The organism is Pseudomonas caspiana (assembly GCF_002158995.1).
Lineage (GTDB): Bacteria > Pseudomonadota > Gammaproteobacteria > Pseudomonadales > Pseudomonadaceae > Aquipseudomonas > Aquipseudomonas caspiana.
The window spans coordinates 71,101-128,771 of record NZ_LOHF01000010.1 but is presented as its reverse complement, the minus strand read 5'-3'; the positions used below and the strand labels follow the sequence as shown (position 1 = coordinate 128,771).

Sequence of the window (57,671 nt, the reverse complement as noted above, 5' to 3'; positions counted from 1 at the left end):
TCGAGTGTTCGACGGATGGTCCCCTCATCATCCTGAGCTGACATGCAGAACACCGCCACGCGATTGCCTGCGGCTTTCAAATGCTGAAGAACCTCCAGCCCCTGCATGCCTTTCATCATCAGATCGAGCAATACGCAGTCTGCTTCTTCAGTTGCCGAAGAAGCGAGAAACTCTTCGCCCGACGCAAAGCCCACAGACGAATACCCCAAAGACTTGAGAAGATTGCCAAGACCATTTCGTACGGAAGCGTCGTCATCAACAACGCAAATGAGGATCATAAGCTCAACTTCATGACAGTAAAAGTAATAGAAGCCGAGCATACGCCCACAATAAAAAGAGCGCGACTGACCCTATGTATAATTGTGCTGTTTTCTATCAACTCACCAGACTTAATTGCTCTCGCATCTTGACCAGATCAATCAAGGTTCGCGCTTTCATCTTCGTCATAATGTGCCGTTTATGAACTTTCACAGTGATCTCGCTGGTGCCCAGATCACTGGCAATCTGTTTGTTCATTTTGCCGGTTACCAATAAGGTCATTACTTCCCGCTCGCGCGGCGTCAGGGTATCAAACCGGCGCCTGACACTTTCGACGTGCAGCCGACTGACCAGTTCGTTTTCATCGTGCTCAAGCGCCTGACGCACAACCATCAACAAATGGTCCGGTTCGAAGGGCTTGGTTAAAAACTCATGCGCTCCGGCCTTGATGGCCTTGACCGACATCGGGATGGTGCCAAAGCCGGTCATGAAAATAATCGGGAAACGATGCCCCCGGCGCAGCAGCTCCTCCTGCACATCAAAGCCGCTGGAAGCCGCAAGATTGACATCCAGCAGCAGGCACGTCGGTTGATCCTCAAAACGTTGCTGGAGAAACTCCTGGGCGCTGGCAAAACACTCGCTATCGATGTCGGCAGAATGCAGCAGGCGAGCCAGAGACGTGCGAATCGTGCACTCATCGTCGACTACATAAACCTTGGGTGTTGCGCTCATATACAGATATTCCGAAACCTGGTGCTATTGGCTTGTCGCCAGAACTCTTTGGTGATTGAAATGAAAATAGTCTGACTCGTACTGGATGCGGGGTGCTCGCAAGGTCGCTACCGATGGCATTGACACCGCCCCCTCTAACCTTTCGTTACCGCGCAGAATGTTCTGCTGTGGAGCATTGTCACTCGACAGCCTGGCAACCGCGTCCACAAGCCAGCTTCGGGTTGCGCTCAACAGTCGATAGAACCGGAATGGCCCCTGCGCCACAACCGTCATGAGGGATTTCTGCGCCAGGCTGACGATGCAATCCATCACTCGCCCCTTAGGCAACACCGGCGTTTGCGCCATTTCACAGGCCTGGGCAAGGGTAAAACGCCCCTCCAGCTGAGCCAGGCGCTCCAGCACCGCACGCTCTTCCGGACTCAGCAAACGATAGCTCCACTCCAGGGATGCCACCAGTGACTGATGCCGATCCGGGGCACTTCGCAGACCACCGGACAATAAATGCGGACTCTGCTGCAGACTTTGCACTAACTCGAACAAGCCCAGAGTTGCGGCCCGCGCAGCGGCCATCTCCAGCGCAAGCGGAATGCCATCCAGCTGACGACAGACCTGCGCGATCAACGCCACACTCTGCTCGTCCAGCGTCTCAAGGCGTTCCGCCGGAAAAAACGAGTCAAGCGCCCGCAGACGCGTCATGAACAATTGTGCTGAACTGCTCTGCAGGATGACTTCACGGCCCGCGTCCTGCCCGGGGATGTCCAGCGGTGCCACACTAAGCGTGCGTTCGCCGCCAATACGCAGTGGCTCACGACTGGTGACGAGGATACGCAACGAAGGGCAGCTGCGCAGCAACTGCTCGCTGACCGCAGCTACCGCATCAATCAGGTGCTCGCAATTATCCAGGATAACCAGGCGGTTCTGCTGATCCAGGCGCTCGACAATGGCCGCCATGATCGACTGCCCCGGTAAAACCAACAGATCCAGCGCAAACGCCAGGGAATCGACAATACGCTCAGGGCTGACGACCTGCGCCAACGGTACGAAACAGACGTGCAGGCTGTCAGTCATCGACAAGTGATGGGCAACCGCAACGGCGAGGGACGTCTTGCCGATCCCCCCTGAACCGACGAGGCTCACCAATGAATCCCCCAGCAAGGCCTCGCAGACTCCTTCCAGCGCCTTTTCGCGCCCGATCAGCGCGACGTTATTGAGCAAGTCATTTTTACGCAGCATTGCGCTGTCAAAGCCGCTGCCTGAGATTGCATCCACATGATCGGGCGCAGATGCAGACGCTGAATCGTCCTCGCCGCCTACCAGCATGTAACCACGGCCTGGTATGGTCCGGATGAGATCACGGTCTTCGCTCAATGCCTTGCGCAGCGCAGAAACATGCACCTGCAGGTTGTTTTCTTCAACCACGGTATCTGGCCAGACCCGCTGAAGAATCTCGTCTTTGCTGACCAGTCGCCCCGGACAGGAAATCAACAGCTCCAGAATGTCGAACGCGCGGGTGCCCACCCGCAGCGGTACGCCGTTTCTGAACACTTCTCTTAATTCAAGAGAGACGCTGACTTGGCCGAGACTGATCATTTTTATTCACACTGTCCGTCGGGGGCGGTAAGTATCCGGCGCAGTGATAAATCGCGATCAAAACGGATTTATCACTGGCGGCTCAGCGTATGTAAGCAGCTAATTCAATCTGCCGATACTATCTATAAGGATAGTCAGCGAACTAAATCAATAAACTTTAGTTGCGACTAAGCACAATCATACAAGTGTATGAGTTGAACTTTGATGTTGTGCTCGCTCATAGTAGCGATACGCTATAAAGCATGCGGTTGTGCAGGCTGTAGAACTTGTACTTTGGTGCTCCGGTCAGACAAAATTCAACCGTCCGATCTGGTGTGCTATTTCTGTAGCGGACGCCGAAGGCTGCGAAGCATTCATTCTGATACCGCCACCGCGCCTTCGACAGCGCCTACAGAGCTGGCTGCCGATTTCCGCTGGAGTGTCGATGGACAAGTTGTTAGCACTGAAAATGTTCGTCGAGTCCGTGGATGCCAAAGGCTTTTCCGCTGCTGCTCGCAAACTCGACCTCGCGACATCGTCGGTCACCAGAATGATCGGTGCACTGGAGGCAGAACTTGGGGCAGTGCTACTGAATCGCTCGACCCGACAGGTCACTTTGACCGAGGCGGGCGTCAGTTATTATCAGAAAGCCCGCAAAATCCTTGAGGATGTAGCCGAAGCCGACGCGCAGATCATGGATCGCGGCGACGAGCCGGTGGGACAGTTGCGAGTCTGTGTACCGGTGGAGTTTGGACGACGCCTGATCGCGCCGCATCTTGGCCGTTTCCTCGCTCGCCATCCCCATCTGGAACTGGACATCGACCTTAGCGATGAGCTGGACGACTTGCTTGGCGGGCGTTATGACGTAGCGATTCGCCTGGGCGCAGCCGCCCCCAACGATGAGCTGGTATGCCGCAAGGTGGGCGAATTCAGTCGCTGGGTGGTGGCAAGTCCGGGATATCTGGCGGAGCACGGCCGCCCCGTCGAACCCGACGACCTCCTCCAGCATTGCTGCCTGCGCTTCAGTTATGCCGGCCATCGTCAGGTCTGGACCTTTGTACGTGCCGGCGACGCACAACAGGTCGAGGTGAAGGGCCGCCTGAAAAGCAGTAATGCCGATGTTCTGCGCAAAGCGGCGCTGGCAGGTGCCGGGGTGGCTTTACTCGCTGACTGGCTGGTGAGCACGGACGTCGCAAAAGGCACGCTGGCCCGTGTACTCAGCGACTACGAAATCAACCCGTATCGCGCCAGCTCAGCCATCAATGCGCTTTATCTACCCAATCATCGCGGCTCCAGACGAGTCAATACCTTCATTGACTTCCTCACTGAACTCCTCGGCACATGCAATGAATATTCTAAAAAATGAACAACCGCCGAGCGTTTTGCGCAACGCTGCGTTGCGCTGGCGACCGATTCCCGTCAGTCAACGGCTCGCTTAAGGTGGCAGCCATGCCGATCCGTAAGCCTTTCGCTACGGACTGACCCTATCCAGACTGAACATGAGTTAACCATTATGAATCCCTTGGCAGCGTCATCCGCTCAAACGCCTAAACACACCCTGACTCGCGGCCTGGTGCTGCTGTTCGCTTTTTGCTGCGGCGCCATCGTGGCCAACATCTATTACGCCCAGCCCATCGTCGAACTGATCGCCCCCGACGTTGGCCTGTCGGCACACAGCGCCAGCCTGATCGTCTCGCTGACCCAGATCGGCTACGCCCTCGGACTGCTGTTTCTGGTGCCTCTGGCTGACCTGCTGGAAAATCGAAAGCTGATGATCTGCACTGCAATCGTGGCAACCGCCAGCCTGCTGGCCGCCGCTTTCAGCGAACACGCCAACGCATTCCTGATGGTTTCCCTGTTGATTGGCTTCAGCTCGGTTTCAGTGCAGATGCTGGTGCCGCTGGCCGCGCATCTGGCACCGGAAGAAACCCGTGGCCAGGTCGTTGGCAACATCATGGGCGGCCTGCTGCTGGGTATCTTGCTGGCACGCCCGCTGTCCAGCCTGATCGCTGACCATTTCGGCTGGCGCGCTGTGTTCATGGTTGCCTCGGTGGTGATGCTGGCGATCATTGTGGTGCTGGCGCTGACCATCCCCAAACGCGTGCCTGATCACAAAGCGTCTTACACGCAACTGCTTGGCTCATTGCTGACCTTGCTGCGCAAGTATTCGGTGTTGCGTCATCGGGCGCTGTACCAGGGCTTGCTGTTTGCGGCATTCAGCCTGTTCTGGACAGCGGTGCCGATTGAGCTTTCGCGTGAGTTCGGCCTGTCGCAAACCCAGATCGCGCTGTTCGCGCTGGTGGGTGCAATTGGTGCGATCGCCGCGCCGATAGCCGGGCGTCTGGCCGATGCCGGGCATACCCAGCGCGCCTCGTTGATCGCTATGACGCTGGCACCGGTGGCGTTTCTTGTTGGTCTGAGTCAGCCAGGCTATAGCGTCATAGGTCTGGCCATTACCGGCGTGCTGCTCGACTTCGCGGTACAGATGAATATGGTTCTGGGCCAGCGCGCCGTGTATGCCCTTGACCCGGCCAGTCGCGGTCGGCTGAACGCGCTGTACATGACCAGTATCTTCGTCGGCGGCGCCATTGGCTCGGCATTGGCCAGCAGCCTGTATGAACAGAATGGCTGGCATGGCGTTGTGCTGCTGGGCGCAGGTTTGCCGTTGATTGCGCTGGCGGTATTTCTGGTAAGTGGCCGAGGGAAGCATTAATTCCCGGGCTGGGTGATTCTATGTTTGCCCGCAATTGATGCGCCAATCGCGAGAGCACACCAAACCCGTGGGAGCCGGGCTTGCCCGCGATACATGAGACGCAGCCAGCAGCCATACCGCGTTATCGTTTATCGCGAGCAAGCTCACTCCTACAGATGTTTAGCGCAGATGCCTTATTTCCCTTCAACCCAAAACAATCACCGTACCCCGCTGAGCGGCCCGCCATGCGCTAGGCGTCGCGCCCACCAACCGGGTAAACACTCGGGTCAGGTGCGGTTGATCTGAGAAGCCGCACGCATCAGCGATGTGGACCAGTGACAACCCGGGCTGGGCCTTCAACAACTCTTTGGCCTTTTCCACACGCATCTGCAACAACCAGGTATGTGGCGCGACCCCCGTTGCCTGTTTGAATGCGCGGGAAAAGTGGCTGCGACTCAGCGAGCACTCTTGCGCGATTCGCTCGACCGACAAATCGCTCCCCAGGTTGCTGGCAATCATCTCTTTGGCCAGGCGCTCCTGAAGCGGAGTCAGGGTGGTGGTGAACTTGCCAGCCGTGGAAGCAATACGTCCGTAATGGCTGATTGAATGCGCGCACATCGCCAACAGAATGTGGTCGATGAACAACTGATTGGCAGCAGCAGGATTTCGCAACGCAGGCAACATCGCCTGGGCCAGGTGATACAGCACCTGATCCTGAGCGCCCTGTTCATAGCGGAAACCGCTGATAATCCTGCCGCCGTTCTCACGCTGGTAATCGTCGAACGTCTGCCGCGGAATATTGAAGCGCAGGTTGTCATAGGACGCCCGGTGCTGGCAGCGCAGTTCATCGCCCATGAATGGCAAGGAAACGCTGCCCTGCCGGTAACCACCGGCATAACTCAAGCGCCGGCCGCGCCACAGACGATGTTCGGCGAAATCCTCTAGCTGGACGATGATCGAGAACGCATCGAGACAGGGGATGTCGATGATTTTTTCGGGGTCCGGGCAGGCGTCCACTACCCGCGTGGCGGAGAACTTTTCGCTGTGCAAGTGGGCGATTGCAGGGACGCTCAAGATGACTCCTTCGGCTCATGGCGGGTCGATTCGCCACCCTACCCTATCCGCAAAGCAAAAAAAATCCGCGACCGACCTGAAGCTTGATCGCTCAGACCGGTCGCGGGCAGAGGAATTAAAACGGAGCGTTTATTTCAGCAGCGGCACGTGGGCTGCACGCTGGTAGGGGCCGTATTCCACTGGCACCCACTCAAAACGCTTGTTCAGCGCATTGATGTGACCAATACCCGGGAATGGCAAGTGTGCAGCCGCCGCCCAGATTTTCTGTTTGGCCACCATGCTGAACACCTGATCACGGCTCGCAATTGCCTCTTTGGCATTCACATCAAAGCTGATCGAAACTTCCGGGTGATCAAACTGCACGGCCAGGTCGTGAACAAGATCGCCCATGAACACGATGCTCTGGCCTTGCGAGCTGAACAGATAAGTCGTACTGCCCGGCGTATGGCCTGCTTCCAGTGCGGTTTTCACTTCAGGTACTGGCGAATCACCCGGTTTGAAGGTCTTGAAACGGCCCGATGCAAGGTACGGCGCGATGGACTCCTGAGGTATCCGGAAAAATTCCCGGGCGCTTTCCGGTGCCCGGCTGATGGCCGTCGGATCCAGCCAGTAATCGGCTTCGGGCCTGGAGGCGTAAACCGTGGCGTTGGCGAAGACCGGTTTTTTCTGAGCATCGACCAGACCGCAGACATGATCCAGATGCAGGTGCGTCAGCAGGATGGTGTCCACATCGGCGGGGTTATACCCGGACGCCTTGATGTTCGCCGATAGAAAACCCGCCGTCTCGCCGATGCAGGCGCCCGCGCCGGTGTCGACGAGGATCAGATGCTTGCCGGTGTTGATCAGGAAGGCATTGAACGCGGTCTGTACGCCAGGCGTCTCGATTGCCCGACGCGCCAGCAGCGCGCGGATCTGACCCGCGCTCAGGCCCTTGAGCAAATCAGGGGACAAATCGTTGTAGCCATCAAACAGCGCGGTGACTTCGTAATCACCGACTGCCAGACGCTGATAGCCCGGCACCTGGGTTTTCTGCTGCGCAGGAACCTCAGCGCTGGCAACGCCGGAAAACAGCACGAGACCTAAAGTCAGGCTGCGCAACATCGGTGAAATGGACAGGCTCATGGGCGTTCCTCAAGGCAAATATCTCTTGTAGGAGCTGCCGAAGGCTGCGATGGCTATTTTCCTGAAATAACCCCTTCGCTGCCTTCGGCGACTCCTACCTATAGCCCGGATGATGCCGGACTTGAGGTGTCTTGAATTGCACCCTTGTGCTTGTTCAGTCAGGCGATACCAGCGACGGACACTGAATCAGGTTTTCCTTGAGGAACTCGATCAACGCCTGCACCGGGCGGGCGCCCTGACGGTGTTGCGGGTAGACCGCTGACAGGGCCAGCGACGGCGTGCGGAACTCGTTGAGAACACGGACCAGACGCCCCTCCTTCAACGCAGCACCGACGATGAACAGCGGCAGATAAGTGATACCCAGACCGCCAATCGCAGCATCACGCAATAGCTCACCGTTGTTGGCCCGCATACGACCGCAGAGGCTGACGGTCAGAGGTTTGCCATTACGCTCAAAGCGCCACTGCACCTGACGGCTGTGGCCGTAAGGCAGACAATCATGGTCCTTGAGATCTTCGGGCTCGGCAGGTGCGCCGCGCCGTTCGAGATAATCGGGGCTGCAGCAGAACACCCGCTCGATCGTAGCAATGTGGCGGGCGATCAGGGTCGAATCCTCCAGCACGCCGATACGCAGCGCCAGATCGTAACCTTCCCCGAGCAAGTCCACCGAACGGTCGCTCAGGTCCACTTCCACCGACACTTCCGGGTAGCGCTGCAGGAACATCGGCAGCAACGGTCCCAAATGTTCAATGGCAAAAGACAGCGGCGCAGTCAGACGAATAGTGCCTCGCGGTTGAGTGTTTTGTCCGGCTATGCTCTGCTCCGCCTGCTCGAGATCCGCCACCAGACGCAACGCTGATTCATAGTACGCCTGCCCCAGCGGCGTGACATCCAGACGACGAGTCGAGCGGTTGAGCAAACGCACGCCGAGACGCTCTTCAAGTTGAATCAGGCGACGACTGATAAATTGCTTGGACAGTCCCAATTGGTCGGCGGCAGCCGTAAAACTGCCGGATTCCATGACCTGGGTAAATATGCGCATATCTTCGAACGGGTTCATTGTCGCTCACTGGTTGACAGTCAAACGCTTTCTACCAGCTTTATCAGCCCAATGCATCCGCTTAATCTGCGCTCACTGCTTTTCCCTTGGCTTATTTATTTCCAGGATCAGACCATGCCCGCATTCATTCAAAGCTATCCGCTGATCTGCAGCATGTTGCTGGTCCTGCTTGATCTGGCCAGCTGGAACCTGGTGTCGTATCAGTATCGCCTGCAGCGAGTTGCGGTTCGGCTGGCGTTATTCCTGGTCTACAGCGTGGTGATTATCAGCGCAGGCCTCAGCCCGCTGGACAGCGCGCCATGGGAGGACGACAGCGCCCGGCATCTGGCTGCCACTGCACTGGAAATCATCTGGTGGATTCTTGCCGCGCGAACCCTGACCGAAATCATCGGTGTTCTGCTGATGCGCCGCATCGGCCACAGCGGTCGTCTGCTGCAGGAAGTCATTGGTGCGGTGATCTTTCTCATCGCTATCGTGGCCGCCGCCGGCTATGTCATGCAGTTGCCCGTCAAAGGTCTGCTGGCGACCTCCGGAGCGATGGCTATCGTGGTCGGTCTGGCGCTGCAAAGCACGCTGAGCGATGTGTTCTCGGGGATCATCCTCAACACCACCAAGCCTTATCAGGTCGATGATTCGATCAGCATCGACGGCGTTGAAGGCAAGGTCGTCGATATCGACTGGCGTGCCACCCACTTGCTGACCGGCACGGGCAGCACGGCGGTCATCCCTAACTCGGTGGCCGCCAAAGCCAAGATCGTCAACCTGAGTCGCCCCAAAGACATGTTCGGCGTATCGATCAACATCATGGTCTCGCCACACATTCGCCCGCGCCGCGTGCTGGATGCGCTGGACCGCGCCCTCCAAGGCAGCAGCGCTTTACTGCCGTTCCCCAAGGCCCGCGCCGTTGTCAAGGAAGCCAGCCCGACCACCATCGAGTACACCGTCACGGGGTTCATCAAAGACCTGGACAAGAAAAGCGAGGTCCGCAACCTGCTGTTCGACCTCGCCTATCGCCACCTCGAAGCAGCAGGTCTTGCCTGGCAGTCGGACGTGCTGGCAGAGCCGGTCTCTCGTGCCCGTACGTTACTGGATGAAGTCAAAGTGTTCCGCGCGCTGAATACCGAAGAGAAAAACCATCTGGCACAGAGCATGACAGCCAAGGAATACGCCGCAGGGCAAGTGATCATCGAGGCGGACGAAGTGACGGACAGCCTGCTGGTGATCGCCACTGGCGTAGTGTCTGCCGAGGTGTCTGACGGCAAGACGTTCATCGAGGCCGGACGCATGGGACCCAGTGAAGTCATGGGCGAACAGAGCATCCTCAATGACACCCCGTCCGAAGCCCGCTTCACCGCCCTGACCTCGTGTGTGGTGTACCGCATCGACAAGATGGTCGCCCGGGAAACCATGGAGCTGGAAGGCCAGATCAAAAACGCCCTGAAAAAACTCCAGGCTGTACGTCAACACAGCAGCCAGTCATTGCTGACCGAGAAACCGGCGGCGATCAAAAAAGGCAGCTTTCTGGGGTGGTTGCAGAAGCGCTGATGCACAGGGCAAGGCAACGCTCAAGCACTACACATTTATCGAAAGGAAATGCGATTCTTGTGGGAGCAGAGCTTGCTCGCGATGGGGCTGGTTGCGATCTAGCGTGAATCGCGTCAAGGCTTATCGCGAGCAAGCTCGGCTCCCACAGGAGTTGTATCTGCAGGCCAATACAGAATCGCCATAGAGCCCTATGTCAGCCCCTGACTGCATCCTTCCACACCTGCGGCCCATCAAAAAACGCATGGGCATTGCTGACCAGGGTTTCCAGGTGATAACCGCCTTCCTGCACGATCACGCACGGCAAGCCCAGGCTGCGAATCCGCTCACCGAGTTTTGCGAAACCTTCACGGGTCACGGCCACCTGGCTTTGCGGATCATGCTCGTAAATATCGAACCCCAGGGACAACACCAACACCTGCGCATCAAACGATTTGACGGCTTGCAGCGCCTGCTCGAGTTTGTCCATGAACACCGACTCAGGCGAGCCATGGGGCATCGGGAAGTTCACGTTGTAGCCAACCCCGGCGCCAGCGCCCTGCTCGTCATCAAACCCGGCAACGCCCGGATAGAAGTTTTCCGGATCGCCATGAATGGAGACGTACAGCACATCATCGCGGTCGTAAAAGATTTCCTGAATCCCCTGACCATGGTGCATGTCAGTGTCCAGTACCGCGACACGCTCAAAGCCATCGCGTAAAACCTGCGCCGCCACTGCCGCACTGTTGATGTAGCAAAATCCGCCTGCAGCCTCTTTGCGCGCGTGATGGCCTGGCGGACGGCACAGAGCATACGCTGCAGGCTCACCGTCGAGCACGGCTTTGGCGGCCGCCACGGCGCTTTGCGCAGACCAGTACGCAGAGCGCCAAGTGTTCTCGCCCACCGGGCAACTGCCGTCGGCCAGATAACGTGCAGCCTGAGCGAGAATTCCGCGCAAGGCATTGGGCTCACGGACGAAGATATTCGACATCACTTCATCGCCCCAATCCTCGGGCATCTTCTTCCATTCTGTGTGCGCGCCTTTCAGGAACGTCAGATAAGCATCGCTGTGGACCGCCAGCAAAGGATCGAGGCCGAAATCAGCCGGTTGCTGAATATCAAACGCCAGGCCCTGAACCGCTTGCAGCAGATTCTGAGCGCGCTGCGGGACCTCTTGGGGCGTGCGCATTTGCCCACGGGAGTAGTAAGTTTTTGGAAAGTGCAGAAGCTGTTCCGGATGAAAAAAACTGAGCATGGGTGTTCCTCATTCAGTAGGTCGCGCCAATCAGGCTTGGCGAGCAGTTTCCAGTTCGAACGCCGCGGCATGTCGCTTGGCGAGTGCCAATACGCAGATCAGCGAGGTACCCGCAATCAGGCTGTAGAAAACCGCCATCGGCCACCATTGACCGGGGTAGGAATGCGCCAGCCAGGTACCAATCAATGGGGTAAGACCACCGGCCAGCGCGCCACATACTTGATACGCCAGGGAGATCGCGGTGTAGCGAACCCGTGTTTCAAACATACCGCTGACGTAACCAGCGATTACCGCGTAAAACGACGCCATGCAGACCACCGCCAGGGCGATCCCGAGAATGATCAAAGGCGCCTGACCACTGCTGACCAGGATAAACATCGGGTACGGCGATGCCATCGCCAGAATCGTCACGCCGCACAAGAAGCGCGTCGCACCGACTTTTTCCGCAACCCATGCCGCGACTGGCTGAATACAGAACTGGATGATCGCCACCACGAACAGACACTCCAGAATCAGCGACCGTGGCAGGCCCAACTGCTGAGTGCTGTAAGCAATCATGAAGGTGTTGGTGAAATACACACCGGCGATGCCCAGCGTGTTTGCGCCGATGCAGAGCAACAACGGTCGCCATGAGGTCTTGAGCACCTCAAACACCGGGGCCTGTGCTTTACGACCAGACTTGGCGACGTCCAGACGCGCTTGCTCCTTGTCATTGAGGAACTCAGGCGATTCATTGACGCCCAGGCGAATGGCCAAACCGACGACCAGTAGCGCTGCGCTGGCCAGAAACGGCAGACGCCAGCCCCAGCTCATCAAGTCTTCTTCGGGAAGACGCGTCACCGCACTGAACGCCAGTAACGACAGGATCAAACCTGCCGGGCTGCCCAACTGCGCAAATGACGCGAAGAAATTACGCCGCCCTTTGGGCGCATGTTCCCCCGCCATCAGGACTGCGCCGCCCCACTCGCCGCCGACCGCAATGCCCTGCACAACACGCAACAGGATCAGCAACACCGGTGCCGCTGCGCCGATTTGCGCATAAGTCGGCAGCAAGCCGATACAGACCGTGACCACGCCCATCATCACCAACGTGATAACCAGCGACTTCTTGCGGCCGATACGGTCGCCGATGTGACCAAAGACGATGCCGCCCAGTGGCCGGGCGAAGAAGCCCACAGCGAAGGTGCCGAAAGCGGCCATGGTGCTGAACAATTTATCTTCGGAGGGGAAAAAAAGCTGACCGAATACCAGTGCGGCGGCGGTGGCATAAATATAAAAGTCGTACCACTCGATCATCGTACCGATGAACGCAGCGGCAGCAGCCCGGCGTGGCTGCGCAGAAGCGGAAGGCTTCATGAATCAACTCCATTGGTTAGTTTTTTTGGCAGGAGGAAATGATCTTGCTGAGGCCGCTCTGTTGGCGACTCTGGACTGATTTTTTGCCTACAAGGCATAATCAGTCAAATTTCTATTTATTATTCGAACTATAAGCCGCAATTATAGTGAGGTGGCCGTGACCGACTCTTCTCGCGATATCTCTCCCTTGCTCAATGATCGCCTGGACTGGAACCTGCTACGCACCTTCCGGGTCATCGGCCAGGAACTGAGCATCAGCCGCGCAGCAGCCAGAATGCACCTGACCCAACCGGCAGTCAGTCAGGCCCTCAAGCGTCTGGAAGAACAACTGGGTTGTCAGCTCATCGCCCGTCGCGGGCCACGTTTTGACCTGACCGAAGCCGGAGTGAAAATCTTCGCTCTGGCCGGTGAGATCTATGGTCAGGTCTCACAAGTCAGCAACACCTTGCAGATGCCGGGTGACGAAGTGATTGGCAAAGTGCGCTTGTTGATGATCAGCCGCATCGTATCGAGCAACTTTGATAACTTCCTCACAGAGTTCCACCGTCAGCATCCACGGGTAGATCTGGAAGTGGACGTGATGCGCAGCTCCGACATCGTCAGCGCCCTGCTGGAGAAAACCGCCACTCTGGGCTTGAGTCTCAATCGCCGCCCCCAACCGAGGCTTGAGCAACGTCTGTTTCAGCGTCAGCGCTATGTGTTTTTCTGCGGCCGAAATCATCCGCTGTACGGCCGTACCGACCTCAGTCAGAGCGATGTGCAGTCAGAAAACTTTGTCAGTTTCACCAGTGATCAAATCGGCGGCATGCTTTCGCCCCTGACTATTTTTCGTGATCAGCAAGGGTTCAGCGGAAGAATTGTGGCCTCCTCTTCAAGCCTCGAAGAAATCAGGCGCCTGGTCATTGCGGGGATTGGTCTGGGATGCCTGCCCGAGCATGTCGTCGTCGACGACGTTGAACACGGCCTGTTGTGGCGAGTGCCGCCTTTGGAGGGCGTTGCTGATGTTGATATTCACTTGCTGTGGAACCGCGAACAGCGCATGAGTCGAGCTGAAACCGTATTTATCGAAGGGTTGGCAGCGCGGCTGGAAAACACGTGAAGAAATTTATCTTCCTGGCCAGTAAAGCCGCGCTGCTGTTCAGGTGGGGTGCATGTCAGGTCGGGTTGTAGACACCCTGTCATCAGTTTTTATTTCTGCACTCGTTCAATACTTGATACTTGACTGTCTTCAACGTGCCTTTGGAGTCTTCATACGTCATCAACTGCGGGTTGACGCCGCACGTTTTAGAAACCGAAGACATGCGGACAACTTTTTCAACATCCATTTTCATACCGTATTGATACTTGACGATACCGGGTGGCGTTTGATTCTTTTCAGCAGCGTAATCCGCGACGAATGTCTGGTGCTCTTTGATAATCTTGCTACCTACCGGATCATGATCGGTAGAAGCATAAGAGGTAACAGGAACAAGTACTGCAAAGGCAAGCAACAACGATTGAGTGATTTTCATTTTCTCTGTCTCCGTTTAGTGGGTGACTAAAACTTAACAGCCTGCTGCTAACAGCGACGTTGCGCGAAAATGACGATTTGGAAATATTCAAAAATAGACATAACCCTGCGCCAATACCGTTGATAACAAGATTGTCATTATTCACTCACCGCCCTGTTAGCTTCGATATTTATACTCAACGCTAACACTGAGGAGCACGACGCAGGTTGCTTCAAGACTCCGCAGTTACTGCCCTTAAACAGAATGGTAATTACGATGAATCTGATCAAATCAATAGCCTTCACAGTCGCCGCCCTTTCATCCACCGTGGCAATGGCACACGACGGAAGCGAGCGCGCCAGCCCGGCCGCTGAAAAAATCAAGATCGCCCAGGAGCAGCGCTTCAACGATCAGATCAACGGCGAATCATCGCGGCTTGTAAATACCGAGAAGAAAACGTCGGTTAATGAACCTGAAAAAGGTTAAGGATTAAATTCAGTTCCACTCTATTCACCTTTAGCAGCTGACAAGCTCCTTTGGTCAAGGTGAATCTTTAGCGTCCTTCGGGGCGCTTTTTTTTGCTTCTGATAAACATAAATCGCCTGATAAACCGCTATCAACTCAACAACCGCCAGATCTGCAGAAACCAACTTGTTGGCTTCTGTAAAACAAATCCCTACTCTCTTATTTGAAATACTGTTCTGTAGGAGCTCACGAGCACCGCGAGGCAGCGATAGCGTCCTGCCTGATACACCGCTATCGCGGCCTCGCGGTGCCCGTGCGCTCCCACAGGTCCAATGTTTGCTTTGCTACAGCGTCGTATTAATGACAGCGGGCCAACTCTTACAGAGGCAGTCAGAGTCTATACAAAAACCCGCAACAGTCACCTGCCGCGGGCCTTTGATTCACAATGCTAACGCTATGATGTCTGCTCCTCTTCCCGACGATGCGCCCATTGATACAGCGCAGGCAGAACCAACAACGTCAGCGCGGTCGACGACAGTATCCCGCCGATCACCACGGTTGCCAGCGGACGCTGAACTTCTGCCCCCGTGCCAGTCGCCAGTGCCATAGGAATGAAGCCCAGCGACGCCACCAACGCAGTCATCAACACCGGGCGCAAGCGTGTCAAAGCCCCCTCGTTGATCGCATCCCCCAGCGAACGCCCTTCCTCGCGCAGGTTGCGAATGAACGAGATCATCACCAGGCCGTTCAGCACCGCCACACCCGACAACGCGATGAAGCCAACTCCCGCCGAGATGGACAGTGGAATGTCCCTCAACCAGAGCGCCATGACACCGCCGGTCAGTGCAAACGGAATACCGGTGAAAACCAGTAAGCCATCTTTCAGGTTGTTGAACATCATGAACAGCAACGCCAACACCATCAACAGCGCAACCGGAACGACGATCTGCAGGCGCTTGGCAGCGGACTGCAACTGTTCAAACTGGCCGCCCCAACTGGTCCAGTATCCCGCCGGGATCTGCACATTGCTGTTGATCGTTTCCCCTGCCTCCTGAACAAACGAGCCAAGATCACGACCGCGCACGTTGGCGCTGACGATAACCAGTCGCTTGCCGTTTTCCCGGCTGATCTGGTTCGGCCCCAGCACCAGATCCAGGCTCGCCACCTGGGACAGGGAAATGAAGCTGATCTGTTGATTAACACTGCTTGCCGTCGCGGGCACAGGAATCAGCAGACTCGAGAGTCCGGCCACGTCAGTTCGCAGCGTTTCCGACAGTCGCACCACCATGTCAAAGCGGCGATCACCTTCGTAAAGAGTACCCGCCTGACGCCCGCCTACCGCGATGGCAATCGCATCCTGGACATCGCCCACATTGAGGCCATAACGTGCGGCCTTGTCACGATCAATGTTGATCGTCAGCACAGGCAAGCCCGTAGTCTGCTCGACCTTGACTTCGGACGAGCCCGGCACCTTCTGCAAGGTCGCAGCGATTTTCGCGGCCGTCTGGTTCAGCACCGCCATGTCATCGCCGAACACCTTCACCGCCACGTCGCTGCGCACACCTGAAACCAGCTCGTTGAAGCGCAACTGAATCGGCTGCGACAACTCGTAGTTACTGCCTGGTACCGTCGCAGCGGCCTGCTGCAACTCAGCAATTAATGCCTCGCGAGACTTGCCTGGATCCGGCCATTCACTTTGCGGTTTGAGCATGACGTAACTGTCGGAGATATTCGGCGGCATCGGGTCGGCAGCGATTTCCGCAGTACCCGTGCGGGCAAACACTCGCTCGACTTCCGGCATTTTTTCGACGATGGCTTTCTCAAGACGCTGTTGCATGTCCACCGACTGGCTCAAGCTGGTGCCGGGCACCCGCAGCGCCTGCAACGCGAAGTCGCCCTCACTCAAGCTCGGAATAAACTCACTGCCCATACGGCTTGCCGTAAATCCGGACAACACAATCAGCACGACAGCGACGGAGAACGCGATCGACCGGTGGCTCAGTACCCACTTCAGAACCGGCGCGTAACGCAGACGCGCGGTACGCATTACCACGCCTTCTTCTTCCTTGACCTTGCCGGTGACAAACATGGCAATGGCCGCCGGTACAAAGGTCACCGACAGGATCATGGCGCCCAACAGCGCGATCACCACGGTGAAGGCCATCGGGTGGAACATTTTGCCTTCGGCACCCGTCAAGGCGAAGATCGGCAAGTAAACAACCATGATGATCAACTGGCCGAAAATCAGCGGACGACGCGCTTCTTTGGCGGCGGCAAATACTTCATGAAAGCGTTCCGAGCGGGTCAACATCCGGCCGTATTTCTGCTGTGCGTGAGCCAGTCGCCGGATAGCGTTTTCGACGATCACGACGGCGCCGTCGACGATGATGCCGAAGTCCAGCGCGCCGAGACTCATCAGGTTGGCACTGACTTTATTGGTGAACATTCCGGTGAAGGTGAACAGCATGGCCAGTGGAATCACCATCGCGGTGATCAACGCGGCACGGATGTTACCGAGGAACAGGAACAGAATCGCGATGACCAGAATGGCCCCTTCGATCAGGTTCTTCTTCACCGTGGCGATGGCTTTTTCAACCAGATTCGTGCGGTCATAAACCGTGATCGCTTCGACACCTTCAGGCAATGAACGGTTGATATCAGCCAGCTTCGCGGCGACCGCCTGGGAAACCGTGCGGCTGTTTTCGCCGATCAGCATGAACACCGTACCGAGCACCACTTCCCGGCCATTTTCGGTGGCAGCGCCGGAGCGCAGCTCCTGACCGATGTCCACGTCGGCCACGCTGCTGACCCGGATCGGCGTGCCCTGAACGTTGGCGATGACGATGTTGGCAATGTCCTGCACCGTGCCCAGTTGACCCGGCGCACGAATCAGCAATTGCTCGCCGCCGCGCTCAATGTAACCCGCGCCAATGTTGGCGTTGTTGCGCTCAAGTGCGGCCACCAGATCATTCAAGGTCAGCTTGTACGCGGCCAGTTTTTTCGGATCCGGCGCGATCTGATACTGCTTGGCGAAACCGCCGATGGTGTTGATCTCGGCCACACCCGGCACGTTGCGTAATTGCGGCTTGATGATCCAGTCCTGGATCACCCGGAGATCGGTCGGGGTGTAAGGCGTGCCGTCTTCCTTCAGCGCGCCCTCTTTGGCCTCTACCGTCCACAGAAAAATCTCGCCAAGCCCGGTGGAGATCGGCCCCATGACCGCATCGACACCTTCGGGCAACTGATCCTTGGCAATTTGCAGACGCTCGCCAACCAACTGGCGGGCAAAGAACAAGTCCGTGCCGTCTTCAAAAATCACCGTGACCTGAGACAGGCCCGAGCGCGACAGAGAACGGGTCTGCTGCAAACCTGGCAAGCCTGCCATGCTGGTTTCAATCGAGAAGGTCACGCGTTGCTCAGTCTCCAGAGGCGAAAAACCGGGAGCCGAGGTGTTGATCTGCACCTGCACGTTGGTGATATCAGGTACAGCATCGATAGGCAGTTTCTGGTAGCTGGCAATGCCAAGCCCTGCCATGAGCAACACGGCAAGCATCACGACGATGCGTTGCTCGATTGCGAATTGGATCAACCGTTCAAACATGACGTTGTACTCGTGCGAGGCAGATCAATGGGAGTGCTCAGCAGAGCCTTTACCCAGCTCGGACTTGAGAATGAAACTGCCAGCGGCGGCCACTTGAGTGCCCGCCGTCAGGCCTTGAAGGATTTCCACATAGCCGCCGTCACGCCTGCCGACTTTCACCGGGCGCAGTTCAAAGCCTTCGGCGTTGCGCACGAACACTGAAGGTTTGTCCTCAACGGACTGGATGGCGGACTCAGGCAGGCTGACCGCCGCGTTGGCTTTATCCGCCGTCACATCGACAGAGACAAACAGCCCTGGACGCCACGCGCCCTCAGGGTTGGCCAGCACCACGCGCACCGCAGCCGCGCGGGTTTGCTCGCCGAGCAGATTGCCGACGTAGCTGATGCGGCCTTCAACCTGAGCATTCAGATCGGGCGCACTGACCGTTACCGCACGGCCCACCACGACTTTGTTCAAGTCCTTCGGCGCAACGCCAAAGGTCGCCCAGACCCGCGACAAATCGGAAAGCGTGAACGCCGAAGTGGTGTCATTGACCACCTCGCCTATCGCCAGATGCTTCTCGACAACCATTGAGTCAAAAGGAGCGATCAGTTCGTATCGGTTGCCCGCAGAGGATTTGAGACTCGCGCCGATAGCACTCAGCTTCTGCCGACCGTTGGCGTAACTGATATCTGCTTCCTGATACGCCTGACGCGCCAACAGATAATCCTGCTCGGCGGAAATCTTGTCTTCCCAGAGTTTTTTCTCACGCTGCATGGTCAGGCGGGCAAGCTCAAGACGGCGCTGGGCCGCATTCAACTCTGCGCGCTGATCGGAAATTTGCTGACTGGCGATCACAGCCAGTACCTGGCCTTTTTTCACCGCCTGGCCGAGGTCAACCTTGACCTCTTCCACGATCCCGCCAACCCGCGGTACGACGTGGGTGGTGCGATCTTCATCAAAGCGAATTTCGCCGGGGAACGTGACTGAAGTGCTCATCGATCGAGGTGCGGCGACGGCCAGCTCTATGCCGGCTGACTTGATCTGCTCTGCGCTGAGTTCGAGCTTGCCTTCTTCGTGGGAGTCTTCGGCCCCTTCAGCACCGTGACCTTTCTCGCCATGCTCTTCATCACCATGGCTTTCCTCACCGTGCTCTTCGTCAGCGTGGCCTTTTGCGTCCGCCTTGCCGTCGCTATGACTGTCATTCTCGGCGTGGCCTTTTTCGTCCGCATGCCCTTCTTCTTCCGAATGTTCATGCTTTGCGTTCTTGACCGCTTCCGCAGCAACGGGGAGCCCCTGATTGCCCAGCGTCAGGCTGCCCAGACCAATGATTGCGACCACCGCCAGGGCAATGGTCATACTTCGTTTGTTATCCATGGTTGCTCCCGGCGATCACGTACGGATGTACACAGCGATGCGCCCGATAAGTGCGGAAAGTGAGGGTTAAGGATTGGCAGTGAATGGGCTGATGTCGCCGTAGATACGCTCGACAGTCACTCTGGCGTCCGTGGCAATGGCCAGCGATTCCAAGTATTGGCTGCGCGCCGCAATCAGCGTGCGCTGTGCGTCGAGAACTTCGAGAAAGCCGAATTTGCCCATCTCGAAACCACGGGTCGCAGCATCCACCGCGCTTTTCGCCGAGGGCAAAATCACCTGATTAAAGGACTCGACTTCTTTACTGGCGGTCGCCCATTGATCCAGAGCGGCCTGAGTCTGCGTGCGCAACCTGAGTTCGACCGCGTTGCGTAAATCACGGGCCTGATCTGCGCGGCGGGATGCGGCGAGGACGTTGCCCTGATTACGGTTAAACAGCGGCAGCGGTGCCGATAAGCCGACGACATTGACCCGCTCACGGTCTTCCCGGCTGTATTGACTGCCAATACTTACAGTGAGATCAGGAATGCGCTGCGCCCGCTCTGAGCCTAACGCTGCATCACGCTGTTCGATCTGGGCATTGGCCAGGCGCAGCTCGGCGGATTGATTGATCGCCGTGAGCATCTTCGCTGCTGGCGGGGATTTGCCCGGCGACAGCTCAGCGTATTCCAGGCGATCAAATGAAGAAGTCGACGACCCGGTGGTGCGTGCCAGATCGCGATAGCTATTGGCTTTCAGGGTTTGAGCGCGCCGCACCAGCAGGTCGGTTTCAGCCAGTTGTACCTGCGCACGTGTCACCTCGACGGGGGAAGACTTACCCGCGCGAACACGCCCGTCGGCAACCTCAAGGCCGCGCTGAGCCAAGGCTTGAGACTGCTGCGCGAGTTCCAGACCGGTTTGCGCACGCAGTGCGGTGTAAAAAGCCTGGACGACTTCGGCACGCAGTTCGTTGCCACGCCGCTCCAGTTCGATCTGCGCTGCATCCTGGGACCGGCTGGCTGCTTCAATGCGGGCACCACGCTTGCCCCCCAGTTCCAGCGCCTGACTGAGCATGACGGTGGTGGTGCTGGTATTGCGCCGAGTGTCTTCGACTTCCCAGGACAACTCAGGATTGGGCATCAAACCTGCCTGCTGCCTGTCGCCTTCGGCGATGCCTATTTCCCATCGCGCGGCGGCGAGGTCAGGGTTTTCCGCAAAGGCTGCCTCGATGGCCTGAGGCAGACTCAGACTCTGCGCAACCGAAATACCGGGGGCCGCAAAAGATAGCAGCAACGCGTAAAGCAACCCCGTTTTCAGGGTCGGCTTCACCTCGGGTGCCATGGAAAAAACTCTGTGCCTGAGCGGGTTTGCACTGCTCCCGTCGCGCCTCTGCATATGTATGAACCACCCCATCAAGTAACCAGAACAGACCCCGGCTGCGTTCAGCGGAGTTGGATGCGGGGACTTTATGCAAAGGGAGTTAGCAGAAGGATTGCTGAAAAATTACAATCCTGTCATTTAAGGAAAGTTGCAGTGGTTCGCCATTACACTGCCCAACGCAAAGAAGTTTGCGAATATCACAGACATAAAAAGCAATAACTTCAAACTTGCTTTTTCAGGCGACAGAAAAAGACAAACCGCCATGCTGGCAGTTTCCAGAGACGGTAAAAAAAATCCTCATATTCAGTAACCTGCGGGGTTGACCCTGAAGCTGCTACAGACTGCAGAATCGCAGCAAAATCGATAGATCGTGGAAGGCTGCCGAACTCTTACGGCAGCTTCAAGAAGCTGAGCTTTAAAAAGAGCTGCAACTTTAAAGCGGGCATCTTTAAACAATAAAAGCCTGCGACATTCACTCACCTTAATTGATACAGGACACTGATATGCGAATCCTTGTTGTGGAGGACGAGCCGAAAACTGCCGAATACATGCATCAGGGTTTGACCGAAAGTGGTTATGTCGTGGACCTGGCCGTCACCGGCCTTGATGGGCTTTATCTGGCTCAGCATCAAACCTACGACCTGGTGATTCTGGATGTGAATTTGCCCGAGATGGACGGTTGGGAGGTGTTGACCCGACTGCGCAGAAACAGCAACACCCGAGTCATGATGGTCACGGCCCGTGGTCGTCTTGAGGAAAAGGTTCGGGGTCTGGAAATGGGAGCCGACGATTATCTGGTGAAGCCATTCGAGTTCCCTGAGCTGCTGGCCCGGGTTCGTACCCTCATGCGTCGCAGCGAACAGGCCGGGTTGCCCGAGGTGCTGCGAGTTGGCGACCTTGAGCTGGATCAGGGACGACACAGAGCCTTTCGCGGCACCCAGCGCATCGACCTGACGACCAAGGAGTTCGCCCTGCTCCACTTGTTGATGCGTCACAGCGGCGAAGTCATGTCTCGCACGCAGATCATCTCGCTGGTGTGGGACATGAACTTCGATTGCGACACCAACGTCGTCGAAGTATCGATCCGCCGGCTGCGGGCAAAAATCGACGAGCCTTTCGAGCAGAAGCTGATCCATACCCTGCGCGGCGTGGGCTATGTACTGGAAGTGCGTGAATGAAACCCACGCGTCTTTCCACACGGCTGGGTCTTGCCGTTACCGCAATGAGTGCGGTGCTGGTATTGGTGATGGCAGCCTTCGCCTACGCTTCCATTTCCCATCAGCTGGATTTGCGAGCCAGAAACGGCCTGCAAGAAAAGCTGGAGCAGATCGAGCACAGCCTTTCAGAGGGCTTCAGCTCCCCCGCTGACGTGGTGCTGGCACCGCACCACCTGCGTGACCAGATTGTCGGGCACGATGATTTCACCCTGACGATCCTCGATTCGGGCACCCCGAGAAAACGTCTGCTGAGCCTGGGTCAGGACGAACAAATGGTGCTGCCGGTGCCCTTCACCGAGGGCACACGGGAAGATTTTCAGCGGGTTGAATCCTCGGCAGGTCACGAGATATTGATTGCCAGCAAACACGTGCGCCTCAAAGGCGGCCAGAAGGTGCTGGTATTGCTCGCACTCGACAGGGAAAACGATGCTTTATTGCTCGGTGCCTATGTGAACTCCACGCTTATTGCTTTGCCACTTATTCTGCTGCTGGTTGGCGGTTGCGCGTGGTGGATCGTGCATCGCGGGTTAAGACCCTTACGTGCCTTTCGCAAGGTGGCACACAAGGTATCGGCCCGGGATTTGTCCCATCGCATGCAAGCCGCCGGACTCCCTGACGAACTCCGTGACCTGGCCCACGCGGTCAACGTAATGCTCAATCGACTGGCCGAAGACATTCAGCAACTGGCGCAATTTTCGGATGATCTGGCCCATGAGCTGCGCTCGCCAATGAATAACCTGATGGGCAAGGCGCAGGTCACCTTGTCCAGGGAGCGGCCACCCGAAGAATACAAACAGGCGCTGGAATCCTGTACCGAAGAACTTGAGCGCCTGTCACTGATGGTCTCCCAGATGCTGTTCCTGGCCAGCGTGACCCAGCCGTCGGCGCTGCTGACGTTTACTGCCGTGGACCTTGAAGAAGAAGCCAACAAGGTCGCCGAGCTCTTTGATCAATCAGCGGAAGAAAAAAACATGATGCTGGTGGTTCAAGGCAGCGCCAAAACCCAGGGAGAGCGACTGATGATCCAGCGCGCGATCTCCAACTTAATCTCCAACGCCATCCGCCACGGCACGTCCGGCAGTACAGTGACCATCACCCTCGAAAGCCATGCCAATGAAGTCTCTCTGGCCGTCAGCAACCTGGGCGAAGGCATCGAAGCCGAGCACCTGCCGCGCCTGTTTGACCGCTTTTACCGGGTACATGCCAGCCGCTCCCGTCAACAAGGCGGCACCGGTCTGGGGCTGGCAATTGTTCGCTCCATCATGAATGTTCATCGAGGGCGGGTGACGGTGGAGAGTGAGCTGGAGCGGATAACAACGTTCAGGCTGGTTTTTCCGCAAGCGAAGTGAGTTATCAGCGAGCCGGGCCTGCTAGCGCAGGCCAAAACCCAATTGCTGCAACGCCCTGACCAACTCTTCACGGCCATGCAGGCTGGCAGTACTTCGCAAGCGATTCACGACTTGCTCCGACCAGCCCGCAGCCTTCATCCCCTCCTGCTGATAGAAGGCGCCGAGGCGCTGATCATATTGCTCAACCGAGGCCTTTTCAGACTCCACGCTGTAGCGTTCGTGATGCAAGACAGCCGCCTGGGGCAAGCGCGGCTTTACCTGCGCCGGGTGTTCAGCATCGGGATAACCCACACACATGCCGAACACCGGGTACACCTGAGGAGGCAGGTCCAATTCCTTCGCGACACTTTTGATGTCATTACGTATCGCACCGATGTAGACGCTACCGAGCCCCATCGACTCCAGTGCAACCACCGCATTCTGGGCAGCCAGCGATGCGTCGATCGTGCCCAACAAAAGGCTTTCGATGTAAGGCAAGGCTTCGAGCTCGACGCCCGCGCGCTCTGCTACTCGGGAAACTCTGGAGAGGTCGGCGAGCCAGACCAGAAACAGCGGTGCCTGGCGAATGTAGGCCTGATTACCGGCAAGCTCCGCGAGGCGCGCTTTGCGAGATGGATCCTGAACAGCGATAACGCTCCAGACTTGCAGATTTGATGAAGTTGCCGCTGATTGCGCGGCAGCGATCAGCGCCTCAAGCGTTCCTTTTGGCAGTGGCTTGTCGTTGAAAACACGGACGCTGCGATGATTCACCAATTGATCGAGAATCGGATTCCAGTTCTCGGGAATCGTTGAGTCTGCATCGCCGTAGCGTAGGGCCAGACCGTGTTGGGTTGCTTGTGTCATGAAATCTCCAGTAGGCCGTAACCGGGAAGAGCCGTTGATGAACGGGTGTTTTTAATCCGAGCTAAATTAGCACGCGACGAAAAGCGGTTAGACGATATCAGGGGATGGCAATGGCGAGTGATTGTCCACCATGAGCCTCGCTTGAGCTCTTCTCGCATCAACCTCCCGCACGATGCGCTCGAATATGCCGAATCAGCTCCTCACTCGCGGCACTTTGCGATGCCTTGGCGCGGTGCAACGTAATTGCCATGGGGGCCAGCTCGGGTAGCGCGGCGTCTGGTGGCAGGATGTCGAGGCCGCTGGGCACGGTGGACTGCAACCATACGGACACCGCAAGGTCGCTGCTGACCATAGTAATCGTGGTCTCCAGGCTGCCGTTTTCGAACAGGGTTTTCCAAGGCCGGTCCTGGGCCTGCAACGCGGCAATAACGGGCGAGCGAAATACGCAGGTCTCGGCGACCATCGAGACAGGCAATGGCGACTTCAGATACGCCGCGCCGCCCTTGGCACCGGCCCAGACCAGGCGTTCAATGGACAGGCATTCGCCGCTTGCCTGCTCGACCAATTCTTCGGCAATTGCCACATCCAGTTCGCCGTTGGCAGTGGCTTGTATCAGCTCGGGCGAAGCGCCGCATTTCATAGACAGTTCTACCTGCGGATAGGTGGCCATAAACGCTCTGACCGCCGGCATTATCCAGGCCCCGGCCAGGTCGTAGGGCACGCCGAGGCGCACAATGCCTTGCACGGGGTTGCCGTGCAGCTCCGTCCAAAGCTGGTCGTTGAGCGCAAGCATCTGGCGCGCCTTGGCGATCAGTCGCTCGCCCAGCGGCGAGAGCCGGATGCACGGCCGCTGGCGAATGAACAGTGACTCGCCCAGCAGCTCTTCCAGCTTGCGGATCTGATGACTGACGGCGCCTTGGGTGAGGTGCAGAGCGTTGGCGGCGGCGGTCATGCTGCGTTGCTCGGCAACAACGACAAAGGTGCGCAGCAACACCAGATCGAAGTTGCGTAAAACCTTGCTCATTACTATTTGTAATCCTGAGCATGTTGAATATTAGCTTCCATACTAGCGGCAGATTGGCTATCTAGTCGATCTCAACCAAGGAAATCTTCAGCATGCTCGACGCCTTTTTGCCGCTTGTTCTGTTTGTGCTGGTCGCCACTATCAGTCCCGGCGGTGCCACCACCTTGGCAACTGCTTCTGGCGCCACTTTCGGTTGGTGGCGTTCGTTTCCGTTGTTGTCCGGTATTTCGTTCGGCCTGGCCAGCATGGCCGTGGCCGCTGCGCTTGGCCTGGGCGGGCTGATTCTAGCGATGCCGGCGCTGCAACTGGCTATGAAGCTACTGGGCTCGCTCTATCTGTTCTGGCTTGCGGTGCAGATCGCGCTGCGCGGCCAGCCAGGTAAAGCGGCCGTTACGCAGAAACCATCGCGTTTTATCGCTGGGGTCGGCCTGCTCTGGCAGAACCCCAAGGCCTGGGCGATGACCCTGAGTGCCGCCGCCTCATTTACTTCACTGGCCCACAGCGCAGAAGGCTTGGCCGTATTGCTCGGTCTCGTATTCGCGGTGTTGTCATTGGCCTCGCTCGCGCTCTGGTGCGTGGCCGGGGTAGTGCTGGCGCGCGCGTTGAAAACCGAACGGCAGTGGCGAATGCTGAACAGATGTCTGGGGGCGCTGCTGGTCGCTTCGATTGTGCCGCTGTGGCTGTGAAACCAGGCTGGGAGCGAGAGAAGAGCATAGATTTGTTTCTTTACTCGAACCGCCCAGTCCTGGTCGTTTACAGCCCTTCATGACTGGCTGGGGGTCGGCCAGTAGCTGCCCCTTGATCACCCATTAGCTACGCGGCTCGTTACATCCAGGATGAGTTACTCAGGAGTCCGCCAACACTCATGCGGCTGCGCTGGATAATTGTGAGCTTCGCGTAGGAAAGGTAGACTCCGCCCCCTATACCTCCGGCCGTGAGGCCACACCCAGCCACCAACGGATCACCTCGTACGGGCTATCACCGTGCACGTATGGATGCAGGTAAAGCATGACCCGAAACCTCGTATCAACCGCCCTGCTGGTCGCCTTGACCGGCTGCCAGAGCCTCGGCGACATGGGTAGAAGCACTGCCGACTACATCAAGGAGGCACGTAACAAGCCGACGCCGATGGAACGCTACCTTGAAGATCAGCGCAACCCTTACAAGCCGCTGGGCACCTTCGATTTCTCGCAGGATGACAGTCAGAGCCAGGCCTGCCGTAGAGCTTCTTACGGCAGGGCTGTTGCACCTGCGGCGTGGGAGATCGTGAAGAGAGGGAGCGATGCTGGTAATGCGACGTGTCGGCATGTGCTTGGCACGTTTTACGAGAGCGGCAATGGAGTTGCCCAGGACATTGGCATGGCACGGAGTCTTTATATCGAAGCGGCAAAGGACGACCCTTATGCCTATGTCGAACTCGGTCGCATGAAGCGCGACGGGATCGGCGAGCCGACTGATCCGGTTAAAGCCCGCGATGACTTCCGGCTGGCGGGGCGAGCCGGCGTTGTAGCGCTGGGCGGGATGATGGAGCAAGGCCAAGGCGGTGCTAACGATAGCCACGGGGCCTTGAAGCTGTACATTGAGACGACGCAGAAGTATGGCGACGCAGCTTGGCAGGCAATGCGACCACTGTTGTCGAAAGGGCTGGAACTCGATGCCGGGCAAATGCAGAAATACAACCGTTTGTGGACCGAAGATTTGATGCGCCAACAGCGCTACCTGTTGGCGAGCTCTAATGTGTTCGAACATATCAAGGGATCCGGCCAGACCTTCACGGTCACCGTGGGTTACCAGTTTAAAGCTGGCCAGCCCTACCCCAAGAAATATCTGGTCAAGAGCTGCGGCGATCCAGTGATCGACAGTCTCGTGGTGTCGGCATTGAGGGGCCTGCGCGTGGACGATCCCTTTCTGGTGCCTGCCGGTAAAGACATTCCAGTCATACAGGCGCCTATCGTTTTGCAGCCATCTGCTGATTGAAGCCGTGTGGTGCTATTGCTGACCTTCTCGGGCTAGCCTGCCCTTGCCACCGGCATCAAAAGCATCGCCGCGTTTCCGGTACTCAACGCATTATTGGCTGATGTGCTTCAACTCAGTGATGGCCAGAAAAATGGTCGGCCCATCAGGCGGCGTGGGCGCTCGGTAACAGCCCAGTGCATTCAGATGATGGACCGCAATGGCCGCAAGCTCCCAAGCCATGGCTTCGTCCTCAATAGAAAACGCTTCTTCATCACCAAACAGGCCAACGCCCAAGATGGCCTGCAACTCTTTGATCGGCAGTACTCGTTCACGAGACTCTTCAAGCACAGTGGGATTGCTCCAGGCCCACTTCCAGCTTAAGCGCTTCGGTGCAAAGGATCCGATATCGAGAATCCGCGCTTCGACCACTTTCCTGTTCTGTACCAGCGCGCCATGTCGCCCAGGCCATACTTTTGTTGCAGCCTCTCCTGCTTGTTCATCAACTCGACCATGGCCGTTTCAAGCAGCACGTAAAAGGTGTCTTGAGATGGAGTGCCGAGGGAGTCAGGGGGCATGGCTGATGGTTTCCAACGAGAAGAAATTACTCCAAATTTATGGAGGTAGACGCTATAAGACAACTCGCCAGGCTTACGATTACAGGTGCCAACTATCTTCGAAGAAGTATTTCAGTTCCCTTCTCCAGCCCGGATACTCCCAAATCTGGAATAGGTCATTAGTTGGTTGATTGTTCTTCGGTCGGCTTTTTGTTTGGTCACAAAACACCTGGCCTCTCGCGAAGGGGAAATCAGATTAAGCTTCCTTCAAGGCCCGAGATAAGCGCTCATCACACGCCCAGACAGCATCGGTGACGTTGAACGCTTCCGAGGCACGATCGGACGCCATGGCCTGCTCTCTGGAGAGCATTTGACCGAGAATGCTATTGCTTGCCCAAGATGTTTCAGAGGCATCGATTACACGACAACCGGGTCCGCTGTCGCCATTTCTCCACTCCAGGGCAACACACTCTTTAGCTGCGGTATCCGCACCGTCCCCCCAGCCTCTCAGGCTTACGGCCATGGCAACCCCAAACTCGGGATGCGATGACGTATAGGTGCACAGGTACACCGCATAAGCATCCTGGTGATTGAAGACAAAACCGCGAAAGGTTCGTGTCTCGTGACCGCAAGAGTCGCAATGTCCAACGACTGACTCTGCACCCGGCTCGACCCTGAAGACACTGTCCATCGCTGCGTATCCTTCTACTTATTGGTCTGCAAGCTTATAGCGGTGTCACCTCTGATACTGGAGTTATCTACAAACCAGGGGAGGTTCACAACATCAAACCTTGGCCATACTATTTTCCATTGGGCCTAACGGCCTGGAGGTTTGACACCCTGCGATGAGCCCCGTGATTGCCAGTACAACAATTGCCTTTTTCATGTGATGCATCCGTGGAATCCTGAGGGTTTAAGCATGATCATTATCAAGGCACGCAGCGTCACTGATAGATCGAATGAGATTGACCTCGCATGGTTTGCCAGATTATCTCCTGCATGAATGCAATCACGATCAATTGCGACGTCCAACATGACCACTGCGTTTTACCGCTGTGCTGTCACTGGTTCGCCCACATTAGAGACGACAGCGGCTACCTGTCCACAGTCTGCTGCAAGCAGCCCCAATTGAAAATTTATTGAATAACTTACCACCTTCCGCCGCGGTTAAGACCGCAGCAAGATGTGTGACGTCCTACCGTTTCTTTAGGCTTTAGCTCACGATACAGGGCCAAGCGCTGATCGATGGAGCCAACATGCGTATCGCCCAAGATTTCCGCTCAGACGAAACTCTCAGGCTTGAGCATCTATTGGAGGGCTTCAACTATTGCGTCTGGGTTAACACCTACGGGCCTTTTTGATCTAAGTAGAACGCTTCAAGAGCAACTGTCCCATTGCACTGGTAACGAAGTAATCATTGGTGGCCACTCCTGCGTGACTGCAAGCGAAGCGCGCAGCGAGATTACTGAGCAACTGCTGCACCTGGGGGATGGCAGTTAAGGTCCAATAGGTCTAACGGCAAAGCGCTCAGAAATACTGATCCTCCTTGAGAACCTATTCACCTATGTGTGCCTCGACCAAGCGAGTGCCATAACCTCACTTTGGCTAACCAAAGGCCATCCGGCGTACCCAGTATTCTGGGACTTCTCTTTCGATATTCAGGCTATGGGAAAAGATGGATTCTGATGGGTAGCAGCAGCGACTAGGTTAAGAAAGCCTTCAAACTCCCGTTTGGCCAAGCCTGCTGCTAATGAGCGCTATGGGGTCGATAGCGGACGCTCTTATCTCTCCAGCACATGACGCATCAACGGTCTATGCGCAAGCGTGTGGCCATCAATTGAACTACCAAGGCTGCCGACCGTGACTTCCAAAAAAACCACCGGTAGGGCCGTCAGAACCAAGTAACGCCATCTTGATTGCTGTTGCCGCTCCCTCTTCAGGCGATAGTACGCCCGAGTTGCCATTGAGATCAGTCCGGACGTGCCCAGGCTCAACGGCGTTCACTTTTATGCCAAGCGGCTCCAATTCCTTCGAGAAGGAAACCGTCACGGCATTGAGTGCGACTTTGGATGAGGTGTAGTCAAGGAGATTAACGGTGGAGTAAATCGAGACCGGATCGGTAATCAGCGCCAAGGAACCCACCCCGCTGCTCATCATCACAATCCGGGCCTGATCAGCAGCTTTCAATAACGGCAAGAACGCCTGAGTAACGCGAACAGGCCCGAACAGATTGACCTCGTAAACAGCTTTCATGTCCTCCATCCGCACCTCACTGGGCGCTTTAGTCATGTCGACCGCGATCCCTGCGTTGTTAACGAGAATATCCAGCGCAGTAATCTCGCAGGCTAGTTCCACAGCTGCACGCTGTACGCTCGCATCGTCAGCCACGTCCAACTCAAGCAGTCCTGCGCAAAGCCCCTTGCCACGCAACTGAGCCACGGCCTGCTCTCCCCGGAGACGATCACGTGCGCCAATCCATACGAAAAACCCCGCTTCAGCGAGCCCTCGGGCAATGGCCAGACCGATCCCTTTGTTTGCGCCGGTGACCAATGCTTGTCGTTTGTCATTCACTTGTAATTCCTCATGGAGTCGTGCTTTTTACAGTCGCCAGACAGGCACTCTGGCTTGCGCGCCTAATGCCGGCCAGGATGTGACTATGAGTTCTCACGCCCGGCCATTGCGCCAGGACGGGCATGAGTCGGGGCTGCTTTTACGCAGACTGCCCAGCGGCTTCGCTTTGAGGCCCCTTGACGTGGTGCTGTAGGTCGCCAGCAAAGCGCAAAGTCACCTCACGGCGAGTGAATCGCCATTGACCCTCATGCAGCTCGAACTTGTCGAGGTACTTGCCGACGCAGATGGGTTGCAACGGAAAACCGTCAAGTTGCTGATGCACGGTGTAATAGCTTGCCGAAGTGGCTTTATCACCCGCAGGAGAGACGTCGATCAGCACATTGGTAATCGAATGCCACGTGCGGGGCGTGCCGTCGGCATGAACCTGAAGGCCCGCCTCGAAGAACCCCAAAAGCCCCTCTAGCGAGGATGCTTCGTTGCCAAGAACATGGATCACCGCATGCTGAAGTACCTCGGCCACACCAGTGAAATCCCCGCTGTCGAGACGATGGATGTAAGTGGCATGTAGGCGATGGATTGCACTTTCGGCTGCGAGGCGTGCAAGGAGTTGTGGTTGATTACTCATGACTTTCTCCAAGGGAATGGCTCTTAAATAGATGGCGTATAGCGTTGGCCACACGTTTGACACGCTCAGCACAGGGCCTTGGCTAGACCCAATATGACTTCTGAAGAACGCTGGTTTTGGTGCGTGGGTCGCTAGCATCTTGGCCAGCGAGAAGCAGTTTCGACGCTCGACGCATGCACACCTGGGTCAACGTCGGGCCAGTAGCTGGCGAGGCCGATTAGCTCTGCGATGCCCCACCATCAGCGAACAATTCCACGCCATTGACATAGCTGGCTGCGTCACTGGCAAGGAACGCCGCAGCGGCTCCAATTTCATGGGCCTGGCCGATACGCCCGATAGTGCTTTTTTCACTCAGGGACTTGATCACTTCATCAGCTTGCTCCGCGAGCATGTTGCGCAGCGATTGCGTATCCACCGGGCCTGGGCTTAACAGGTTGATGCGCACACCGCTGCCTTTGATGTCGAGAGTCCAGCTTCTCACCAGTGTTCGCAGTGCAGCTTTGGTCGCGCCGTAAACACTCAAGCCTGGGCCGGGATCGATGGAAGCCGTGGAGCCAATGATGACAATGCTGCTCCCCTTTGCCATGAGCGGCAGGGCGCCCTGAACAGTGAAGGTCACACCCTTCACGTTGGTATTGAATACGCGCTCGAAATACGCTTCGGTGATGCTGCCCAGTGGGGCGATCTCGCCCATACCGGCATTGGCGACCAGCACATCGATCCGACCATGGCGATGTTTGATCTCGGCGAACAACGTCGCGAGATCGGCTAAAACCGAGACATCAGCGACCACCGCGCTGGCCCGTTCTCCGAGGCTTGGGAGGGCCTCGTTCAGCTGTTCCTGCCGACGCCCCGTAATCACAACTGTAGCGCCCTGCCCTGCCAGCTCCTGGGCAATGGCGAGGCCCAATCCCGAGGAGCCTCCGGTTACGAGAACGACCTTGTCTTGAAACAGCATGCTGATGCTCCTTTCTGCTGGGAAGAATGAATTTATATAGCGAACACTACATAGCACCAATCAACGAAGCAAGCTATTTAGTGAATGCTATATAAATCCACCTTTCAGCGCAGTGCAGTTGCCCTGTCATATAGCGACCGCTACAATCGCGACCACATCGACGAGATCCTCATGAACGACAAAATCCGCCAACGTCGGCCCGCTTTCGACAGAGAGGCTGGAGTCGCCACTGCCCAGGCCATGTTCCACCAGCATGGCTTCGATGCGGTGAGCCTCACGGATCTGGTCGAAGCCATGGATATCAAGCCGCCAAGCTTCTACGCGGCTTATGGCAGCAAGGCCGAATTGTTCGAGAAAGCGATGCTGCGTTACGCCAGTGAGCATGCCCTGCCGCTGGACAAACTGCTGGCACCGGATCGGCCTGTGTCTGAAGCGCTCACCGCCTTGCTGGTCGCGGCAGCGAAGCAGTACGGAAAAGACCCTATCTTGCGAGGCTGCATGATCACCGAGGGCATGCGTGCGGACGATGAGGTTGCCCGTAACATGGCGCAAACCTTGGCCGATGGGGGCATCAAAGCGATCCGGGATTATCTTGACCGAGTGCTTCCCGATAAAGCGCAATGCCTCACCGATTACCTTTCGATCAACTTGCGCGGGCTATCAGCCGCCGCGTGCAATGGCATGCCCCGCAAGCGGCTGATTGAGGTTGCGCAGACGGCGGGTCGTTTCATTGCTCACGAACTAGCTAGCTCGCAAGCTGCAGAGCTACCATTCAGGGATGATCGTCCCGACGATGCTACAGGCTGACCCAACGCCGCTTGCTCTGGATAGAGATGTTTATTACCCGGATTTAGCCAGGCAAGTCAGTACCCCACACCACGAACACCGCCCGAAGCACGGATGGATTCGCCGGTTACCCAATGCGAATCTTCAGATGCCAGAAACACCGCCAATGGTGCAATGTCCTCAGGCTCCCCAAAACGTCCCAGCGGGGTTCCAGCCACCAGTTTTTCTCCGAACTCACCGGCAAAATTCCCATCAGTCGCCGGGGTGTGCGTATGGCCTGGCAGAATCGAGTTGACCCTGATGCCCCGCGCGCCCAACTCCCTGGCCAGGGCAAAGGTCAAGGTATCGACCGCGCCTTTGGTAGCCGAGTACACACTCGACGCCAGATAGGGGTCGGTACTGAGGATCGAGCTGATATTGATGATGCTGCCATTGGGCCCGAGCAGTTTGACGGCCTCACGCACCGCCAGCAGATAGCCCAGCACGTTCAGGTTGAATTGCTTATGGAAGGCTTCTTCCGTCAGGTCATCGATCATCTCGAACACTGCTACACCGGCATTGTTGACCAGGATATCCAGAGTGCCGTAGTTCTCACGAACCGTTTCAAACAGGCGCACCACATCGGTCGCCTGACTCATGTCTGCCTGCACGGCGAACGCTGATCCGCCGCTGGCCCCGATCCAGCCAACGACGGCATCGGCATCCGCCTGGCTGGTAGCGTAATTGACGATGACCGTTGCGCCCTGCGCCGCCAAAGCCTTGGCAATCCCGGCGCCGATGCCTTTGGATGCGCCGGTGACAACCGCTATTTTCCCTTCGAGTTTCATGAGGTGCCCTTTGGAAGTTGCGTGACAAATGGCTGCGTCGGTCATTGGCAATGAAAAACCGCAAGGCAACGCGCCGCTTGCCCTCAGTATTCAGGCAACGAGGGCGCCGACGTTTGCCGGTAAATCGCACATACTTGCCTATTCTTCTCAGTTGGCTTGCCATGCGTTGGGATATGACTCACGGTGGGCGGCATGGACCAATCAATGGCAGAACTGCGCCGCATCGTGATGCGAGCGCAAGACAAGTGGACCGAGACCGGGTTACCCCGCGTAACGATGGTGCGTGCCGAGGCCTGTGCGAGTCAGGTTTATCAACCGATGCTGCACCTGGTACTTCAGGGCACCAAAACCTTGTCGATTGGGGAAGTAGTTTCCAGATATCCGGCAGGCCACTATTTTCTGGTGCCTATGGATGTGCCTGCCACGGGACAGATTCACGCAGACGGGGTTGACAAGCCCTATCTGGCGGTCAGCCTGACGCTGGACCCGGATGTGATCGCCACGCTGTTGATGGACGAAGGCAAGACGTCGAGACCACCGCAGAGTACCTGTTTTGAGGGCGTCCTCGCCCCTGCGCAAATGATCGATGCGTGGCTGCGCATGATGCGGCTCATGGATCATCCCCACGAGGCTGCGATCCTGGCGCCGATGATCGAACGGGAAATTCTGTTCCGCGCCTTGCAGGGACCGCTGGGTGGCATTCTGCGTGACGTCGCGCGGCCGGATGGGCGGATGACGCAGATCCGCCGCGTCACACAATGGATTCGAGACCACTACACCGAGCCGTTTCGGGTAGAGCCGCTGGCACTCATGGCGGACATGAGTGTTGCCGCTTTCTATCGGCACTTCAAATCAGTGACAGCCATGACACCCATCCAGTACCAGAAACGCCTGCGCTTGCTCAGGGCGCGCTGGCTGCTGCTGTTCGACACTCTGGACGCGACGTCAATCGCTTATGCCGTGGGCTATGAAAGCGCCTCGCAATTCAACCGTGAATACGCAAGATTGTTTGGTCTGCCCCCTGCGCGCGATGCGGCGAAATTCAAGTCTCACCTCCCTGCCACAGACTGATAGCAGTCGGTTGAGCCACCTCAGAAATCGGTGATCTGCGTACTTTGAATGCTCTCGGCAAACCCGCTACCGAATACGTTAGCGGGTGTAGCGAACCCCAGCAGACGTTCGCCTTCCAGTACCCGCCGCGCGGCCTCCACAGCGGCAAGTGGCGTATAGGAATAGCCGTTTACGGTCTCGATCACAGACCGCGCAATTGACCCGTCAGCCCCCATGACCTCAGCCACTGCACGAGCGCGATGGGCCTCCCTTTCCTCCGGCGTCGGACCATCGGGCAGTTGCGCCAGATCGCCTTCTGGAAATGCGTCGCCTGAAATGTGCACGAACATCGCGATGTTCGGGATGCCGGTCGAATGCCAACCCGTCACCAGATCACCAAACGACAGCGGCACGCAAAGGACCGGGCCGTCACCGAAATCGAAATAACGCGGCGTTGCATCAGGTGTAGCGACCAGTTCGCCGTCGACCCTCGCCAGCAAACCTGCCGCAATGATTTCGCTGACGCTCATGGCCGAGCCACGGGACATCGAGCCTGGGACCTGAAGCGCAATGCTCAGCGCTAAAGGTTGTGCGACACGCTTGGCGACATGCACTGCCAGCGAATCGGTCGGCACGACGTCCCAACCCACACCCGGCAAGAGCATGACGTGATGCGAAGCGGCTTCTGCGCCTAGCCGCTCGGCCAGCAGATAGACGTTAATCTCGGCCGTAATGTCCAGGTAGTCGACCCCGGCATTGATACAGGCACGCATCAACGGCTCTGCGGTGTGCGCAAAGGGGCCAGCGAAATTGAGCAGGACAGAGATACCGGACAACGCGCCCGCTGCATCCGTATCGGCATCGAATACCCGAAACGACACGTCCAGATGCGCAGCGAGTGCCGCCAGACGCGCGTGATTGCGCCCGGCGATTTCGAACCGCAGGCCCAGCGCTTTTGCCCGTTCAGCGGCCATGCGACCGGTATAGCCGGTGGCCCCGTAAATCAGAAGAATGCTCATTGGACGTGCTGCCATTTCTTATAAACGAATTCGAGGCTGTACCCATCCGGGTCCAGCACATTGGCAGCGTAGTAATCCGGGTCGTAGTGCAGACGCGCACCTGGTGCGCCGTTATCGACCGCGCCCTCTTTCATGGCTGCGGCGTAGGCGGCGTCCACCTCAGCCTTGCTCTTGGCGACGAAACCCACATGGGCGGCCCGTCCTTCAACGATCCCCTCACGCAGCCAGAAAAACACCCGGCCATTGGCGCCGAAGCCTTTGAGGTCAGCATGCCCCGGCGGGCCATCTTTGCCGTCGTAGTCCAGGCGGGCAGTAATGCCCAACTGGGTCAAGGCCGCTTCGTAGAAACGGATGGAACGGGTGATGTCGCTGACCGACAAAAAGACATGATCCAGCATTGCGTAATCCTCAAATGGTGTAGCTGCGGGCGGCTCAGATGCTGTAGCCGCCCGCGACTTCGATGGTCTGGGCATTGATCCAGCTACCGTCCTGCGACAGCAAACTGGTAATCACGCGCGCGACGTCCTCCGGTTCACCTACCCTGCCGAGCGCAGTCTGCCCCGCAAGCAAGACCTCGAACTCGTCGTTCAAGCCGCCGCCAAGTTCGGTACGGATCGCGCCGGGGGACACGGCGTTGGCCCGAATCCGTCGTTCGCCAAACTCCTTGGCCATGTAACGCGTGAGCACCTCCAGCCCGCCTTTGAACGCGGCGTAAGGCGCCACGCCCGCCGTGGCCACGCGAGTGGTCGCGCTGGTCAGGTTGACGATACTCGCACCGTCTGCCAGCAGCGGCAGCAATGTCTGCGTGAGGAAAAACGGGCCTTTAAGATGCACATTGAGCAGGCCATCAAACTGCGCTTCGGTGACGCTGGCCAAAGGGGTGAACAGACCATACCCGGCATTGTTGACCAAACCATTCAGCATGGTGATGCCCCAGGTTTCGCGCAGGGCAAGTGTCACTAATTCGCGAAACCCGGAGAAGCCTGCAACGTCAGACACATCGAGCTTGAGCGCAACCGCCTTGCCTCCTGTGTGCTCAATGCGCTCGACGACCGACGCTGCCTCTTGCGCATGACGGTTGTAGGTCAGGATGACGCCCATGCCCCGTTGAGCAATATGCTCGGCGGCGATGGCGCCGATCCCGCGACTCCCACCTGTAATGACGATAACACTCATGTACTGATCCTCAGGACTTCGAATGAGGACACAGCGTACTGATCACCGTGGCGCTGAACGCACCCGTTCCTGTTCGAAACCTGCCTGTTTCTGCTTTTTGCTTGCAGCACACCAGCCTCTGCCCTCAGCATGCATGGCATGGACAATCATCTAAACGAACTCAGGTCACTCGCGGCCAAGGCTGAAAATCGGCGAACCGAAACCGGCATTCCTCGCGTGGCTATGGTCAAGGGCAAGATCCCCGAGCACATGCTCGCGGCGGTCTATGGCCCGATGATCAACGTGATTTTGCAAGGCAGCAAAAGCATGACCGTGGGCGACCGCACGTTGCGGTATGACCCCGCGACCTACTTCGTGATGTCCATCGACCTGCCTGCCGCGGGCTCGGTGCACCCTGCCGAAACCGGGGAACCGTATCTGGCCGTAAGCCTGACACTCGACCCAGCAGTGTTGTCCACGCTGTTCGCCGACCTGCCCAAACCTGCCAGCCGCGTCGACGCTCACCCAGGATTTTCGGTCGCATCAATGACCACCGAACTCATGGACGCGTGGGTTCGAATGTTGAGGCTCATGGGTGATGCCGATGCCATCGCCGCGCTTGCCCCGGCGTACGAGCGGGAGATCATTTTCCGCGTGCTTCAGGGCCCCCTTGGCTGGATGCTGAGAGAGATCGCGGCCCCCGACAGCGCAATGGCCCGTGTAAACCTCGCGATCCAGTGGATCCGCCGCGATTTCGCCCAGCCCATTGGCGTAGAGCGCCTGGCCGAACGAGCGTCGATGAGCGTCTCGGCGTTTCACCGCCACTTCAAGGCTGTCACCAACCTGAGCCCGTTGCAGTATCAGAAACGCGTGCGATTGCTTCAGGCCAGAACACTGATGGTGGCGAATGCGAAGAGTGTGATGGCGGCTGCTTTCGAGGTCGGCTACGAAAGCGCGACGCAGTTCAGCCGTGATTATGCAAAGTTATTTGGGCTTCCTCCCTCGCAGGATGCGAACAGGATCCATGGAAAGCGAGAGTGATAGCAGGCGATTGAGCCGAATACCGCTGGTGGCTGTGACTGACAGCTATCGGCCAACAGCAGTCAGTCAGACTCCACACAAATCTCACGCCACAGCTATGAAAATCAGTTACGGGAGTACTCTCTCAAAGAATGGAGTCCGGAGTATGGCAAGCACGTGAGGCTGGGGCCGGCGGAAAGTATGTTGCAGAAACGGACTAAGGGTTGACCTGGACTACACTCCCGCGCGTAAGACTCGCTACTCTATAGCGTTTATGCTTGACGGGAACAAATCAAGCGTGTCGCACAAGAACTCTTAGGGCGGCAAATAGTGCAGCCGAGATCCTCCACAGACGGACCTGGTATGAAAAGCCGTTTCGATCTAAACAAACCCCATAATCGTCTCTAGAGCGATGTTCGGTCGACACCTTGTACAATCTCACTTGTTACAAAACCCACCCCGCAATGATCGCAATAAAACCCATCAACCAGCTGCTCCAGCGGCGCTGCTTTCAGAAGGGCAGGCTTGCATTCATCAACTGCTAGCTGATCCAAGCGTTGATAGCCTGCTTTTTCTTCCCCATTGAAGCGTTTTTTTGGGCTTGCTGCTCCTATCAGAATTCCCTTTGGTCTGACGTGTTGGACGGATCCACAGCGGGGGCAGGATTCCATAGGGTTTTGGTTCATGGCATGACCTGATTTGAGAGGGGCGAGAGTAATGATACCGATGAACTCAAGAAATCCTTTAACCAATGTCGTAAGAACTGACTTCCAGAGCAGTGAAGATGATTCCGTATATCTACGGACTTCACGTAGATACGCCCCGTCCCTATCGACGCTGACGTTTTCAGACAGCCTGGGTCGATTGCTGCCCGTCGCACAGAACCGCAATCGGCGAGAAACAGCCGGTCACACCCGTACGTTCAGGACCCAAAGCCGTCGTTCTCTGAGATAACCACTGCCAATTTCCCCCCCGCAATGTCCGTCCCTTCTTACATTACGCCGCCAGCGTCCCCGCAATAACCTCAGCGATTGATCGCAGTCGCACACGTGCCTTCGGATCGTCTTGCCCGGCCTCAAGCAACACAAATTCAGCATCAGGCAGCGCGGGCAAAACGCCTTTGGGCGCCTCCACCATGTCCGGCTCGATCAAGGCCGAGGCGTTGAGGCAGCCAATCCCCAGCCCTGCCCCGACGGCAGCCTGTAAGCCCGCGACGCCTGAGGCGATATGCGCAATGACATAGGGCCGTCGATGCAGGTCGAGTTGCTGACGTACCAGCCGGTGCAGCGAACAGGTCTCAGGCAACAAAGCAAGTTCAAGAGTCTTCTGCTCACTCGACAGGGGTTGCCCGGTGGCCATGACCCAGATCAGCGGCTCGGTCCGAAGCACGCGAGCGTCGTTGAGTGTCCCGGACGCAGAGCCGGCAATCCGCATCACGATTGCAAGATCGAGGGCACCGTTGCGGTAGGCGGCTATCATCTCATCGCTTTTGCCCACCTGAGTGCGAATCCGTAAACCTGGATGCTGCTGGGCAATTCGGTTCAGCAGGCCCATGAGATGACTCGGTCTAAAGTAATCCGAGATGCCGAGATTGAGTTCGCCTTCAAGCGCAATGCCGTGCATGTCACGCCATGCCGCATCGGACAACGCCAGTATCTTGCGCGCGTGGGCCACCATGCGCTCGCCCGCTGCGGTCATTTGCACCCCCCTCTTGCTGCGAACAAGGAGTTGCCCGCCGGCGGCCTCTTCAAGTTTGCGCAACTGCTCGCTCAGTGAGGACTGCGACAGAAATCGAGAGGGCACAGCCGCTGAAATGCTGCCCGCATCGACGACAGCTACCAATGTTCTGAGCTGTTCAAAATCAAAACCACGCATGTTTATCCATCCGAAAAAATGACGATAACTATCGCATCATACGGCTTTTCCAATGGAAGGAGTGCTCACAAAATGGCAATCATCAACCCACCGAAAGGACACCGTCATGCCTTCTGTCACGCTTCAGTTATCTGGCCCACGCAACCCCGATCTCGGTCAAAAAGCGATGGTGCTGATTAATCAGCTCACTGCCGAGGTGTTGGGCAAACAACCTCAACTCATGGCGACGACCGTTCAATACGTCGCTGATGAAGACTGGTTCATCGCTGGCCAACCCTTGTCGGTGACCGGGGGAAGTGCGTTTCACCTGGTCATCAGCATCACCGATGAGACCAACATCAAAAAGGAAAAGGCGCTGTTTCTGGCGCAGGTACATGCTGCGCTGAAGCAATTGATGCCTGACCTGCACGACTTGTCTTACGTGCATCTCGTCGATGCGCGCGCAGCCGCTTACGGCTATGGCGGGCACACCCAGGAATGGCGTCACCAGCAAGTCGGCGTTTGACAGGCAACGTTTGCTCACGATGAGGTTGAATGCAATCTGCCTGATATGTGCGGTGCGCTTATCGCGAGCAAGCTCTGCTCCCACAGGAGTCACTGATGACGTGGGACCGGCTTTAGCCGGGAAAACGTTATTTCTGCCGATGAAGATTCATCGTCTGTCCCGGCCTCTTCCCGGTTAAAGCCGGTCCCACGTCACCAATCAGCTTGCGGGCAAACATAGAATCTCCCATAAGTCCGGCGGAATACCGGCCTCTTTGCAAATGAGTTCGCGGAAATTATGTCTGCTGGCCGACGTGTGCACCATTAACTCTAAACGGCTACCCTGTTGAATTACCTCAGGAGGAACAGCCCGTGATCAAGAAAGTCGGCCCCACTGAAATCAAACCCAAACACCGCGCCTCCTGCCACTGCGGCGCGGTGGTGCTGGAACTAGACTTACCGGACGGCATTGTCGATCCTCGACGCTGCGACTGTTCGATGTGTCGCCGCAAAGGTGCCATCGTTGCCACGGTTGCGCTGGATGGCATCAAGATCATTCAAGGCCAGACCCAGCTCAAGCTCTATCAATTCAATACCCGCACGGCGCAGCATTATTTCTGCGGCAACTGCGGGATTTATACCCATCACCAGCGGCGCTCTTCACCGGATCAATACGGCTACAACCTCGGCTGCCTGGAAGGCGTGAACCCATACGATCTGGGGCAGATCAAGACCAGCGACGGGGTTAACCATCCAGCCGACCGCGAGCCACCGAGCAACGCGTCGGGCTGATTAGTACGGCCTGTTCAGCCAAACAAAGTCAGTGCGTTGCGTGCAATGGACACCAGGCATCCAGTTACGCAAGCGCTTTGCCCTCTGGACGGATCTTGAACCAGATGGAATACATGGCAGGCAGGAACACCAGTGTCATGACGGTGCCGCCCAAGGTGCCGCCAATCAGGGTGTAGGCCAGCGTGCCCCAGAATACCGAATGAGTCAGCGGGATAAAGGCCAGGATCGCCGCGAGTGCGGTGAGCAGCACTGGGCGCGCTCTCTGGACAGTCGCTTCTACCACCGCATGGAACGGATCGAGCCCTTCTTTTTCGTTTTGATCGATCTGCCCGATCAGGATCAATGTATTGCGCATGAGGATGCCGGATAGCGCAATCAGCCCTACAAGGGCATTGATCCCGAATGGCTGGCCGAACAACAGCAAGGTCGGAACCACGCCAATCAGCCCAAGTGGCGCCGTCAAAAACACCATCACCATCGCCGACATCGAGCGCACCTGAAGGATGATGATCAGCAACGTGATCGCGATCATGATCGGAAACAAAGGTGCCAGTGCCACGGTGGCTTTCGCCGACTCTTCGATCGATCCGGCTTGCTCAATGCGGTAACCCTCAGGAAGGTTATCGATGATGGGCTGTAGCGCCTTGGTGATATTGGCTGACACGTCAGGTGGCTGTAGATTCTCGGCGATATCGCCCCGTACCGTGATCGTCGGTACACGGTCACGGCGGCGCAGGATGGGGTCTTCCATTCGCACGCCCACTTCACCAATCTGGGACAGAGGTACGCGCTGACCAGCAGAACCTACCAGTGTGAAACCCTCGATCTTTGCCGGGTCCAGACGGATATCTCCGGCTGCCCTCCCCACCACTTCGACCGATCGAATGTCTTCGCGCACAGCAGTAATGGGAACTCCCGAAAGCAGAAACTGCAATTGCTGGGCAACTGCGCTGGACGTTAGCCCGACTGCCTGCAACCGGTCCTGATCCAGAGAGAAATGCAGTGTTGGCGTGCGAGGCCCCCAATCACTGTTGACTGTGCGCATCATCGGGCTCGCCATCAGGACGGTTTCTACCTGCCTGGCGATGTCGCGCAGTGTGTCGGGGTTGGGTCCCATCACCCTGTAAGCAACAGGAAAGGGTGAGTAAGGGCCGAATACCAACTGCGTGACCCGAATCCGCGCTTCAGGCGCCAAGCCTTGGGCAACGGCCTCGCGGATGGTGTGCTTGAGAGAGTCGCGGGCATCCTGAGTGTCGGTCAACACCACGATCTTGGCAAACGATGGATCAGGCAGCTCCGGTGCCATCGCCAGATAAAAACGCGGCGAACCCTGGCCGATATAAGACGTGACGATTTTTGCTGCATCCTGCTGTTGCAGCCACGCTTCGATCTTCGCCGTCGTGGCGCTGGTTTGCTCGATAGACGTGCCATATGGCATCTGAACTTCGATCAACACCTCCGGACGATCCGAGGTCGGGAAAAATTGTTTTTTAACCAGCCCCATGCCGATGATCGCCACGGCGAATGCGCTGATGACCGCGCCCGCTACCCACCATTTGCGCGCGATGACGTGGGTCAGGACTCGTCTGAAGCGGTTGTAGTGAGCAGTGTCATAGATAGCGGCGTGACCGCCTTCTACGGGTTTGATATCAGGCAACATTTTCACGCCCAGATATGGCGTAAAAACCACTGCGACCACCCACGAGGCGATCAATGCAATGCCCACAATCCAAAACATGTTGCTGGTGTATTCACCCGCAGTTGACTGAGCAAAACCGTTAGGCATGAAGCCAACAGCAGTGACCAGCGTACCCGCCAGCATCGGTGCCGCTGTATGGCTCCATGCGTACGCTGAGGCCTTGATACGGTCGTAGCCCTCCTCCATTTTCACCACCATCATTTCGATGGCAATAATGGCGTCGTCAACCAGCAGCCCCAGTGCCAGGATCAGTGAGCCGAGGGTTATACGATCAAAGTTCTTGCCCGACGCCTCCATCACCACGAAGACGATAGCAAGGGTGAGTGGCACAGCCGCCGCGACCACCACGCCCACTCGCCAGCCCATGCTGAGAAAGCAGACCAGCATCACCACCAGCAACGCAACAAAGAACTTGATCATGAACTCGTCAACAGCGGAACTGATGTTGACCGACTGGTCGGTGACCTTTGACAACGTCATACCCAACGGCATGCTTGCGTTGATTTTCAGCGTCTCGGCATCCAGCGCCTTACCGAGGTCCAGACCGTTCCAGCCCTCGCGCATCACAATTCCCAATAGCAGAGCCGGTTCACCCTGGTTGCGAACCATGAACGTTGCCGGGTCTTCATACCCGCGCTCAACAGTCGCAACGTCTGAAAGCTTCAGTATCCTGGCCTGGACCACGATGGGTGTATTGCGGATCTTTTCAAGCGTGTCGAAGGCGCCATCCAGGCGCAAAAACACCTGAGGTCCGCTGGTCTCAATCGAACCGGCAGGCGTCAAAACGTTCTGGCTGTTCAGTGCCGAGAAAATGTCCTGTGGCGAAATACCCAGTGTCGCCAGCCGCTCATGGGAAAACGACACAAAGATGCGCTCGGTTTGCTCCCCAATGATATTGATCTTCTTCACGCCGGGCACATGCAGCAGACGTTGACGCAGTGATTCGGCGTCGCGTACCAGTATCCGCTGGGGCTCACCTTTTGCCTTTAGCGCAAAGAGAGCGAACGTCACGTCCGAGAACTCATCATTGACCATCGGACCGATAACACCGGATGGCAGCGTGCGCGCAGCATCGCTCAGTTTCTTGCGCGCTTGATAAAACTCTTCCTGCACCTGGGAAGGCGGCGTTTTATCCAGCAGTGAAACCATGGTGAACGCCAGACCTGGACGGGTGTAGGTCTCGCTTCGGTCATACCATTTGAGTTCTTGCATGCGCTTTTCAAGCGGCTCTGCGACCTGGTCCTGCATTTCCTGCGCAGTAGCGCCAGGCCAGGCGGAAATAATCGTCATCTGCTTAACGGTAAACGGTGGATCCTCTGCACGTCCCAGCTTGAAAAATGACAGCGCGCCTGCCACCCCGATCAAGATAATCAGGAACAGCGTGATGGACCTTTCGCGAACGGCAAGCGCGGAAAGATTGAAGCGACCGCTGCTCATTGCCTTGCCCCTGCGATGCCATTAGAGCCTGGTTGCGACACCAGTACTTCATCACCGTCATGGAGCAGATGTGCGCCCAGCGCCACAACCCGCTCTCCGGGCTCGAGACTGCCACTGACGCGTGCCGATTCATCACTTAAACCTAGCAGTTGAATTGCGCGCCACGTCACCGTTGCAGGTACGCCTGAAACAACCCAGACGCCCGGTCCGTTGCCGGGGTCATGGATAGCCGCCACGGGAACCGCAAGCGCAGGCCCGCCAGCCCCGTCATCAGCGATGCTCAGGGTGACCGTAGCACCCAGCGGCGCGTCGGCATGTGCGCCTTCGAGCACATACCGGGCCTCGAAAGTACGAGTGAGCGGATCCGCAGCGTCAGAGAGAAGTCGCAACTTTGCAGGAATGACGCTCGTATCACTACCGTACAGCCTTGCCCGAGCTTGGCTACCTGGTACCGGACGCAGTGTTTCGGGGAGGTAGACGACGGCCTCCCTCTGCCCTGTTTTCGCCAGCCTTACTACGGCCTGCCCTGCACTGACAACCTGTCCGGGTTCGGCCAGGGTTTCTACGATCAGCCCGTCGGCATCGGCCAGCAACGACGAGTAACCCGCAGCATTGCGAGCAACGTTGGCTTGAGCTTGCGCAGCGCTCAGTTCTGCTTTTGCGGTGTCGGCCAAGGACTTGATCCGGTCGTAAGTCGACGCGGAAATGGCGCCTGACGCGATCAGATTTCGATTACGGGCCTCGTCAGATGCCGTCTGCCGCGCACGTGCCTCGGCGGCCGCAACGGCTTGCTGTTGGGCGCGGAATTGCAGATCAAGATCGATAGGGTCAAGGCGCATCAGCGGTTGACCACGCTTGACGGTCTGGCCCGTATCAACCAGACGCTCCAGCACCTTCCCGGATACTCGAAACCCTAGGTCGCTCTGAACACGAGCAACCACGACCCCGGTAAACGAGCGAGATGGATCAACGGCGCTGGTGACCGTCGCCGTCCTCACCAGTGGAGGTTGGTTGCGCGGGTCGCGTACGTTCGATGACTCGCCGCATGCTGCCAATAGGAAAGGCAGCAAGCCAACGACAAGGATTGCGGAGCTGGGCCGGAACATGGGATCCCTTACTTCAGTAAGTGAGCAGGAATCCAATTCTCTATTTAGTGACCAATTTAGTCAATGGTCACGAATCAAGGCGCAAGACTTCTCAGTATCAACGCTGATAAAAGCACGGGCGCCGTCGCTACGATGTCCAGGTTGTATTGCAACTGGACCGGGCTGATGTAGGGACGCATTACCAGATGAATGGCCTGGACCGCTTCATCCAGCGGGGTCTTGCGCTCGAACTCGCCCGACTCGCGCCCTTCCAGCACAATCTGCTGGATAAGCAGACGCAGGCGCTCGTCGTGGGCAACGGCTGAAGGCCACTGATCGCGTGCGGCAACAGAGGCTATGTCATAGAGTTTGCGGTCATGGAAAAACAAGTCACTACCCGCCTCCACAATTGCCCGAAACAGCCGCCGCAGCTTCTCGGTAGCAGTGGGTGCATCGTTAATGGCCGTGTCCACAACGGCCATGATCATCGCAAGCCGGTTAGAGCAAATCAGCTCTCCGATGGCCTGCTTCGAGTCAAAAAATTTGTAGATGTAGGCTTTGGAAAAACCGATCGCCTTGGCGAGGTCGGAGACCGTGGTCTTCTCATACCCATAGTGTCCGAAATGTTGCGTGGCTGCTTCCACGACCTGGTCGCGAACGCTGTGATCGGAAGGCCCGCGCGATGGCGGCGTGCTGATTGAATTCGTCATATTTCCAGCTTAGCTCTGAGAGCACTCATTGACAACTTGTGACCGATTCATAATATAGTCACAACAAATATCATCCAGTAAATGTAAATAAACCTGCTTTGTAACTATGCGCTGCTGAGGGTTCCGGCCTGTCGCAGGGCTGCGAAGCAGGTCGAGATTAACATCGTGCGGACCTCCGGGTATTGGACCGCTATCAGACTGCGCATCTGTCCCGGAAGACGTTTTGAGAGCGCTGCGACGACCTGTTACTTACAGCGAGTTTGAGGAATGCACATGGAAATTGAGCACGCATCGCCGGCTATCGAAACCCAACAGTCCAGATCCAGCCAACCATTGACCGGTAAAATCGTGGCGTTGCTGGCGGGTCTTGCGGCAATCAGCATGCTGTCCACCAACATCATTCTGCCCGCGTTCCCCGCTATCGCCAGAGAACTGGCCGTGACTGAACGCGAGCTCGGTCTGACGCTGTCCAGTTTCTTCATTACCTTCGCATTGGGCCAGTTAATAGTGGGACCACTGGCCGATCGCTACGGTCGTAGAAAACTCGTACTGGGCGGACTCTTCATCTTCGTGCTGGGGACCGTCATCGGTGGCCTATCCCACACCCTCGATATGCTGATAGCAGGGCGCGTTATCCAGGCTTTGGGCGTATGCGCGGCCTCCGTGCTATCACGCGCTATAGCGAGGGACTTGTTCCAGGGTGAAGCGCTTGCTCGGGCCTTGTCCTTGACCATGATCGCCACCGCAGCCGCCCCCGGATTTTCACCCTTGGTGGGCAGCCTGCTGTCCGATACCCTCGGATGGCGTGCAATTTTCATCCTTGTTGGGCTTGCCGCCAGTGCGCTTGCGCTCTTTTACATTACAGGCCTTGGGGAAACCCATCCCGTTGAGCGACGAGTAGCGCATTCAGCCATAAATGTCCTGCGCGACTATCGACGACTCGCGCTGGATAAGCGGTTCATCCTTCCCGCACTTTCGATGAGCCTCTTGATGAGCGGACTGTTTGCCTCGTTCGCTGCAGCCCCTGCCATTCTGATGAAAGGGATCGGCCTGACGTCGTTGCAGACCGGGCTGTACTTCGCCTCTACCGTGTTTGTCGTGTTCGCAGCGGGCATGGCAGCACCGCGCCTGGCGCACCGCCATGGCCCGAGAAAAATTGCGTTGCTGGGTATCATTTGCGCCATGACTGGCGGCTGCCTTTTACTCGTGGGTCCGGCCCATCCGAGCCTCGGCTGGTACGCCCTTTCAATGGTTACATTCCTGTGGGGCATGGGTTTGGCCAATCCGCTGGGAACGGCACTCGCAATGGGGCCTTTTGGTAAAGAGGCGGGGCTGGCTTCGGCCCTGTTCGGCTTCATTTCCATGGGGGCAGCGGCGCTCACAACCTGGCTCGCTTCAGTGATCACCTATGCGCCTGTCATGACTCTGGGCGGTATTCAGCTCATGGCTTGCCTGGTAGCACTGGTATTGTTCCAGAGAAGCAGGCCGTAAAGCCTGCGGGTCACTGCTGCGCAATCCAAAAAACTGCGTTAGTCGGGAGGGTTCCTGACAACGATTTCCAGTGGGCGCACTGGCCGCTTCCCGGCTGACGCCTGTCCCGCAAAAAGCACAGGTCAGTTTTTTCGCCAGCCTCGAATGGCTTTCGGTTCAGGCAGGATGTTCAGCGCTGGAAAGGATGAGTTTTTCTCGCCGAAGTGTCTCCCAGAACTCTTGAGGAACTTTGACATTCATGGATTCGACGTTAGCTTTGACCTGACCGGGGACCCGAGCACCAGGAATGATGGCCGAGACTATTTTAGGTGCGGCCGCAAATTGCAAGGCAGCGGTACGTATATCGATACCAAAACGGTCGCACACGGATGTTAGCCTGGCTCGCTTTTCCAGAACTCCAGCGGGCAGTGTTGTACTGAAGTTATAACGATTTCGGCCCCCCAGGAAACCATCATTCAGCGGTGTACCCACAACCACCGATATGCCCTTGCTCGCTAAAGCAGGAAAGGTTTTCGCGATAGCGAATTCGTGATCAATAATTGAGTACTGACAGGCTAACAACACGATGTCTGGAGTCGGAACACTGGATTGCGCAGCAAGTATTGCCGCGTCGGGGGCATTGATACCAAACCCCCAGGCGCCAATAAGCCCCTCCTCCCTCATCTTCGTCAGTTCTGCCATAGCGCCCTTGGTCGCTACTTCATAGTTTTTTTGCCATGTGCCTGGCAGTTCAGTGTTATCCGGCCCCAAGTCATGAATGTAGACGATGTCTATTTTTGCCAACCCTAATCGTTGCAAACTGTCTTCTACTGAGCGACGTGCCCCTGCAGCGGTGTAATCATATTCATAGCGAAATGGCAGAGGCTCCGTCCACAAGGAATCATCAACTTTAGCGTCTGGACTCGGTTTGAATACTCGTCCAACTTTTGTTGATACCAGATAGTCCTGGCGAGGCTTGCGCCTCAAGAACTGGCCCAATCTATGCTCACTGAGCCCATAGCCATAAAAGGGCGAAGTGTCGAAATACCTCACCCCGGCCTCCCATGCCTGATTCAGTACTGCCTGGGCCTGATCATCGCTGACAGGTGCAAATATATTGCCTATTTGTGTACCGCCCATGCCAAAGCGAAAAGGTGTGCGATAACGCATGCCCTCGCGCCCTGCATTTAACGGTAACGCGGAACCCTGTAATGACCCTCGAGTGGGTAATACATAGCCCCGATCCAATGGAGAAGCTTGAGCCACTCCGGATGCAGGCCTGGTTTGATCGGCCGACGCGATACCTGGGAGTGCAGCCAGCGCAACAACGCTACCCGCCAGCTGTATAAATTCCCGACGCTGCATGATGGACATCTCCGAAAGTAAAAATGCAAATGCCTCCGTCCCTGGTCTAAAAATGACACTTTATCAATGCAGAACGGCTGTTCGGCATCTGCATGGATACTACTCATCGAACTACCGTTTTAAAGTACTTACAAAAAAGTAAGTGCGACAATTAACAAAGACATCAATGTGTTTTTGTAAGTACATATTTCGAAAACTTCAGCCCCATAAAAACATTCTAAATACGACGTCGTTTTTTTCTACGGTGTCAGTTGCTGACAACACAAACACGACGAGAAAAATTTTATTGAGACGGGACAGGAGTATCGGTATTCATCGAGCGCCAATACTTCATTGCATATTTGTAATCTTTCAACCATCTCGTTGTTACCTTCCACTCGTCAAGATTGTGCCCACTGGCAGCGCTCGAACTTATAAAAAAGCCAGGTCGACACATAAGAAATCTGCCGATTTGAACGGAGCGAACATGACTCATCTCAACAAATTATCTTTGGCCGTGCTTTCGACAATCGCGAGTGTCACACCGCTTGCTGCTTATGCAGAGGAGCAAAAGGAAGGGTTCATCGAGGGCAGCACGCTGACCGTGCTCAACCGAAGTTTCTACATGAACCGTGACCACCGCAAAGGCGAGTCAAGCCCCACCGGCAATGGCTATTCCGAAGCGTGGGCACAAGGCGTCATCGGCAAATTCGAGTCGGGTTTCACCCAGGGTACGTTCGGGGTCGGTGTCGACGCCTTTGCCATGCTGGGCATCAAGCTTGATACCGGTGATGGCCGTAACGGCGGACGCAGCTCCTTCGATGTGCTGCCGGTCGACAGTGATGGCGAGGCCGAAGACAACTACAGCAAGGTCGGCGGCGCGCTGAAAGCCAGAGCATTCGATACGGTGGTGAAGGTCGGGGATGTTTTTCCATCAACCCCGGTGGTCTCCTTTGGCGACTCGCGGCTCCTGCCTGAAAGCTTTCGCGGCGTCACGGCGACCAACACAAGTATCAGTGGCTTAACCCTCCAGGGTGGGCGCCTTCATTCAATGAGCCAGCCAGCCTCCAGCGGCATGCGCGATAACTTCGCGACGTTTTATGCAGGTTCGGTCAACGCACCGTGGGTTGCTTATTTCGGGGGCGATTACAATGCCACTGACCGCTTGAGTCTGGGGCTGTACACCAGCAGGCTGAAAGACGCCTGGGATCAGACGTACGCATCCACTTCTTACACGCTGCCGCTCTCGGATAATCTGGCGCTGACCGGCAGCCTGAACTACTACAACGCGACCGACGAAGGCAAAAAGCTCCTCGGCGAATTCGACAATGACATCTGGAGTGCAAAGATCGGCCTTCAGTACGGCGCTCATACATTGGCCCTCTCGCACCAGCGAAATGAAGGCGACGATGACTTCGACTACCTCAGACAGTCCGACTCGATCTACCTCGCTAACTCTATCCAGTACAGCGACTTCAACTCGCCGAAAGAGCGCTCGTGGATGGTCACCTACAACCTGGACATGACCACCTTTGGTGTGCCCGGCCTGTCGTTCATGACGCGCTACGGCAAAGGTACCGATGCCGACTACACCAACGCGAACAGCACTTACATGCGCCGGGATGCGGATGGCAATCCACTCACTGATCAGAAGCGCTGGGAACGGGATATCGAAGCGAAATACATCGTGCAGACCGGCAACCTTAAGGACCTGTCACTGCGCGTGCGACAGGCCACTACCCGAGCGACTGCATTCGAATCAGACCTTGATGAGGTCAGGGTGATTGTCGAGTATCCGCTGAGCGTTCTGTGAAGAGCAGTCTGAGGATTTAGCAACACCGCCTTGGAAGCTCCCGCTCTGCAATCAAGGTGTTTCAGGCGCTCTCACGAGCGCCTTTTTTTGGTCATGCCTTTCTGTGCGCGCTGCAAAAATTGAACCTGTAGGAGCTGCCGAAGGCTGCGATCGCGGTGTATCAGGAGAAATGCTTCGCAGCCTTCGGCAGCTCCTACAGACAATGCATTTCAATCCATTAATTTGATGAGAGTGAGCTTGCTCGATTCGATTTTTCTGTCGATGAATAAGTCGCCTGTACTGACGCTATCGCGGGCAATGTGGATCGCCGCCCCGGTCACTCCTACAGGGGCGACGTTTGCTGCTAACGGCACTGTAAGAGCCGCTTCAATGCCTATCCATTGATCCGGCGCAGCGATTGAGTCAGGAAAAGCGTCTAGGCTGCAGGTTACCCCCCGACCAACAAGGCCACTGTCATGCCTCCTGCGTCATCCGCACATCTATCCGCACGCTCCGAACCGCTGCACATGGGATTTGTCATCGCCTGGCTGTTCTGCGCCCTCTTCTACTTTGTTCAATACGCCCTGCGCTCGGCGCCCGGGGTGATGATGCCGGAACTGACCGAAGCATTCGGCCGCGACGTGGTCGCAGTCAGTGCGCTGGTAGGTCTGTATTACTACACCTACTCGATTTTCTCGATTATTGCGGGCGCTGCACTGGACAGACTGGGCGCCAAGTACGTGATACCGGCGGGTATTCTGATGGTTGCCGTGGGTGCTGCACTATTCGGGCTGGGTGAGCTGCAAGTCGCGCAAATCGGTCGCCTGCTGCAAGGCGCCGGGTCTGCCTGCGCCTTCATCGGCGCGGTCTATCTGGCAACGCACGGCTTCCCGCCTCGTTACCTGGCCACTGCCGTCGGTTTCACTCAATGCTTCGGCATGATGGGTGGTTTCGCGGGACAGTTTGCGGTGGGGCCGATCATTCACGGCACCATCGCGTGGCAGCAATTCTGGTTCATCGCCGCCGGTTGCCTGTTCGTCATCGCGGTACTGGTGTTGTTCATGACGCCCAAAGGTCACGATCCAAGGCCTGCGGGGAGCAGCAACTCGCTGGGTTCGGTGCTGACGCCCTACAAGCAAGTGCTGAGTAATCCGCAGTCCTGGTTATGCGGCTTCACGGCTGGCCTGCTGTTTCTGCCGACGACGATTGGCGACATGATCTGGGGCGTGCCATTCCTGCGTGACGGCCTGGCGGTCAGCTATAGCGAAGCAGTCAATCGCAGCAGCATGATCCCTCTGGGCTGGGTGATAGGTTGCCCGCTGCTCGGTTATATTTCCGACCGCATTGGCAGACGTAAACCAGTGCTGATCGGTGGCGCGACGTTGATGCTGATCGCCAGCGCGTCGATCCTGTATTTGCCGGCCGGATTTGCCCCGCCGTATCTGTTCGGGTTGCTGCTGGGTATCGGTTCCGGCGCAGCGATGATTCCCTACTCGATCATCAAGGAAGTCAACGCCGACAACGTCAAAGGCAGTGCGACCGGTGCGATCAACTTTCTGGTCTTTACTTTCAGCGCCCTGCTGACACCGGTGTTTGGTTACCTGCTCGCGCGCATGGCGATGGGTGGTGCGTTGACCCTGCCGATATTTCAGGCTGCCGGCGCCTGGTTGCTGGGTGGCATCGTCCTCGCTATCGGGCTGGCACTGTTGATTCTGGAAACGGGACCGAAAGGTCGGCAAGCGGCTGGCTAGAAGGTTTAATGAACGCCTCGACAGGCTCTGGATCGAACATTCAGGCTTGAATGACGGCAGCATGCGTATATGATCAGAGCGTAGTTGTACGATGACATATGACGCCAAGCATGCCTTCATGTTTTTCAAAAATAAAATGACGAGCGATCCACTATGACTCAAAGCAAAGCCGAAGTACTGGTCTGGGGCCAGATGCACGCCTCTCTCACTGAAGCGCTGGCCCGGGACTTTACCGTGCACAATCGCTGGGAGATTGCGGACCTGGAAGCCTGGCTCTCTACCCATGGCAAGAACATTCGCGCCATCGTCACCAGCGCTGTTTACGGCACGGACAATCAAGTGCTGGAGCGTCTGCCAAATCTCGAAGTCGTGACCAGCTTCGGCGTGGGTTACGACGCCATAGACACCGACTACTTGTCGGGCCGCGGCATCAAATTCAGTAACACCCCGGATGTATTGAACAAGGCCGTTGCAGAGACTGCCCTCGCGCTGATGCTCTGCGTGAGCCGCAAGATCAGCGAAGCCGAGCGTTTTGTGCGGGCAGGTAAATGGCCAGACGGCAAATTCCCGCTGGGTCGTGATCTCGCAGGCAAAACCTGCGGCATTGTAGGCCTCGGCAAAATAGGTAAAACCATCGCGACCCGCGCTGCAGCGTTCGACATGAACATTGCTTATTTCCGTCGCGGCCAGGCATATCCGGATGTGTCTTACACGCATTACGCCGACCTCCACGAACTGGCCAAAGTCAGTGATTATCTGGTGGTGATCGTGCCGGGCGGTGCCGACACCGAGAAGCTGATCAGCGCTTCGGTGCTCAAGGCATTGGGTTCGGACTCGTTCCTGATCAACGTTGCACGCGGTACGGTCGTCGACGAAAAAGCTCTGATCGCGTCCCTGCAGGCGGGAGAAATCGCCGGTGCCGGGCTGGATGTGTTCGAGGATGAGCCAAATGTGCCAGCCGAACTGATCAGCCTGGATCAGGTAGTGTTGACTCCGCACATCGGCAGCGGCACTTACGAAACCCGCAAGGCCATGGCGGATCTGGTGTTCGCCAATCTGAGTCGTTACATCGATGAGGGTGAGTTGATTACGCCGGTGCTGGGTTAAACATTCGCATCTCCCCTCGCGGCTAAAGCCGCTCCTACAACGATGAAGGTCGTAGGAGCGGCTTTGGCCGGCCTTACGAATCCGTGATACCGGATTTGCCTACTGTTTCACGCATTTAACGATCGCTGGCCATGCAGCCTCGCCAAAATCACCTATCGTTCTGTTTCAGGTCGAAAAAAAGGTGAGTCTTCCATGGATATTGAAACGCTGTTCACCAAGTTACCCAGTCTCCCCAGCATTCCCAAAGTCGCGCAGGACTTGATCCAGCAATTTGACAGCCCTTCTTCCAGCCTGGAAAGCATCGCTCGCAACATCGAAAAGGACCCGGTGATTTCGGCGAAGATTTTGCGTCTGGCCAACTCGTCAAGGTTTCGCGGTTCACGTGAATCATCGAGCATTGAAGACGCGGCGATGCGCCTGGGATTTAACACGTTGCGTACGCTGGTGCTGGCTTCGGCGGTGACCGGTGCGTTCAAGGCCGGGCCAAGCTTTGATCTGAAAGGGTTCTGGCTGAAGAGTTTTCAGGTGGCGGGTATTTGCCGGATTCTGGCCAAGCAGAGCGGTCAGGACGCGGAAATTGCGTTTACCTGCGGCGTGATGCATGACATCGGCGAATTGTTGATCCAGACCGGCGCACCAGAAGTCGCCGAGCGGATCAATGCCGGGAGCAAGACCGGTACCCCAGGCCGCGCAGCCAATGAAACGATGCAACTGGGTTTTGGCTATCCCGAAGTCGGTGCCGAACTGGCTCGGCGCTGGCAGTTACCGGTGGTCATCCAGCAAGCCATTGCCTATCAGGCAAAACCTCTGCAAGCGCCAGCCGATGCTCCCCTTCCCCGTATCGTGGCTCAGGCGATGCTGATTTCCGATGCGCTCGAAGCCCACGGCGGTGCCACGCCCGAAGCGCAACAGGCAGTAACCGGACCGCTGACCGAGGGTGTCGATCTGGACGCGCTGTTCGCCGCACTGCCCGCCGTGCTGGAGGCGGACAAAGCGTTCGCAGAGCTGTTGAATTGAAGTTTGGAGATCATTTGCAAACCTGAACCGGGCCAACCTTATCGCGGGCAAGCCTCGCTCCCACAGGAGAATGCGATCTCTTGTGAGAGCGAGCCTTGCCCGCGATAAAGTCACCCTGTAGCCAGCAAAACATAGCGTCTCGGTTACTTCCCACCCAACCCCGTGATCAACGCTTTGTTAAACCCAACCGGGTCCTCCATCTGCGGCGCATGCCCCAAGCCCGGGAATTCCACCAGTTTTGCGCCGGGGATCATCTTCGCCACGTCTTTACCCAACACTTTGTAATTACCCAGCCTGGCCTTGAGCTCCGGCGAAACAATGTCGCTGCCGATGGCTGTGGTGTCCGCATCGCCAATCATCAGCAAGGTCGGAACGCTGACTTTCGGGAACTCGTAGAACACCGGCTGAGTGAAAATCATGTCGTAGATCAGCGCCGAGTTCCACGCCACCGCTTCCTTGCCCGGCCCTTTGCTCAGACCCGCGAGCATATCGACCCACTTATCGTATTCGGGCTTCCAGCGGCCTGCGTAATAGGTGTTCTGCTCGTACTTGCGAATGCCTTCGGCCGTGACTTTCAGCTCACGCGCGTACCATTGATCGACGGTTCGATACGGCACACCCAAGGCTTTCCAGTCTTCCAGCCCGATGGGGTTGACCATGACCAGTTGCTGGGTCTGCTGCGGGTACATGAGGGCATAACGAGTGGCGAGCATACCGCCAGTGGAGTGACCGATTATGGTCGCCTTGTCGACGCCCAGTTTGGCAAGTAACGCGTGGGTGTTAGTCGCCAATTGCTGGAAGGTGTATTGGTAATTATCGGGTTTGCTAGAGCTGCAGAAGCCGATCTGGTCCGGCGCGACGACACGATAACCTGCGCTGCTCAGGGCCTTGATGCTGTCTTCCCAGGTTGCGCCGCAGAAATTCTTGCCATGCATCAGCACCACGGTTTTACCGTTGGCTTTGCCTTGGGCGGCGACATCCATATAACCCATTTCCAGCTTTTTACCCTGGGACTCGAATTCGAATTTGCTCAATGGATAAGGGTATTTAAAACCCTCAAGTTGCTTGCCATAGCTGGGTGTATCGGCCATCGCCCCTATGGGTAATGTCAGAGCCAGCATGAAACCGGCAATCTGTGCAGCGCGCATGTGCAATCTCTCCTGAGCCAAGAATATTCAACCCAAGGTGATACACCGCGCTTTGTGTTACGGGCAAGCAATGAAACATGAAGTAAGAGTTATGTTACTTACCGATACCCTCGCGCCTGCAAATCAAACAACTCGGCATAGCGGCCGCCCGCTGTCACCAGGCTGGCATGATCGCCTCGCTCCAGCACCCTGCCCTGATCCAGCACCACGATATGGTCAGCGTTGCGCACGCTGGAGAACCGGTGGGAAATCAGCAGCGTCATGCGCCCTTTGGCGTACTCGCGGAAGTGATCGAATACTGCAGCCTCCGCCCCGGCATCCAGTGCTGCAGTTGGCTCGTCCAGAATCAAAATGTCGGCGTTACGGCGCATGTAAGCCCGCGACAAGGCGATCTTCTGCCACTGCCCGCCTGACAACTCCTGACCACCGGCAAACCACCTACCCAGTTGCGTGGCATAACCCTTGTCCAGCCGCTCGATGAACTCCGCGGCCATGCCCTGACCGGCTGCCTCGCGCCAACGGTTTTCTTCGCCAAACGCATCGATGTCACCCACGCCCAGGTTTTCACCAACCACGAATTGATAGCGAATGTAATCCTGAAAAATCACCCCGATGCGCCGTCGCAATGCATCTTCGTCCCAGTCATTGAGGTCACTGCCATCAAGCACAATGCGTCCCTGATTGGGTCGATACAGACGGGTCAGCAGCTTGATCAAGGTGGTTTTTCCGGATCCATTTTCACCGACCAACGCCACGCTGCGACCTGGAGCCAAATGCAGGTCGATGTTCTCCAGAGTCACATGGCTGGAGCCGGGATAACTGAAGCTCACGTTTTCAAAACGCATGCCGTCGCCGGGCAATACGCCTTCGGTCAGATGACCGGTCGCTACTGGCACAGGCTGCCCGAGATATTCGTACAGATCGGCCAGGTACAAACCATCTTCGTACAGCCCGCTGATTGCACTCAGGCTACTGCTGACCGCACTTTGCCCCTGCTTGAACAGCACCAGGTACATGGTCATCTGCCCCAGTGTGATCCGCCCGTGCACAGCGTCGATCACAATCCACGCATAGGCCAGATAGAACGCACTGGTGCCCAGCAGACCGAGCAGGAAACCCCAGCCGTCGCGGCGCAGGGTGAGCTTACGGTCTTCGGCGTACAACCGCTGGAAGGTGTCGCGATAACGCTGCATCAGCAACGGGCCGAAGCCAAACAGCTTGACCTCCTTGATGTAGGTTTCATGGGATAGCAGCGTTTCGATGTAATTCTGCTGACGGCTTTCCGGGGCTCGGCGGGTGAACAGCCGGAATGCATCGCCGGAAAAATGCGCCTCGGCGAAGAACACCGGCAACGCACCGATCACCAGAATCAACAACGCCCACGGCGAAAAATGCACCAGCAAAATGCCGAAGCTGATCAGGGAAATCAGATTCTGGATCAGCCCGAGGGATTTAGTCACCAGCGCCAAAGGCCGGGTCGACGCCTCGCGACGGACCCGCACCAGCTTGTCGTAGAACTCGGAGTCTTCGAACTGGGTCAGCGACAGGGTCTGGGCTTTCTCCAGAATCAGCGTATTGACCTTCTGCCCCAGCTGAACGCGCAGCAGCGATTGCTGAACGGACAACGCCCGTTGAGTCCCGGCCAGCAGCGCCAGGACACCAGCCTCCAGCAACACGTAACGCAACACCGGCCATAATGGCGCCTCACCCGCTGTAGCGTGCAATTGCATGGCGGCAACCACCGCATCGACGATACGCTGGCCGAGCCACGCGGCCAGGGCTGGCAGCACGCCCGCCATCAACGTGGCGATAATCAAACCGATCGACAAACCTCGGGACGTGGTCCAGACCAACCCCATGGCACGGCGTGCCTGATCGAGAAAAGCGGTGAAGCGACTGACAACGGGCATGCGCGGGGGGGACTCTTGAAGATGCAGGATCGTAAAACCGTAAGAGCTGCCGAAGGCTGCGAAGGCATTCATGCTGACACACTGCTCATCGCAGCCTGCGGCAGCTCCTACAAAACATGTTAACTGTGCAACCGGCTAAGCTCACATCATAAGCCCTGAGGACCTGTGACATGGAAGACACCTACGATTT

The 57,671-nt window shown here is 56.9% G+C and carries 51 protein-coding genes (2 of these 51 only partly in view); 20 read left to right on the top strand and 31 right to left on the bottom strand.

Going from position 1 to position 57,671, the window contains the following annotated elements; genetic code table 11:
* The 3 genes in view from AUC60_RS13865 to AUC60_RS13855 are tightly spaced (at most 55 nt apart) and all read right to left on the bottom strand, a layout consistent with a single transcriptional unit that may run on beyond the window.
* Nucleotides 1–320, bottom strand: partial view of a response regulator transcription factor gene (locus tag AUC60_RS13865; RefSeq protein WP_238599578.1) — the 5' portion only. 85 nt of this gene lie to the left of the window's left edge; only the first 320 of its 405 coding nucleotides appear in the window; the start codon lies at nt 318–320; its stop codon lies beyond the left edge, outside the window.
* Nucleotides 321–375: 55 nt separating this feature from the next.
* Nucleotides 376–990, bottom strand: coding sequence for a response regulator transcription factor (locus AUC60_RS13860; protein WP_087268163.1), 615 nt, complete (start codon nt 988–990; stop codon nt 376–378).
* Nucleotides 991–1,014: 24 nt separating this feature from the next.
* A complete protein-coding gene (locus tag AUC60_RS13855; protein ID WP_087268160.1) occupies nt 1,015–2,580 on the bottom strand; it encodes an ATP-binding protein in 1,566 nt (521 codons plus the stop codon).
* A 424-nt stretch (nt 2,581–3,004) separates the two neighbouring features.
* Here AUC60_RS13855 and AUC60_RS13850 point away from each other — a divergent pair, with 424 nt between their 5' ends.
* A complete protein-coding gene (locus tag AUC60_RS13850; RefSeq protein WP_087268157.1) occupies nt 3,005–3,925 on the top strand; it encodes a LysR family transcriptional regulator in 921 nt (306 codons plus the stop codon).
* Between the two features lie 147 nt (nt 3,926–4,072).
* A complete protein-coding gene (locus tag AUC60_RS13845; protein ID WP_087268154.1) occupies nt 4,073–5,272 on the top strand; it encodes an MFS transporter in 1,200 nt (399 codons plus the stop codon).
* A gap of 183 nt (nt 5,273–5,455) precedes the next feature.
* On the opposite strand, the gene AUC60_RS13840 is transcribed toward AUC60_RS13845, so the two are convergent.
* The 3 genes from AUC60_RS13840 to AUC60_RS13830 form a co-directional block, all read right to left on the bottom strand.
* Nucleotides 5,456–6,325 (bottom strand): AraC family transcriptional regulator, encoded by an 870-nt coding sequence (locus AUC60_RS13840; protein WP_087268151.1) that lies wholly within the window; start codon nt 6,323–6,325, stop codon nt 5,456–5,458.
* A gap of 129 nt (nt 6,326–6,454) precedes the next feature.
* Nucleotides 6,455–7,447, bottom strand: coding sequence for an MBL fold metallo-hydrolase (locus tag AUC60_RS13835; RefSeq protein ID WP_087268148.1), 993 nt, complete (start codon nt 7,445–7,447; stop codon nt 6,455–6,457).
* Nucleotides 7,448–7,601: 154 nt separating this feature from the next.
* Entirely contained in the window at nt 7,602–8,507 is a 906-nt protein-coding gene (locus AUC60_RS13830) for a LysR family transcriptional regulator (RefSeq protein WP_087268145.1), read from the bottom strand.
* Nucleotides 8,508–8,621: 114 nt separating this feature from the next.
* Between AUC60_RS13830 and AUC60_RS13825 the strand changes: the two genes are divergently transcribed.
* Nucleotides 8,622–10,052, top strand: coding sequence for a mechanosensitive ion channel family protein (locus tag AUC60_RS13825; protein WP_087268142.1), 1,431 nt, complete (start codon nt 8,622–8,624; stop codon nt 10,050–10,052).
* Nucleotides 10,053–10,245: 193 nt separating this feature from the next.
* Here the strand turns inward: AUC60_RS13825 and AUC60_RS13820 are convergent, their stop codons facing one another.
* Together AUC60_RS13820 and AUC60_RS13815 are read right to left on the bottom strand one after the other, a co-directional pair.
* Entirely contained in the window at nt 10,246–11,283 is a 1,038-nt protein-coding gene (locus AUC60_RS13820) for a histone deacetylase family protein (RefSeq protein ID WP_087268138.1), read from the bottom strand.
* A 30-nt stretch (nt 11,284–11,313) separates the two neighbouring features.
* The gene (locus AUC60_RS13815) at nt 11,314–12,639 is read right to left on the bottom strand and encodes an MFS transporter (RefSeq protein ID WP_087268135.1); all 1,326 of its coding nucleotides are present in this window, start codon (nt 12,637–12,639) and stop codon (nt 11,314–11,316) included.
* A 157-nt stretch (nt 12,640–12,796) separates the two neighbouring features.
* On the opposite strand from AUC60_RS13815, the gene AUC60_RS13810 reads away from it, so the two are divergent.
* Nucleotides 12,797–13,738 carry a LysR family transcriptional regulator gene (locus tag AUC60_RS13810; protein WP_087268132.1) on the top strand — a complete coding sequence of 314 codons (942 nt, stop codon included), beginning with the start codon at nt 12,797–12,799 and terminating at the stop codon, nt 13,736–13,738.
* 82 nt (nt 13,739–13,820) lie between these two features.
* Here the strand turns inward: AUC60_RS13810 and AUC60_RS13805 are convergent, their stop codons facing one another.
* Entirely contained in the window at nt 13,821–14,150 is a 330-nt protein-coding gene (locus AUC60_RS13805; RefSeq protein ID WP_087268130.1) for a DUF2790 domain-containing protein, read from the bottom strand.
* A 255-nt stretch (nt 14,151–14,405) separates the two neighbouring features.
* Between AUC60_RS13805 and AUC60_RS13800 the strand changes: the two genes are divergently transcribed.
* Entirely contained in the window at nt 14,406–14,615 is a 210-nt protein-coding gene (locus tag AUC60_RS13800; protein WP_087268127.1) for a hypothetical protein, read from the top strand.
* A gap of 433 nt (nt 14,616–15,048) precedes the next feature.
* Here AUC60_RS13800 and AUC60_RS13795 read toward each other — a convergent pair whose 3' ends face one another.
* The 3 genes from AUC60_RS13795 to AUC60_RS13785 form a co-directional block, all read right to left on the bottom strand.
* Entirely contained in the window at nt 15,049–18,195 is a 3,147-nt protein-coding gene (locus AUC60_RS13795) for a CusA/CzcA family heavy metal efflux RND transporter (protein WP_087268124.1), read from the bottom strand.
* A gap of 24 nt (nt 18,196–18,219) precedes the next feature.
* Nucleotides 18,220–19,551: an efflux RND transporter periplasmic adaptor subunit gene (locus AUC60_RS13790; RefSeq protein ID WP_087268120.1), complete on the bottom strand. Its 1,332-nt coding sequence runs from the start codon at nt 19,549–19,551 to the stop codon at nt 18,220–18,222.
* 66 nt (nt 19,552–19,617) lie between these two features.
* A complete protein-coding gene (locus AUC60_RS13785) occupies nt 19,618–20,868 on the bottom strand; it encodes a TolC family protein (protein WP_087268117.1) in 1,251 nt (416 codons plus the stop codon).
* A gap of 542 nt (nt 20,869–21,410) precedes the next feature.
* Between AUC60_RS13785 and AUC60_RS13780 the strand changes: the two genes are divergently transcribed.
* Together AUC60_RS13780 and AUC60_RS13775 are read left to right on the top strand one after the other, a co-directional pair.
* Nucleotides 21,411–22,085, top strand: coding sequence for a heavy metal response regulator transcription factor (locus tag AUC60_RS13780; protein WP_087268114.1), 675 nt, complete (start codon nt 21,411–21,413; stop codon nt 22,083–22,085).
* Nucleotides 22,082–23,473, top strand: a complete 1,392-nt coding sequence (locus tag AUC60_RS13775; protein ID WP_087268111.1) for a heavy metal sensor histidine kinase — start codon at nt 22,082–22,084, stop codon at nt 23,471–23,473. Before AUC60_RS13780 ends, AUC60_RS13775 begins: the two co-directional genes overlap by 4 nt.
* A gap of 21 nt (nt 23,474–23,494) precedes the next feature.
* Here AUC60_RS13775 and AUC60_RS13770 read toward each other — a convergent pair whose 3' ends face one another.
* Entirely contained in the window at nt 23,495–24,316 is an 822-nt protein-coding gene (locus tag AUC60_RS13770) for an NADPH-dependent oxidoreductase (RefSeq protein ID WP_087268108.1), read from the bottom strand.
* A 157-nt stretch (nt 24,317–24,473) separates the two neighbouring features.
* Nucleotides 24,474–25,340, bottom strand: a complete 867-nt coding sequence (locus tag AUC60_RS13765) for a LysR family transcriptional regulator (RefSeq protein WP_087268105.1) — start codon at nt 25,338–25,340, stop codon at nt 24,474–24,476.
* A 92-nt stretch (nt 25,341–25,432) separates the two neighbouring features.
* Here AUC60_RS13765 and AUC60_RS13760 point away from each other — a divergent pair, with 92 nt between their 5' ends.
* Together AUC60_RS13760 and AUC60_RS13755 are read left to right on the top strand one after the other, a co-directional pair.
* Nucleotides 25,433–26,026: a LysE family translocator gene (locus tag AUC60_RS13760; RefSeq protein ID WP_087268102.1), complete on the top strand. Its 594-nt coding sequence runs from the start codon at nt 25,433–25,435 to the stop codon at nt 26,024–26,026.
* A 322-nt stretch (nt 26,027–26,348) separates the two neighbouring features.
* A complete protein-coding gene (locus tag AUC60_RS13755; RefSeq protein ID WP_087268099.1) occupies nt 26,349–27,317 on the top strand; it encodes a tetratricopeptide repeat protein in 969 nt (322 codons plus the stop codon).
* 90 nt (nt 27,318–27,407) lie between these two features.
* Here the strand turns inward: AUC60_RS13755 and AUC60_RS13750 are convergent, their stop codons facing one another.
* The 5 genes from AUC60_RS13750 to AUC60_RS13730 form a co-directional block, all read right to left on the bottom strand.
* Complete coding sequence (locus AUC60_RS13750; protein WP_238599577.1) at nt 27,408–27,725, bottom strand: DUF6882 domain-containing protein; 318 nt, start codon at nt 27,723–27,725, stop codon at nt 27,408–27,410.
* A 381-nt stretch (nt 27,726–28,106) separates the two neighbouring features.
* Nucleotides 28,107–28,541: a hypothetical protein gene (locus AUC60_RS13745; RefSeq protein ID WP_087268096.1), complete on the bottom strand. Its 435-nt coding sequence runs from the start codon at nt 28,539–28,541 to the stop codon at nt 28,107–28,109.
* Nucleotides 28,542–29,692: 1,151 nt separating this feature from the next.
* Nucleotides 29,693–30,421 carry an SDR family oxidoreductase gene (locus AUC60_RS13740; protein ID WP_087268093.1) on the bottom strand — a complete coding sequence of 243 codons (729 nt, stop codon included), beginning with the start codon at nt 30,419–30,421 and terminating at the stop codon, nt 29,693–29,695.
* 139 nt (nt 30,422–30,560) lie between these two features.
* Entirely contained in the window at nt 30,561–31,046 is a 486-nt protein-coding gene (locus tag AUC60_RS13735; protein WP_087268089.1) for a nuclear transport factor 2 family protein, read from the bottom strand.
* 217 nt (nt 31,047–31,263) lie between these two features.
* Nucleotides 31,264–32,004, bottom strand: coding sequence for an SDR family NAD(P)-dependent oxidoreductase (locus tag AUC60_RS13730; protein WP_087268086.1), 741 nt, complete (start codon nt 32,002–32,004; stop codon nt 31,264–31,266).
* 171 nt (nt 32,005–32,175) lie between these two features.
* Here AUC60_RS13730 and AUC60_RS13725 point away from each other — a divergent pair, with 171 nt between their 5' ends.
* A complete protein-coding gene (locus AUC60_RS13725) occupies nt 32,176–32,811 on the top strand; it encodes a TetR/AcrR family transcriptional regulator (protein ID WP_087268340.1) in 636 nt (211 codons plus the stop codon).
* 56 nt (nt 32,812–32,867) lie between these two features.
* On the opposite strand, the gene AUC60_RS13720 is transcribed toward AUC60_RS13725, so the two are convergent.
* Nucleotides 32,868–33,617, bottom strand: a complete 750-nt coding sequence (locus tag AUC60_RS13720; RefSeq protein ID WP_087268082.1) for a glucose 1-dehydrogenase — start codon at nt 33,615–33,617, stop codon at nt 32,868–32,870.
* 192 nt (nt 33,618–33,809) lie between these two features.
* Between AUC60_RS13720 and AUC60_RS13715 the strand changes: the two genes are divergently transcribed.
* A complete protein-coding gene (locus tag AUC60_RS13715) occupies nt 33,810–34,688 on the top strand; it encodes an AraC family transcriptional regulator (protein ID WP_087268079.1) in 879 nt (292 codons plus the stop codon).
* Between the two features lie 20 nt (nt 34,689–34,708).
* Here the strand turns inward: AUC60_RS13715 and AUC60_RS13710 are convergent, their stop codons facing one another.
* From AUC60_RS13710 to AUC60_RS13700, 3 genes are read right to left on the bottom strand one after another with little or no spacing between them, the layout of a single operon-like run.
* Nucleotides 34,709–35,686: a saccharopine dehydrogenase family protein gene (locus tag AUC60_RS13710; protein WP_087268077.1), complete on the bottom strand. Its 978-nt coding sequence runs from the start codon at nt 35,684–35,686 to the stop codon at nt 34,709–34,711.
* Nucleotides 35,683–36,084 (bottom strand): VOC family protein, encoded by a 402-nt coding sequence (locus AUC60_RS13705; RefSeq protein WP_087268074.1) that lies wholly within the window; start codon nt 36,082–36,084, stop codon nt 35,683–35,685. The genes AUC60_RS13710 and AUC60_RS13705 overlap by 4 nt, the downstream gene beginning before the upstream one ends.
* Before the next feature lie 34 nt (nt 36,085–36,118).
* On the bottom strand, nt 36,119–36,862 hold the full coding sequence (locus AUC60_RS13700) for an SDR family NAD(P)-dependent oxidoreductase (protein WP_087268071.1): 744 nt from the start codon (nt 36,860–36,862) through the stop codon (nt 36,119–36,121).
* 138 nt (nt 36,863–37,000) lie between these two features.
* On the opposite strand from AUC60_RS13700, the gene AUC60_RS13695 reads away from it, so the two are divergent.
* Nucleotides 37,001–37,882 (top strand): AraC family transcriptional regulator, encoded by an 882-nt coding sequence (locus AUC60_RS13695; protein ID WP_087268068.1) that lies wholly within the window; start codon nt 37,001–37,003, stop codon nt 37,880–37,882.
* 383 nt (nt 37,883–38,265) lie between these two features.
* On the opposite strand, the gene AUC60_RS27655 is transcribed toward AUC60_RS13695, so the two are convergent.
* Both AUC60_RS27655 and AUC60_RS13690 read right to left on the bottom strand, forming a co-directional pair.
* Nucleotides 38,266–38,547: a hypothetical protein gene (locus tag AUC60_RS27655; RefSeq protein WP_130910228.1), complete on the bottom strand. Its 282-nt coding sequence runs from the start codon at nt 38,545–38,547 to the stop codon at nt 38,266–38,268.
* Between the two features lie 310 nt (nt 38,548–38,857).
* On the bottom strand, nt 38,858–39,736 hold the full coding sequence (locus AUC60_RS13690; RefSeq protein WP_087268065.1) for a LysR family transcriptional regulator: 879 nt from the start codon (nt 39,734–39,736) through the stop codon (nt 38,858–38,860).
* A gap of 106 nt (nt 39,737–39,842) precedes the next feature.
* Between AUC60_RS13690 and AUC60_RS13685 the strand changes: the two genes are divergently transcribed.
* Nucleotides 39,843–40,241, top strand: a complete 399-nt coding sequence (locus AUC60_RS13685) for a tautomerase family protein (RefSeq protein ID WP_087268062.1) — start codon at nt 39,843–39,845, stop codon at nt 40,239–40,241.
* A 350-nt stretch (nt 40,242–40,591) separates the two neighbouring features.
* Nucleotides 40,592–41,011 carry a GFA family protein gene (locus AUC60_RS13680; protein WP_087268060.1) on the top strand — a complete coding sequence of 140 codons (420 nt, stop codon included), beginning with the start codon at nt 40,592–40,594 and terminating at the stop codon, nt 41,009–41,011.
* Between the two features lie 64 nt (nt 41,012–41,075).
* On the opposite strand, the gene AUC60_RS13675 is transcribed toward AUC60_RS13680, so the two are convergent.
* From AUC60_RS13675 to AUC60_RS13665, 3 genes are all read right to left on the bottom strand, one after another.
* Nucleotides 41,076–44,147, bottom strand: a complete 3,072-nt coding sequence (locus tag AUC60_RS13675; RefSeq protein WP_087268057.1) for an efflux RND transporter permease subunit — start codon at nt 44,145–44,147, stop codon at nt 41,076–41,078.
* Nucleotides 44,144–45,253 carry an efflux RND transporter periplasmic adaptor subunit gene (locus AUC60_RS13670; protein WP_087268054.1) on the bottom strand — a complete coding sequence of 370 codons (1,110 nt, stop codon included), beginning with the start codon at nt 45,251–45,253 and terminating at the stop codon, nt 44,144–44,146. The genes AUC60_RS13675 and AUC60_RS13670 overlap by 4 nt, the downstream gene beginning before the upstream one ends.
* A 74-nt stretch (nt 45,254–45,327) precedes the next feature.
* A complete protein-coding gene (locus AUC60_RS13665; protein ID WP_087268051.1) occupies nt 45,328–45,942 on the bottom strand; it encodes a TetR/AcrR family transcriptional regulator in 615 nt (204 codons plus the stop codon).
* 273 nt (nt 45,943–46,215) lie between these two features.
* Here AUC60_RS13665 and AUC60_RS13660 point away from each other — a divergent pair, with 273 nt between their 5' ends.
* Nucleotides 46,216–47,433 (top strand): multidrug effflux MFS transporter, encoded by a 1,218-nt coding sequence (locus tag AUC60_RS13660; RefSeq protein ID WP_405623472.1) that lies wholly within the window; start codon nt 46,216–46,218, stop codon nt 47,431–47,433.
* A 156-nt stretch (nt 47,434–47,589) separates the two neighbouring features.
* Here the strand turns inward: AUC60_RS13660 and AUC60_RS13655 are convergent, their stop codons facing one another.
* On the bottom strand, nt 47,590–48,582 hold the full coding sequence (locus AUC60_RS13655) for an aldo/keto reductase (RefSeq protein WP_238599580.1): 993 nt from the start codon (nt 48,580–48,582) through the stop codon (nt 47,590–47,592).
* Between the two features lie 661 nt (nt 48,583–49,243).
* On the opposite strand from AUC60_RS13655, the gene AUC60_RS13650 reads away from it, so the two are divergent.
* The 4 genes from AUC60_RS13650 (at nt 49,244) to AUC60_RS13635 (ending at nt 54,423) form a co-directional block, all read left to right on the top strand.
* On the top strand, nt 49,244–50,569 hold the full coding sequence (locus tag AUC60_RS13650) for an OprD family porin (protein ID WP_087268045.1): 1,326 nt from the start codon (nt 49,244–49,246) through the stop codon (nt 50,567–50,569).
* Nucleotides 50,570–51,075: 506 nt separating this feature from the next.
* Nucleotides 51,076–52,299: an MFS transporter gene (locus AUC60_RS13645; protein ID WP_238599576.1), complete on the top strand. Its 1,224-nt coding sequence runs from the start codon at nt 51,076–51,078 to the stop codon at nt 52,297–52,299.
* A 153-nt stretch (nt 52,300–52,452) separates the two neighbouring features.
* The gene (locus tag AUC60_RS13640) at nt 52,453–53,406 is read left to right on the top strand and encodes a 2-hydroxyacid dehydrogenase (RefSeq protein WP_087268037.1); all 954 of its coding nucleotides are present in this window, start codon (nt 52,453–52,455) and stop codon (nt 53,404–53,406) included.
* Between the two features lie 192 nt (nt 53,407–53,598).
* The gene (locus AUC60_RS13635; RefSeq protein ID WP_087268034.1) at nt 53,599–54,423 is read left to right on the top strand and encodes an HDOD domain-containing protein; all 825 of its coding nucleotides are present in this window, start codon (nt 53,599–53,601) and stop codon (nt 54,421–54,423) included.
* 143 nt (nt 54,424–54,566) lie between these two features.
* Here AUC60_RS13635 and AUC60_RS13630 read toward each other — a convergent pair whose 3' ends face one another.
* The gene (locus AUC60_RS13630) at nt 54,567–55,571 is read right to left on the bottom strand and encodes an alpha/beta fold hydrolase (protein ID WP_087268031.1); all 1,005 of its coding nucleotides are present in this window, start codon (nt 55,569–55,571) and stop codon (nt 54,567–54,569) included.
* Between the two features lie 98 nt (nt 55,572–55,669).
* A complete protein-coding gene (locus AUC60_RS13625; RefSeq protein ID WP_087268334.1) occupies nt 55,670–57,481 on the bottom strand; it encodes an ABC transporter ATP-binding protein in 1,812 nt (603 codons plus the stop codon).
* Nucleotides 57,482–57,651: 170 nt separating this feature from the next.
* Between AUC60_RS13625 and AUC60_RS13620 the strand changes: the two genes are divergently transcribed.
* Nucleotides 57,652–57,671, top strand: the 5' end (the start) of a protein-coding gene (locus AUC60_RS13620; RefSeq protein ID WP_087268028.1) for a DUF1810 domain-containing protein. 412 nt of this gene lie beyond the right edge of the window; 20 of the gene's 432 nt are visible here — the first part of the coding sequence; it begins with the start codon at nt 57,652–57,654; its stop codon lies off the right edge, out of view.

What these genes read in the sequence shown, in the direction of transcription:
- AUC60_RS13645 (WP_238599576.1), top strand. Translation starts at nt 51,076, where the DNA reads ATGGGATTTGTCATCGCCTGGCTGTTCTGCGCCCTCTTCTACTTTGTT.
- AUC60_RS27655 (WP_130910228.1), bottom strand. Translation starts at nt 38,547, where the DNA reads ATGAACCAAAACCCTATGGAATCCTGCCCCCGCTGTGGATCCGTCCAA.
- AUC60_RS13660 (WP_405623472.1), top strand. Translation starts at nt 46,216, where the DNA reads ATGGAAATTGAGCACGCATCGCCGGCTATCGAAACCCAACAGTCCAGA.
- AUC60_RS13710 (WP_087268077.1), bottom strand. Translation starts at nt 35,686, where the DNA reads ATGAGCATTCTTCTGATTTACGGGGCCACCGGCTATACCGGTCGCATG.
- AUC60_RS13775 (WP_087268111.1), top strand. Translation starts at nt 22,082, where the DNA reads ATGAAACCCACGCGTCTTTCCACACGGCTGGGTCTTGCCGTTACCGCA.
- AUC60_RS13785 (WP_087268117.1), bottom strand. Translation starts at nt 20,868, where the DNA reads ATGGCACCCGAGGTGAAGCCGACCCTGAAAACGGGGTTGCTTTACGCG.
- AUC60_RS13625 (WP_087268334.1), bottom strand. Translation starts at nt 57,481, where the DNA reads ATGCCCGTTGTCAGTCGCTTCACCGCTTTTCTCGATCAGGCACGCCGT.
- AUC60_RS13675 (WP_087268057.1), bottom strand. Translation starts at nt 44,147, where the DNA reads ATGAGCAGCGGTCGCTTCAATCTTTCCGCGCTTGCCGTTCGCGAAAGG.
- AUC60_RS13690 (WP_087268065.1), bottom strand. Translation starts at nt 39,736, where the DNA reads ATGCGTGGTTTTGATTTTGAACAGCTCAGAACATTGGTAGCTGTCGTC.
- AUC60_RS13635 (WP_087268034.1), top strand. Translation starts at nt 53,599, where the DNA reads ATGGATATTGAAACGCTGTTCACCAAGTTACCCAGTCTCCCCAGCATT.
- AUC60_RS13820 (WP_087268138.1), bottom strand. Translation starts at nt 11,283, where the DNA reads ATGCTCAGTTTTTTTCATCCGGAACAGCTTCTGCACTTTCCAAAAACT.
- AUC60_RS13745 (WP_087268096.1), bottom strand. Translation starts at nt 28,541, where the DNA reads ATGGACAGTGTCTTCAGGGTCGAGCCGGGTGCAGAGTCAGTCGTTGGA.
- AUC60_RS13730 (WP_087268086.1), bottom strand. Translation starts at nt 32,004, where the DNA reads ATGCTGTTTCAAGACAAGGTCGTTCTCGTAACCGGAGGCTCCTCGGGA.
- AUC60_RS13630 (WP_087268031.1), bottom strand. Translation starts at nt 55,571, where the DNA reads ATGCGCGCTGCACAGATTGCCGGTTTCATGCTGGCTCTGACATTACCC.
- AUC60_RS13700 (WP_087268071.1), bottom strand. Translation starts at nt 36,862, where the DNA reads ATGAGTGTTATCGTCATTACAGGTGGGAGTCGCGGGATCGGCGCCATC.
- AUC60_RS13670 (WP_087268054.1), bottom strand. Translation starts at nt 45,253, where the DNA reads ATGTTCCGGCCCAGCTCCGCAATCCTTGTCGTTGGCTTGCTGCCTTTC.
- AUC60_RS13790 (WP_087268120.1), bottom strand. Translation starts at nt 19,551, where the DNA reads ATGGATAACAAACGAAGTATGACCATTGCCCTGGCGGTGGTCGCAATC.
- AUC60_RS13665 (WP_087268051.1), bottom strand. Translation starts at nt 45,942, where the DNA reads ATGACGAATTCAATCAGCACGCCGCCATCGCGCGGGCCTTCCGATCAC.
- AUC60_RS13725 (WP_087268340.1), top strand. Translation starts at nt 32,176, where the DNA reads ATGAACGACAAAATCCGCCAACGTCGGCCCGCTTTCGACAGAGAGGCT.
- AUC60_RS13715 (WP_087268079.1), top strand. Translation starts at nt 33,810, where the DNA reads ATGGACCAATCAATGGCAGAACTGCGCCGCATCGTGATGCGAGCGCAA.
- AUC60_RS13815 (WP_087268135.1), bottom strand. Translation starts at nt 12,639, where the DNA reads ATGAAGCCTTCCGCTTCTGCGCAGCCACGCCGGGCTGCTGCCGCTGCG.
- AUC60_RS13830 (WP_087268145.1), bottom strand. Translation starts at nt 8,507, where the DNA reads ATGAACCCGTTCGAAGATATGCGCATATTTACCCAGGTCATGGAATCC.
- AUC60_RS13780 (WP_087268114.1), top strand. Translation starts at nt 21,411, where the DNA reads ATGCGAATCCTTGTTGTGGAGGACGAGCCGAAAACTGCCGAATACATG.
- AUC60_RS13835 (WP_087268148.1), bottom strand. Translation starts at nt 7,447, where the DNA reads ATGAGCCTGTCCATTTCACCGATGTTGCGCAGCCTGACTTTAGGTCTC.
- AUC60_RS13695 (WP_087268068.1), top strand. Translation starts at nt 37,001, where the DNA reads ATGGACAATCATCTAAACGAACTCAGGTCACTCGCGGCCAAGGCTGAA.
- AUC60_RS13655 (WP_238599580.1), bottom strand. Translation starts at nt 48,582, where the DNA reads ATGCGTTATCGCACACCTTTTCGCTTTGGCATGGGCGGTACACAAATA.
- AUC60_RS13640 (WP_087268037.1), top strand. Translation starts at nt 52,453, where the DNA reads ATGACTCAAAGCAAAGCCGAAGTACTGGTCTGGGGCCAGATGCACGCC.
- AUC60_RS13795 (WP_087268124.1), bottom strand. Translation starts at nt 18,195, where the DNA reads ATGTTTGAACGGTTGATCCAATTCGCAATCGAGCAACGCATCGTCGTG.
- AUC60_RS13650 (WP_087268045.1), top strand. Translation starts at nt 49,244, where the DNA reads ATGACTCATCTCAACAAATTATCTTTGGCCGTGCTTTCGACAATCGCG.
- AUC60_RS13705 (WP_087268074.1), bottom strand. Translation starts at nt 36,084, where the DNA reads ATGCTGGATCATGTCTTTTTGTCGGTCAGCGACATCACCCGTTCCATC.
- AUC60_RS13855 (WP_087268160.1), bottom strand. Translation starts at nt 2,580, where the DNA reads ATGATCAGTCTCGGCCAAGTCAGCGTCTCTCTTGAATTAAGAGAAGTG.
- AUC60_RS13755 (WP_087268099.1), top strand. Translation starts at nt 26,349, where the DNA reads ATGACCCGAAACCTCGTATCAACCGCCCTGCTGGTCGCCTTGACCGGC.
- AUC60_RS13800 (WP_087268127.1), top strand. Translation starts at nt 14,406, where the DNA reads ATGAATCTGATCAAATCAATAGCCTTCACAGTCGCCGCCCTTTCATCC.
- AUC60_RS13765 (WP_087268105.1), bottom strand. Translation starts at nt 25,340, where the DNA reads ATGAGCAAGGTTTTACGCAACTTCGATCTGGTGTTGCTGCGCACCTTT.
- AUC60_RS13760 (WP_087268102.1), top strand. Translation starts at nt 25,433, where the DNA reads ATGCTCGACGCCTTTTTGCCGCTTGTTCTGTTTGTGCTGGTCGCCACT.
- AUC60_RS13845 (WP_087268154.1), top strand. Translation starts at nt 4,073, where the DNA reads ATGAATCCCTTGGCAGCGTCATCCGCTCAAACGCCTAAACACACCCTG.
- AUC60_RS13860 (WP_087268163.1), bottom strand. Translation starts at nt 990, where the DNA reads ATGAGCGCAACACCCAAGGTTTATGTAGTCGACGATGAGTGCACGATT.
- AUC60_RS13735 (WP_087268089.1), bottom strand. Translation starts at nt 31,046, where the DNA reads ATGAGTAATCAACCACAACTCCTTGCACGCCTCGCAGCCGAAAGTGCA.
- AUC60_RS13685 (WP_087268062.1), top strand. Translation starts at nt 39,843, where the DNA reads ATGCCTTCTGTCACGCTTCAGTTATCTGGCCCACGCAACCCCGATCTC.
- AUC60_RS13805 (WP_087268130.1), bottom strand. Translation starts at nt 14,150, where the DNA reads ATGAAAATCACTCAATCGTTGTTGCTTGCCTTTGCAGTACTTGTTCCT.
- AUC60_RS13720 (WP_087268082.1), bottom strand. Translation starts at nt 33,617, where the DNA reads ATGAAACTCGAAGGGAAAATAGCGGTTGTCACCGGCGCATCCAAAGGC.
- AUC60_RS13770 (WP_087268108.1), bottom strand. Translation starts at nt 24,316, where the DNA reads ATGACACAAGCAACCCAACACGGTCTGGCCCTACGCTACGGCGATGCA.
- AUC60_RS13825 (WP_087268142.1), top strand. Translation starts at nt 8,622, where the DNA reads ATGCCCGCATTCATTCAAAGCTATCCGCTGATCTGCAGCATGTTGCTG.
- AUC60_RS13850 (WP_087268157.1), top strand. Translation starts at nt 3,005, where the DNA reads ATGGACAAGTTGTTAGCACTGAAAATGTTCGTCGAGTCCGTGGATGCC.